Here is a 57671-nt window from a genome sequence, read left to right as displayed (position 1 = left end):
AAGCGGTCCGGATCTCCTCAGAAGTCAGTGTTGCCACCTTCGGAAGTCCTGTGATGATATTTCTGCCCTTGACCTCCATCGTGCGAAGATCCGCTTCTTCACTGGCTGTTCCGATCTTGATCTTGATATTCTCCGCTGCATCCTCCCCGATAAAGAGGCTGTGCTTCTCACGTACATAATTCATGATCGCATGATCAAAATTATCTCCTGCAACCTTCACAGATGCGGAAACAACCACACCTCCTACGGATACGACCGCAACATCCGTGGTCCCTGCACCGATGTCCACGATCAGATTGCCAAATGGCTTGGTAATGTCTACACCTGCCCCGATAGCAGCAGCGATAGGCTCGTCCACAAGAAAAACTTCCCTGGCTCCTGACTGATAGGCAGCTTCCTCAATTGCTTTACGCTCAATCTCCGTGATCCCGCTCGGAACACTGATGCTGACTCTCGGCTTCCGGAACGCTCTCCGTCCCATAGCCTGTGAAATAAAATATTTCAGCATCTTTTCCATTACATTATAATCTACGATCACACCTCTTCGGATTGGCCAGATCACTTCCATATTGGAAGTCAGATGGCTTGCCATCTGTCTGGCTTCCTCACCGATTGCTCTGATCTTCTCTGTATCTTTATCATAAACAACCACAGAGGGCTCTCTTAAAACGATTCCCTTGCCTGTGGAAAACACCAGACTGTTTCTGGTTCCCAGATCGATTCCAATATCCTTTGCCGGCATAAATCCTCCCGCCTGCGTCATACGCATTCTGTATGCTGACGCATTTCTGACTTATTCTGTTCCAGTCTGTGCCGGAACGTTCCCGCACTTCATTATATACAAAACCACAGAAATTGAAAAGAACTTTTACCGGTTATTTCTGTTCCAGATATTTTTTCACATATTTACCGGTGTAGGAAACCGGATTCTCTGCTACTTCCTCCGGAGTTCCTCTGGCAATTACCGTTCCGCCTCTGTCACCGCCTTCCGGTCCGATATCAATAATATGATCCGCCGTCTTGATCACATCCAGATTGTGCTCAATGACCACAACGGTGTTTCCTCCTTCAGACAGACGGCGCAGGATCTCGATCAGCTTGTGGACATCCGCAAAGTGCAGTCCTGTGGTAGGCTCATCCAGGATATAGATCGTCTTTCCGGTACTACGCTTGCTGAGTTCTGTGGCAAGCTTGATACGCTGTGCTTCTCCTCCGGAAAGAGTGGTGGAGGGCTGTCCCAGACGGATATATGAAAGTCCTACATCATACAGGGTCTCGATCTTTCTCCGGATCGACGGTACATTCTCAAAAAATGTCAGTGCTTCTTCCACAGTCATATTCAATACATCATAAATGCTCTTGCCCTTATACTTCACTTCCAGAGTCTCACGATTGTAGCGTTTGCCCTTGCAGACTTCGCAAGGCACATATACATCCGGAAGAAAATGCATCTCGATCTTGATGATTCCGTCACCGCTGCAGGCCTCGCACCGTCCGCCCTTGACATTAAAACTGAAACGGCCTTTCTTGTAGCCCTTTGCCTTGGCATCTGCGGTAGCTGCAAAAAGATCACGGATCTGGTCAAAAACTCCGGTATATGTGGCAGGATTGGAACGGGGAGTTCTTCCGATCGGGGACTGGTCGATATTGATCACCTTATCCAGCTGATCGATACCCAGGATGTCATCATGTTTCCCGGGGATCACTCTGGCACGGTTCAGGTCTCTGGCAAGTCTCTTGTACAAGATTTCATTGATCAGAGAGCTCTTACCGGAGCCAGAAACACCTGTGATACAGGTCATCACTCCCAGAGGAATATCTACGTCGATATGCTTCAGGTTGTTCTCTGCCGCACCCTTTATATGAAGAAATCCGGTTGGTTTCTTCCTTACTTCCGGTACCGGGATCTTCAGCCTTCCGCTTAAATAAGCTCCTGTCACAGACTGCTCATTTTTCATCAGATCATCAGCTGTCCCCATTGCGACCAGTTGTCCGCCATGTTCTCCGGCTCCGGGGCCGATATCGATGACACAGTCTGCCGCACGCATGGTATCTTCATCATGCTCCACCACGATCAGACTGTTGCCAAGATCACGGAGACGCATCAGTGCCCCCAGAAGCTTGTCATTATCTCTCTGGTGAAGCCCGATACTCGGCTCATCCAGGATATATGCAACCCCCACAAGCCCGGATCCGATCTGTGTGGCAAGACGGATCCTCTGAGCTTCTCCGCCGGAAAGGGTTCCGGTAGCTCTTCCAAGTGAAAGATACTCCAGGCCAACCTCTGCCAGAAATCCAACCCTGGCGCGGATTTCCTTCAGGATCTGTCTTCCAATAAGCTCCTGCTGCTTTGAAAGCTTCAGATCGCGGAGAAAGCCCTGCAGCTTCTGTACCGGCATATTGGTCACTTCATAAATATTCTTATCCGCCACGGTCACTGCCAGTGACTCCTTCTTCAGCCTCTGTCCCTTACATGTGGTGCACGGAGTAATCCGCATAAAGCTCTCGTATTCCTGCTTCATGGCCTCGGAACCGGTTTCACGGTATCTCTGCTCCACATTGCGGATCAGTCCCGGGAACGCCACATCGTAAACGCCCTCTCCCCGCTGTCCTTTATAATAAACCTTCACAGAATGACCGCCGGTACCATGGATGAGGATATCCTGGACTTTCTTCGGATACTCACAGAAAGGTGTATCCAGAGAAAATTCATATTCCCTTGCCAGGGCATCCAGGATCGCTCTGGAAAAGCTTCCCTGCGTGGTACAGGACTGCCATCCGAGAACAGCGATAGCTCCTTCATTGATACTCAGCTTCTTATCCGGGATCATCAGATCGATATCAAATTCCATCTTATATCCAAGACCCAGACACTGCGGGCAGGCACCAAACGGATTATTAAAAGAAAAGCTCCTGGGTTCGATCTCATCAATGCTGATGCCGCAATCCGGACAGGAAAAACTCTGACTGAAATTCAGAAGCTTCCCGTCCATAGTGTCTACTACCAGCAGACCATCCGCCAGATCCAGCACGGTTTCAATGGAATCGGAAAGACGCTTCTCTATTCCCGGTTTCACAATAAGTCGATCCACAACGATCTCAATGTTATGTTTGATATTCTTATCCAGCTTGATCTCCTCAGAAAGCTCATAGAGATTTCCGTCGATCTGCACTCTCACATATCCGCTTCTTCTGGCCTGATCCAGAAGTTTAACATGGGTTCCCTTGCGGCCCCGCACTACCGGTGCAAGAAGCTGGATCTTCTGGCGTTCCGGAAGCGTCATGATCTGATCCACCATCTGATCTACCGTCTGTTTGCGGATTTCCCTTCCACATTTGGGACAGTGCGGGATTCCCACACGGGCATACAGAAGTCGGAAATAATCGTAGATCTCCGTTACCGTACCTACTGTAGAACGGGGATTCCGGTTCGTTGACTTCTGATCAATGGAGATTGCCGGCGGAAGGCCCTCGATACTCTCCACATCCGGTTTCTCCATCTGTCCCAGGAACTGCCTCGCATAGGAAGAAAGTGACTCCATATAACGTCTCTGTCCCTCTGCATAAATGGTATCAAATGCAAGAGATGACTTACCGGAGCCGCTGAGTCCGGTAAGTACCACAAACTGGTCTCTGGGAATATCGACGCTAAAATTCTTAAGATTATTCTCATTGGCTCCGCGTATCCTGATAAAACGCTTCTTATCGTTTGCTTCTGCTGACATGAAAGCCTCCTACTCTGTCCGGTCATAAAAAATACTCCGGTATTCTTCTCAACAGCAGAATCTACCTCTCTTATTCCGCTGTAAAACTTCTGATTTTTTATCAGTATACTGCCAGAACATCCGTTCGTCAAGGTGAAAAAATCGACAAATTTTTCTACAGCAGAAAATCCGCCATCACTCCATTGCTCACATGGATTCCCTTTCTCGAAAGATATATCCTGTCTCCTTTTTGTTCCAGCATTCCGATCTCCAGATGTTTTTTCAGGACCTCTCCGTAAACGTTTTCCATATTTTTTCCGAAATATTCCGCAAACGCTTCCATTGAAACGCCCTCTGTCATCCGAAGCCCCAGAAACATAAACTCAGCCATCTCATCTACCTCTGTAAGGCTTTCCATATTCTGGCGGATCTTATCCGGAAACGCACTGTTTCCAATATATTCCTTCATATCCGCAGTATTGGAAAAACGCATATGCTCCAGAAGTGAAGACGCCCCAAGTCCCAGTCCCAGATAATCGATCCTCTGCCAGTATCCCTTATTATGACGGCATTCCCGTCCACCTTTCGCATAATTGGAGATCTCGTACTGATGAAACCCATATTCCTCCAGGATTCCTGCCGTATTCTCATACATACGATACTCTGTATCCTCATCCGGCAATTTCAGCTTTCTCTCCCCGAAAGGAGTGCCTTCCTCAATGATCAGACTGTAGGCGGAAATATGTTCCGGCGAAAGCCCTGCCACCGTGCGGAGATTTTTTTCCCAGTCTGCATAGGTCTGTTCCGGAATGGCACTCATCAGATCGATATTGATGTTGGAAAAGCCTGCATCCCTTGCCATAAAAAAGCTCTCCTGAAACTCTTCCCACGTATGGATCCTTCCAAGGATCTTTAATTCCCGATTCTGCGGGGACTGAAGCCCCAGACTCAGCCGGTTGATCCCGTGTTCCAGATATATTTGAAGTTTTTCTTTATATAAAGTCCCCGGATTTGCTTCGATGGTGATCTCAGCATCCGGGGCCACAAAAAACTTATTTCTGATCTGATCCAGCATCTCTCCAACAAGAGACGGATCCGGCACGGAAGGTGTTCCTCCGCCGATAAAAACTGTGGTGATCTCCCTGTCCGAAAAATCCGGAACAGCAGCGATCTCCCTTTCCAGAGCCTGGAAATATTCCTGCTGTCTCTCTTTTCCGGCAGGTCCGGAAAGGAAATCACAGTAATCGCATTTTTTTACACAAAACGGAATATGGATATAGAGCTCCAGCGGTTCTTTCACCTCATTCTCCATCCATGGCTCCTTCCTCTCCACCACTACCTGATGTATCATTATCCTCATCAGAGCTTGTATCTTCACCGGCACTATCCGCATTATCCGTACTTCCGTCTGAAGCAGCCGGTGTCGGTGTCACGCCATCGATCCCCAGTGCCTCGCTGCCGTTTTCTGCCAGGTACTCATTGACCATTGTCAGATTTCCATTGCTCGTCACTGCATCCGGATCTACGGTTTTCGGATCAGGAGTGGCAGTCGGTTCCGGCGCTGTACTGATTTTGATCACACTTTCCTCTTCTGCATTTTTCTTCTTTGAACCACATCCGGTAAGCAGAGCTCCTGTTATAGCCAGAAGTCCTGCTGCCAGAAACAGTTTTTTTATATTTTTTTTCAAAAAGTCATCTCCTATTTATCATCCAGCTTCAGGACACTCATAAATGCCTTCTGCGGGATCTCCACGTTACCTACCTGACGCATACGTTTCTTACCTTCCTTCTGTTTTTCCAGAAGCTTCTTCTTACGGGAGATATCTCCACCGTAACACTTGGCAAGTACGTCTTTACGCATGGCTCTTACCGTCTCTCTGGCAATAACCTTGCTTCCGATAGCTGCCTGGATCGGGATCTCAAAGAGCTGTCTAGGGATCTCGTCTTTCAGCTTCTCACACATCTTTCTTCCGCGCTCGTAAGCAGTATCTGCATGCACGATAAAGGAAAGAGCATCCACTTCTTCTTTATTCACAAGGATATCCAGCTTCACAAGCTCACTTCTCTCATATCCGTCCAGTTCGTAATCCAGGGATGCATAACCTCTGGAACGTGACTTCAGTGCATCAAAGAAATCATAAATGATCTCGTTCAGCGGCAGTCTGTATTTCAGGAGTGCACGGGTTTCTTCCATATATTCCATGCCTTCATACTGACCACGTCTCTCCTGGCAGAGATCCATGATCGCACCAATGAACTCTGTGGTTACCATGATCTCCGCCTTCACCATAGGCTCTTCCATGTATTCGATCTCTGAAGGATCCGGAAGGTTGGTGGGATTGGTCAGCTCGATGATCTCACCATTGGTTTTATAGACCTTATAGATAACACTCGGTGCTGTAGTTACAAGATCCAGGTTATACTCTCTCTCCAGACGCTCCTGGATGATCTCCAGATGAAGAAGTCCCAGGAAGCCGCAGCGGAAACCAAATCCAAGGGCGACCGATGTCTCCGGTTCATAATAAAGGGAAGCATCGTTGAGCTGAAGCTTCTCCAGTGCGTCACGGAGATCGCCGTACTTGGCACCATCTGCCGGATAAAGGCCACAATAAACCATAGGGTTTACCTTCTTATATCCCGGAAGCGCCTCTGCACAGGGGTTGTCCGCATCCGTTACCGTGTCACCCACGCGGGTATCACGGACATTCTTGATGCTGGCTGTGATATATCCGACCATACCTGCTGTCAGCTCGTCACATGGGATAAACTGACCCGCTCCAAAATATCCAACCTCCACAACCTCCGTGGTGAATCCGGTCGCCATCATATGGATCCTCGTGCCCTTTTTCACACGTCCGTCCTTCACTCTGCAAAATACGATAACACCCTTATAAGGGTCATAAACAGAGTCGAAGATCAGAGCCTTCAGAGGTGCATCCACATCCCCCGCCGGCGCCGGGACCTTATTGACGATCTGCTCCAGGACCTGGTCTACATTCAGTCCTGTTTTTGCGGAGATCTGCGGTGCATCCTGCGCTTCGATTCCGATCACATCCTCGATCTCATTGATAACACGCTCCGGATCCGCACTTGGAAGGTCGATCTTGTTGATCACCGGAACCACATCCAGATCATGGTCCAGTGCCATATATACATTGGCAAGTGTCTGAGCTTCGATTCCCTGTGCTGCATCCACAACAAGGATCGCTCCGTCACAGGCAGCAAGGCTTCGGGAAACTTCATAGTTAAAGTCCACATGTCCCGGGGTATCGATCAGGTTAAAAATATACTCATTTCCGTCCTTGGCTTTGTATACAATACGAACCGCCTGGGATTTGATGGTGATTCCTCGTTCTCTCTCAAGGTCCATGTTATCCAGAACCTGGGCCTGCATTTCCCTCTCGGTAAGAAGTCCCGTCATCTCGATGATACGGTCCGCAAGTGTTGACTTGCCATGGTCGATATGTGCAATGATACAAAAATTCCGAATTTTACTCTGGTCTATCATTCAGGAAGTCCTCCTTAAATTTCTCTCGTATAAAGCGTTCAGAACGCATATTTTTCCATACTGCTCTTTATCATATCATATTTCAGCCTTCTTTGTCACTGCCTTTCAGAACTCTGTTTAAGATATCTGCAAATGGTTCCATGGCATTTCGGACTTCCTCCACGGTATTTGTCTGTGCTCCGGCCTCCAGAAGCAGGGCCCGTGGCTTAAGATGTAGATTATAGCGAAGACCTGCCAGATAGATCCCCCGGTAAAGATCGGGGTAATACTGTGCCGCCTGATATTCTAGCTGAAAGGAAAATGCCAGATTCTCTTCTATGTAAGGATTGGGCAGATAACTCACTGCCCCCTGACTGACTGTATAGCTTAATCCATTATAAAAAAGCAGCTGAGCAGTAGGTTTTCCATTCACCTGCGTTACCAGATGACGCTCATCCGGCACACCATCTCTGTGAAGGTCGATCACAACTTCAATGGTGGGATTTTCTTCCAACACTTTTTCTATGGATGCCCTGGCATAATCATAAGCCTTGCTCCTGTCCAGTGTTCCTCCCATCATATCAAAGGCATCTGTTATATGAATGACCTGGTATCCATATGTTTTTTCCAGAAGTTCAGTAAGATGATCTCCCACTCCTACGATGGTGTCCTCAGTCTGTCCTTCTCTTGAATCTGCAAAAGCCTCCTGGGAATGGGTATGATAGATCAGGATCTGGGGTACCGATGAATCCTTTTTAACGGACAGATCCTCCTTCAGAAAACGGGGCGCACTGATCTGCTGCGCATTCGTTTCCGTATTGGAATCCAATATAAAAAACTGATTCATCACATAGTCAAAATCTGCCAGTTTCGCCTGAGACAAGTCAATCTGCGGATGTGGCAGTGCCACAGTCTCCTGTTCCTTCGCAGTATTTTCACCGGATTGGTTCTCCTCTGACGGAGGAGTCTCCGGTTCTGTGTCCCCCGGCTCCGTAGCTTCCTGTTCTGAACCTCCTGGCTCTGTAATTTCTGGCTCAGCAACTTCCTGTTCTGTATTTCCCTTAACAGTCTCCTTTTCATTTTTTTTGCCGGCAGAGGATTTTTCCCCTGCCATTTCTGCCTCTTCCGCTTCTTTCTTTTGGATTTCTTTTTTCTTTTGAAGCTCTTCTTTCTTCTGAAGGGCTTCTTTCTTCTCCACTTCTTCCGCCTCGGCCATCAGCAGCGTCTCCTGCTCTTTTCGGTTCTCTGCTTCCACTTCTTCACCCAGATGCTCTGCGTTTTTTTCCTGCAAAAGCATCTCTGTTTCCCGGTCTCTGCCATTTTCCTTCTGCAGAGCTTTCTTTTCCAGAAAGCAATACAGCGGCAGCTGTCTGTAGATCTCACCATGCCTGAAAAAATCTCCCGGAAGGACAGCCACCACACCCAGGAAGATCAGGCTCAAAACCACGCAGAAAGCCCTCTGGATATTCGTCACCCACGATCACCTCTTATGGTATTTTATGACCTGTCCTCTTCGATTAGACTATCGGAAAAAGCCAGATTCAGTCCCTCGGAAATGGTAAAGCTTAAATATCGTACCGTTTCATCCACATCCTTTGGTGTTACAAACATGGTGTAAAGCTTCGGCGAGATCATTTCTTCCAGAAATTCCTTCTGCTCATCCTCCTCCAGTGCCTCCAGAAGCTCTGCCATGGAATCATGGACAATAGTAGCCGCATCCACCACAGTCGGAACACCGATCCCGATCACACGGACCGAAAGATTTTCTTCATTCAGGCCTTCCCTGTGATTCCCCACGCCGGAGCCCGGACTAATCCCGGTATCCGTGATCTGGATCGTCCGGTTAAGTCTTGTCGTACTTCTGGCCGCCAGCGCATCTACGGCGATCACCAAATCCGGCTTTGTCTCCGAAACAACACCCCGAACAATTTCCAGAGTTTCCATTCCGGTCTGTGCCATCACACCCGGAACGATCCCGCTGATCTGATGCATTTTCATATGTTCATTGCTCTTCAGCCCATATTCCCGGATCACATGCCTTGTCATATGAAGATTGGAAACTGCACGGGGGCCAAGGGAATCCGCAGTGATCTCCTGATTTCCAAGGCCTACCACTAGGATCGACTGCTGCCGTCCGAGATCGATCAGCTCCCTCAAATGATGTGCCACCTCTTCCGAGATCTCCCTGTGATAATCCTCATCCGGAACGGAAAGATCTGGTGCCTCAATGGTAATATAGGTTCCCTGTGGTTTTCCCATGGTCCTGGCTCCGTTTTCCGTTGTGATCCGCACTACGGTAGTCCGAACATCCTTTTCCTCATCGTATCTTTCCCTGATCTCTACTCCATGTACTTCTACATTTTCCTCCTGAAATCGTTCCGTTGCTTCCAGTGCCAGGTCTGTTCTGATTCTGCTCCTTCCAGCCATACTCTCATCCTCTTTTTCTGTAAGATTGCAAAGACTTTTTCGCTGCTGCCTGCAGCTTTTCCGGTGTTTTCCCTTTTACTATTTCCCCTTTTGCCATAAATATGTATCTTTTTACCTTTTCCCCACAGCATCTGGTATTTTTTGCATATTTTTTTGGAATTTTTGCGAAAAACATCTTGACATTCCTGTGCACGTATAATAATATATATAAGCATGTTTCATAGGAGCGCCCGTGTCTGTTCCTGTGAATGTAATTTAATATTATATTTTTAAGGAATCGGAGGTGTACGAATTGGCTAACATTAAATCCGCAAAGAAGAGAATCTTAGTTAACAGCACTAAGGCTGCAAGAAACAAAGCAATCCGTTCTGCAGTTAAGACTTCCATCAAGAAAGTTGAGACAGCAGTTGAGAATAAGGATAAGGCAGCTGCAGAGGTTGCTCTTAAGGACGCAATCTCCACAATCAGCAAAGCTACATCCAAGGGCGTTTATCACAAAAATAACTGCGCCAGAAAGATTTCCCGTCTTTCCAAAGCTGTCAACAGCATTGCGTAATAGACCACGGAATATTTTAGTTATAAGCTTATAAGTAAAAGGAAAGACAGTCGAACCGTCAGCGACTGTCTTTTTTGTATATAGATTTCTGTTTTGTATATAGATTTCTGCATTGACCAAAAGGAGTTTTTTATGATATCCCATCCCTTTCCCTACCGCATTATCCGCAGCAGCCGGAAAACCCTGGCAATCCAGGTCAGCGTTTCCGGTCAGGTGACTGTCCGCGCTCCACACACAATGCCAGATTCCACCATCCATCGTTTTCTCTCCCAGAAAGAAGGCTGGATCCTGGAGCATCTCTCACACGCTGCCACTGAGCCGGTACAGCCCCAGGCTGAAAACCCGCCTCTTTCGGAATTCCGCCGCAGTTATTATATGGAATCCGCCAGAAAAATATTCAAAAGAAAAACCGCAGTCTACGCCAGAAAAATGGGCGTAACCTACGGCCGTATCACGATCCGGGAACAAAAAACCCGCTGGGGAAGCTGCACCAGCGAAGGAAACCTGAATTTCAACTGGCGGCTGATCTTCGCCCCGGAAAAAGTCCTGGATTATGTTGTAGTACACGAACTTTCCCACAGAAAAGAAATGAATCATTCCCCTGCCTTTTATGCAGTGGTGGCATCTGTGATGCCGGAGTATAAAGCCTGCGAAAAATGGCTCAGGGACAACGGAGCGACCCTGTGGCAGAACCCGTCTCCGTAAAACTCAGGCTCTCACTGCTCTCGCCGAGCTGTACTTCACGATCAGAAGCTCCACGCTGAGCACATCTCCAAGTGTACCTGTCTTTACCGCCTCTTCCGCATCCACAAAATCCCGCACAGCATTCTCCAGCTCTTCCACAGTGTAGGATCTGGCACAGGATGCCAGGTTCCGCACAACAAAAGAGGGTACTCCCAGTTTGGAAGCGATCTCGGTTTGAGAAAGACCCTCCTGTGACATTTTCTTGGTCAGGCAGATCTGACGAAACTGTTTCGCCAAAAGAAACAATATCCGCATCGGCGGCTCCCGAAGAGTCAGAAGGTCATAGTACAGATTCAGGGCCCGCTTCTGGTTCTTCTCCGTCACCGCACGCACCATATCAAAGATCTTATTGGTTGTCTGCGTGGTACAGACAGCCTGGATATCTGCAGCCGTCACAATATCTCTTCCGACCGTATAGGAGATCAACTTTTCCAGCTCCATCCTTATATTTCCCATATCTGTTCCCGTCATGGTCAGCAGAAGCTCCACATCTCTCTGGGTGATCCTGCGGCCATTTTTTCCAAGGATCCCTGCTGCCCACCGCATAAGAGTCTTTTCATCCTGCTGTTTAAATTCCCCGATGCTGCCGCAGGCTTTTACCGCCTTGTACATACGGCTTCTTTTATCTACTTCAGACTCGCAGAACACCAGATACAGATAATCCGGCAGAGCTTTCATATAATCTGCCAGTTCCTCACATTTGTTCTTAAAGAATCCCGTATCCTCAAGAAGGACTACTCTTCGCTCTGCAAAAAATGGCATGGTATCACAAAGACTCAAAAGCTCCCGGACATCGATCCCCTTCCCCTCATATCTGGTAAAATTCATGGTATCATCGTCCGGGTTCAGAGCCTTCACCAGATTTCTTTTATATTGTTGTTTCAGATAGGCTTCCTCACCGTAAAGGAGATATGCCTGCTTAAATTTTCCTGTTTTAATATCTTCCTGAATATTCTTCAATCTCTGTACCCCTGTCTGATTTTCTCTGTAATCCAGTTTATACGACAACTGCCGGAAATGCAACACCCAAGCAAAAATTTGACTTTCCACCGGATTCATGCTACTGTAAACAGGTACATATTCCGGCAGATCCGTTCTGTCAGCGAAATATGTGGAAGGGAGTGTTCCATTATGGAAAAAAGAAGAAACAGCAGAACAAGCAACCTGAAGAGCGCAACCACCAAGGCCAAAGCTACCGTGAAATCAACTGTAGAAAAGATTGAAAAAACACCTGCAGCTGAAAAAACCGTTAAAGCAGTCAAAAAGGCAACAGAGACTGTAGCAGCCAAGGCACCAGAAGTAGTAGAAGAAGTTAAGAACACTGTAAAAAATCATAAGATCAGCGGCATCACACTTGAAATTTTTGAGACATCCATCACAGTTGCCGACCTTGAGGCAGCTGTTAAGAAAGATGCAGAAGCAAAGGGCCTGAAAGGCAAAGAGCTCCACATCTATGTAAATGCAGAAGAAAGAGCAGCTTACTACACTGCTGACGGAGAGGGTTCCGACGATTACAGGATCGATCTGACCACTCTGTAAGCTCCGGCGGATCTGTTCCGCGATCGCTTATATGCCGGTCTGTCTGTGACATTCCGGAAACGCAAAAAAGCCATGCACAGGACATTTTCATCCGGTCCCGCTGCATGACTTTTCTTTTTTATCTTTTACTGGATCTTTTTGATCCAGTCTCTGGAGCAGCCTACTGCAGCTCTCCAGCCTTTTACCATGGCATTTCGCTTCTCGTCATCGATCTCCGTGCGGAAAATACGTTCCACATCACGGCTTTCCAGTACTGCCTCCTTGCTTTCCCAGAATCCCACAGCAAGACCTGCCAGATATGCGGCACCAAGAGCAGTTGTCTCAATACATTCCGGACGTTCTACAGCCACATTACTGATATTGGCCTGGATCTGCAGAAGAAGGTTGTTTGCACTTGCTCCGCCGTCTACACGAAGAACTGCAAGGTCACTTCCTGCATCTTCCTTCATAACCTCCAGCACATCATTGACCTGATATGCAAGGGATTCCAAAGTCGCACGCACAATATGATACTTATTTACACCACGGGTCAGCCCCACGATCGTGCCGCGGGCATACTGATCCCAGTAGGGAGCTCCAAGTCCCGTAAACGCAGGCACGACGTAGCAGCCGTTTGCATCCGGTACCTTTCCCGCAAAATACTCGGTATCCGATGCGGAATCCACCAGATGAAGCTCATCACGAAGCCACTGGATCGCAGCACCAGCCACAAATACGGATCCCTCCAGAACATAAGTGATCTCTCCGTTAAGTCCCCATCCGATGGTTGTAACCAGCCCGTTATTGGAAAATACCGGTTTATCTCCTGCATTCATCAAAAGAAAGCCACCGGTTCCATATGTATTCTTGGTTTCACCTTTCTCAAAGCAGGCCTGTCCGAACAGCGCCGCCTGCTGGTCCCCGGCAGCACCGGCTACCGGGATCCTTCCACCGAAAAAGGATGGATCTGTCTCACCATAAATCTCACTGGACTCTTTTACCTGCGGGAGCATGCATTTCGGAATATCAAGCTCTTCCAGGATCTCATCATCCCACTCCAGTGTATTGATGTTGAACATCATCGTTCTGGATGCATTGGAATAATCTGTTACATGAACAGCTCCCTTGGTCAGCTTCCAGATCAGCCAGGTCTCCACGGTACCAAACAGAAGCTCTCCCTTCTCTGCTCTTTCGCGGGCACCCTCCACATTATCCAGGATCCATTTTACCTTGGTGGCAGAAAAATACGCATCAATAACAAGTCCTGTTTTCTGACGGAATTTTTCTTCCAGTCCCTTTGCTTTCAGACTGTCGCAGTATTCTGAAGTTCTTCTGCACTGCCATACGATGGCATGATAAACCGGCTGTCCCGTATTCTTATCCCAGACAATAGTAGTCTCTCTCTGATTGGTGATACCGATTGCTGCAATATCTTCTGCCGTTGCCTCAATCTGGTTCATAGCCTCTCTGGCAACAGAAAGCTGTGTGGACCAGATCTCACCTGCATCATGCTCTACCCATCCTGGTTTTGGAAAATGCTGGATAAACTCCTTCTGCGCCACACTGCGGATCCTTCCGCTTTCATCAAAAAGAATACAGCGGTTACTGGTCGTTCCCGAATCCAGCGCCATAACATATTTTGCCATATAAAAATCCTCCAATACATTTCTTGGCTGCGGCTCAATGCCTCTGCAGCCTCATAATTCCCATACCTTCTGATTTGTAGTGGAAACCGCTGCTGCCCCCGCACCCAGAGCTCCCATCACATCCTCCTTATCGGAGATCAAACCGCCTGCGATCACAGGCACCTTGCTTGTTTTACATATCTGTTTAAGAATCTTCGGCATCAGCCCCGGCAGAACCTCTACCACATCCGGCAGCTGCTCATGCTGATTTTCCAGATTCTCAATGTTCTTGATTGCCATGGAATCAATAAGGAAAAAACGCAGAACTGTATACATTCCAAGCTTCTTCGCCCTGTTGATCATGGATGCTTTTGTTGAAATGATCCCATCTGCATGGATATTTTTACAAATATAATCCACAGAAACCTCTTTTGAGCTTAAACCTGTGATCAGGTCTATATGTGCCATCGCGATCTTCCCCGCCTGGTGGATCCGCTCCACAATTCCCCCAATAGAACGGATATCTCCATACAGGATAAAGATCACGGTAAGCTCCTCCCTGCCCAAACAGTTCTGAAGCCCCTGCTCATCCTTTACAGCCGCTATGATCGGGTTCGCCTCGATCGCGTCCAGAAATTCTTTGTTCATCTTCTCTCTTCCTCCGCAATGTTCACACAATATCATTTTATCTCCGCGCATTATTTGAAGATATTATTCTTATTGTATCAGTTTATTGCTTCAAAGACCAGACGCATTTGCCAAATATATTTGTTTTATTTCCGGCTGTATTACAATTCTCAGACAATCTTCTTCTCTGGTAAAAGAAGGGAAGCCCCTATGGACTTCCCTTCTGCAGATACATTATTTCTCAAACGGGAATTTGAACTGTGTAAGTCCGAATTCATCGCGAAGTCCGATAAACTCTTTCTGAACTGCCTCTGTCACCGGAACTCCCTTATCCTTACGATACATCCATACATCATATTCCTTCTCGCCTGCTGTGTAGATACGTTCCTGTCCAGGAGCCTTCTCGGAGCCTCTCAGGTCTCTCAGGATATCACCGCATGTTTTCTTGAATGCCTCTGCACCCATAAATGCCTCTGTGTCGATAGCAATAAAGAAATGTCCAAGATGATATGGACGGATCTTTCCTTCCTCATCCTTACCATCCAGAGCTTTCAGGAAGAGACCGGACTGAAGAGCAGCGGAAAGGATCTCAACAACAGTAGAGTATCCGTATCCCTTATATCCTCCGGTTGTCTCACCAAATCCACCAAGAGGAGCAAGTGCTGCCTGCTGGCTTCTGATCTTCTTAAGGATCTCTGCACTATCTGTAAGCTCCTCTCCTTCTCTGGAAATAACAAGACCCTTAGGAGTATCATGGTTGATACGTGCGTAGTATTCGATCTTGCCATTCTGGATAACAGATGTTGCACAGTCCAGTGTAAACGGGAACGGCTCATCTGTAGGCATACTAAATGTCAGTGGGTTGGTTCCAAGCATATTCTCAACACCAAATGTCGGTGCAACGGATGGTCTTGCGTTGGTACCGCTGATACCGATCATATTCTCTTTTGCTGCGAGACCTGTCCAATATCCTGCGATTCCATAATGAGAAGAGTTACGGACTGCAACCATACCCATGCCGTATTTATGTGCCTTTTCGATACACATGTCCATAGCCTTCTTGCTGGCTACCATTCCCATACCATCGTTAGCATCAAGAACTGCAGTTGTCGGTGTCTCTTTAAGAATATCGATCTTTGTTACAGGATTTAAGATTCCGGATTTGATACGGTCGATATAGATCGGTTTAAAGCGGTTGCAACCATGGCTCTCGATTCCACGTCTGTCACTTTCCAGAAGTACATCAGCGCAAAGTCTTGCATCCTCCGTCGGAACTCCCATTTTCTCAAATACTGCAGTCATAAAATCGTCTGCAAGCTGCCAGGAAATAAAAGGTCTTGTTTCTTTCTCCATTGTAAAAATCCTCCATATACATTATTATAGTTTTTTTATTTTGCTTATATAGATCTGCAGCAGGACCCCCTCCTGCCGGAGATTTCAAATTTAGCCTGCCTCCTGTATGTACCTTACAGAAAGCGTCTTTGCATTACAGTTTCAATCCTCGTCTGCCACTGCTCTTCCTCTGTCCGGATAATTGGTGATGATGGAGTTTACTCCCCATTTCTTCATCCTTCTCATATCCTCTTCCTCGTTTACAGTCCAGACATTCACCCCGATCCCGTTCTGGGAACAGCTGCGTACATGTTCTTCCTTCAGGTATTCCAGATTCGGATGATAATACTGCACATCACAGGTTCTTGCATAAACCCCTGCATTATCCACGTATTTCTCTACCAGAAAGCCCCCTGCAATAGTCTCATCACTCTGTCTGCACAATACAATGGATGCGTTATTGAAAGAGGAAAGGATGATCCGATCCTCCAGACCATATTCGCAGATCATATCAATGACCTTCTCTTCCATACCACCATAATAATAAACACTGTTCTTCAGCTCGATGTTTGTGATCAGATCTTCCTCCTCTGCCATCCACTCCAAATACTCTCTCAGAGTCGGAATCTGAAGCCTGCCGAATTTTCCGGCAAACTTATCCGGATAACTGCAATCCAGTTTACACAGCTCAGCATATGTAAGATCATAGATATATCCGTTTCCATCTGTGGTACGGTCAACCTTCTCATCGTGCATGATCACCGGAACCAGATCCTTGGTCAGCTGTACATCAAGCTCGATCCCCTCGCAGCCAGCCTCCACAGCCTTCTGAAACGCCAGCATTGTATTCTCCGGATATTCTCCGCTGAAACCACGATGTCCAAATACTTTCATTCTAATCATCCTCCATTCAATGCATTACATCGTTATGAGCATTTTTGCTAATTCATATTTCTGATTATATCATAGTGTTTATTTATTTTCAACATTTTTTATCGATTTTTATATATTTTTTTGTTATTTTTTAATTAATCATTCTTTTAAGCACTAATATTTTTTGTGCATTTTGTATATTTTATTTCATGACAAACAAAGCGATAAAAAAGCCTTTTCAGGTTTATTTTATTCGCTTTGTCTGCCGGAGGGCTGACATATTATAAGCATACAGATTGCCATATATATCCTTTGCAGATCACTGTATGATCTGCTTCACATTTCCTGTAGCCACGATATCCACGCCTGTGCCTGCTACATTCTCCAGGATCACGTCCCCGATCTGAACCGGCGCTTCCACACATACATCCCGCAGCGTTTCCACACAGTCAAAAATCTTTCCTTTCGGAATATCCTGTGCTGTCTTTACTGACACCACCGGCATGCTTCCATTCTTCACACGCACGGTCGTTGTCACGATCCTGGTCGGATCTGTCACTTCCTTCACTGCATATTCCGCACCTTTTTTACAGGTATTTCCTGTGACGGAAATGATCTCTTTTCCATCCATTTCCACCAGAAGGGCGCATCCCATAGGACATCCGATACAAGTAAGATTCCTTTTTTCCATTTTCATCACTCCTCCACCTGGATCACAAGTTCATGTTTATCCTGTTTCTGTTTTCCTTCCAGAATGGAAAGAAGCTGCTCTTTTTTCAATTTGATCTGTTCCATCTCTCCGGGTGCTGCCACCTGTTTTTTTCTGGAAAAGATCCGTTCTCCATCCAGATATGCACGGATGTAACAATTTTTATATACATTTCCCACACGGAAGCGGACCAGCTGCTCCTCCGCCATATGACCGATACGGATCTCAGACGGCACTGTATAGCGGACTCCGTTTTGGGGCGAAAGCGTGATTTTTATCTCTTCCGGTATTTTGTCCTCTCCATTGTTGTTTATATAGAGAGCCGCATTTCTTCCTGCATTGCCGGCTTCCTCCGAAACAAAATCCACCAGATCATGAACATGAAGAACATTTCCGCAGGCAAAAATACCTTCTACATTTGTCTCCAGACTTTCGTTTACCACCGGTCCGGAAGTCACATTACTCAGCTTCACACCTGCCTGTCCGGAAAGCTCATTCTCCGGGATCAGACCAACAGAAAGAAGAAGCGTATCGCATTCAAAAAATTCCTCTGTACCGGGAATCGGGCGTCTGTTTTCGTCTACCTCTGCAAGAGTGATTCCTTCCACACGTTCTTTTCCTTTTATGTCAACCACTGTATGGCTAAGCTTCAACGGGATTCCAAAGTCATCCAGGCACTGCACGATATTTCGCTTCAGGCCTCCGGAATATGGCATCAATTCTGCCACTGCCTTAACCTCTGCACCTTCCAGCGTCATACGTCTAGCCATGATCAGTCCGATATCACCGGATCCCAGGATCACTACTTTTTTTCCCGGCATAAATCCTTCCATGTTTACAAGGCGCTGTGCTGTTCCTGCTGAATAAATGCCTGCCGGTCGATATCCCGGAATGTTCAGTGCACCTCGCGGTCTCTCTCTGCAGCCCATGGCAAGGATCACAGCTTTTGCCCGGATCTGATACATTCCCTCCTGGCGGCTCATGGCAGTGATCACCTTATCCTGGCTGATATCCATGACCATGGTGTTCAGCCGGTACTCGATTTGCTGCTCTTTTACCATCCGGATAAAACGTGCCGCATATTCCGGTCCTGTCAGCTCCTCCTGAAATGTATGAAGGCCAAATCCATTATGGATACACTGATTCAGGATCCCGCCCAGCTCCTTATCACGCTCCAGGATCAGGATACTCTCTGCTCCCTCTTTCTTTGCAGCCAGGGCTGCTGCCAGTCCTGCAGGGCCTCCGCCTATGATCACGATATCTCTCTTCATCATAATCTTATCATTCATGGTTCTCGCCCTCCTCTGCAATTTTCTTGTTGATTCCTTCGATCAGTCTGGAAGCTCCGCCTGTTTTTGTGATCTCCTCCATGGAAATGCCAAGCTCTCGGCTGAGGATTTCCATTGTTCTGGGAGAGCAGAAGCCTGACTGACATCTTCCCATTCCTGCTCTTGTACGGCGTTTTACTCCGTCCAGGGATTTCGCTCCAAGCGGTCTTCGGATCGCATCCAGGATCTCTCCCTCAGAGATCATCTCACATCTGCAGATGATATTTCCATATTCCGGTGATCTTTTGATCAGCTCATTTCTTTCTTCCAGAGAAAGCTCTGACGGATCCAGGATCCCTTTTCTCACCGGATCAAAATCCGGATTTACTTCCGGATGTAATTTTTCTTTTACGATGTCAGCAACCATACAGCCAATGGCCGGTGAGCTGGTAAGTCCCGGAGATGCGATTCCTGCACAATCGATAAATCCTGGAGCATCCTCCACCTCTTCGATCACAAAATCCATACCGTCCTCGATAGCTCGAAGCCCTGCAAAGCTTGTGATCACCTTCCGCAGTGGAATATCCTTTACTGTTTTCCGGGATTTGACACTTACTTCCTCCATCCCCTCTGAGGTAGTCGCTGTTTCCTCCCGATCCTCCAGATCCGTAGCTGTAGGCCCGATCAGAAGATTACCGTGAACAGTCTGTGTTACCAGAACTCCTTTTCCGTTCTTATTTGGAAGTGCAAAGATCGTATGATTCACATGTGTTCCTGCACTTTTATCAAGAAGCATATACTCACCCTTACGAGGAGTGATATGCAGTTTTTTCTCACTTACCATATTATGAAAAACATCCGCATAGACACCGGCAGCATTGACGATACAGCCTGTCTCAAAATCACCCTTTGAGGTTTCCACAACAAAACCTTTTTCCTGTTTTCGGATGTTCTTTACTTCTGTGTCAAATTTAAATTCCACACCATTGTTATATGCATTCTCTGCCATTGCAATGTTCAGCTCAAAGGGACAGACAATTCCGGCTGTCGGTGCATACAGCGCTGCCAGCACCTGATCAGACAGATTCGGCTCCATGGCAAGTGCTTCTTCTCTGTCAAGGATCCTTAGTCCCTCTACTCCGTTTTTCATTCCTCTTTCACGCAGCTTATGCAGCATGGCGATTCCATTCTCAGTCGTACAGACAGTCAATGAACCCGTCTGTTTAAAAGGAAAATCCAGTTCCTTCGAAAGCTGTCCCATCATATTGCTGCCCTTCACATTCAGTTCCGCCATAAGGCTTCCCGGTTCTGCATCATAACCGGAATGAGCGATTCCGCTGTTTGCCTTGGAAGTTCCACAGCATACATCCTCTTCTCGCTCCAGAACGCAGATTTTCAGCCGATATCTTGAAAGCTCTCTCGCCGCTGCCGCTCCGGAAACTCCTGCTCCGATAATGATCACATCATACATAGATCTGTTTCTCCTTTCCTGTTTGCGGATCTTCTGAACTGTCCCCGGCTTTCTCTGCGCCGGAAACAGCAGAATATCCGTTGCAACACAAGCATTGCCGTCCGCAGGTATATATTCTGCGAGGAGTACTGCTTACGAACAGCAATCTTTCAAGTGAATATGCCATTATTTTTATGCCGTAACCCTTTGTAACCCTTGTAATCCTTTTGAAACATTAACATTTGCGCATAAAAATATCCGGCATAAAAACACACTTATCCATGTGTCTTCATGCCGGTCTCTGTTCTCAATGGCATTCTCTGTATTCAGCAAGCTGAATCAGATTCTCTCTTCACTTTGTACTCATTATATCAGACTATTCTTCATATTTCAAGTGCATTTTTCGTAAAATACATCGTTTTTTCTTTAACATGCTCTTAACTTCACCAAAAGCATGATAAATTTCATTGTATTCCCGATCATATTTCCTCCACAGAAATAACTCCTTCCTGCTGTCTTACCTCACGAAATACAGTATGGCGTGCTTTCCATTTGGCAGCCTCCATTGTTGCCTGGATCACCACACTCTGTGTTTTGGATCTCTTTTTGATGATAACTACGTTGGAGATCAGGATGTCCTCTTCCCGGAGCTTCTTTATGACCATACTCATCTTGTCTTCATTTTCAAACTCCATATATACGTCATAGGTATTGGAATGTTCTTCCACATAAACCTCTATATATTTCGCATATTTGAACACCAGAATAAGCCCCAGCGTGGTAAAGATCGCACCGCTGTAAAAGCCGATTCCCACAGCAAGTCCGATACACGCAGAAGTCCAAAGACTGGCCGCTGTCGTAAGACCGGATACATGTCTCTGTCCGGTCACAATGATGGTTCCCACTCCAAGAAAACCAATCCCGCTGACAACCTGTGCGCCAAGTCGTGCAGTATCTCCGATTCCTGCCCCATTAGAATATACATGGATAAAATCGCCCGTCATCATAACCAAAGTTGCCCCCATACAGACGATCATATGTGTTTTTACACCTGCCACACGCTTCTTCATTCCACGATCAATACCGATCAGACATCCAAGAAACATCGCAAGAATCAGCCGAAACAGCGTCGATCCCATATTTAAAGTGTGCAAATAATCCGATATTGCATTACATGCTCCGAGAATTCCGCCCATAAATTTGCCCCTTTCCTGTTGTAACATTATTTTCTGCCGGTGATAACGCCAATAGCGCATCACTTCATTTTGCCCTGCACGAACGCCGCAGGCCACACTCCCTCCATTCGAAAGCTGTCTAGTCAGCCGGACTCACTCCGTCCGTCTCACTACACAGTTTTTCATATGATCCTATACCCCGGATATACATGATCTGTAATCTCACAGCATGTAAAACAGCAGGGATACCGGCGCCCGGCGGCGGTATCCCTATCTGTTGCTCTATCTACTGATCAGAGGGCATTCTGATTATTTAATAGACTCGTTATAGTTCTCAATCGCTTTGTTTACAGAATCTGCAAGCTGATCAACAGCGTCCTGAGTTGTAAGCTTGCCATCATATACCTGCGGCATGATCTCGTTGAATGTAAGACGGGCTTCTGTCTGTACACCTGAGAGAACGCCTGCTGTATTGCAGTTTACAGGAGAATCCTTCAGCTGGTTGATAGCTGTCTCGAAGTTCGGGTTTTCTTTGAGGTAAGCCTTCATATCCTCTGTCTCATAAGCTTTCTCGTTGATTGCAAAGTATCCTGTACCCATGGACCATTTAGCCTGTACATCAGGAGTTGTGATGTACTCGATGAATTTCCATGCTGCATCTTCGTTAGCTTCGTTGCCTGTATCTGTAAGCCACAGGGATCCACCACCGATGATAACGCCGCCTTCATCATTCTGCTCGATTCTCGGAAGATATCCTGTACCAACTTCGAACGGAGAAGAATCAACTGCATTTTTCAGGATAGCAGTAGACTCGATGATCATACCAACCTGTCCGGAGAAGAACGCTGTCTGAGTATCTGCTGTTGTTGTTCCGTAATCTTCGAAATATCCGGAATCATACAGCTTTTTCCACATATCAAATACTTTCAGGCCGCCGCCGTTGGAATCAAAATCAACAGCTGTAACTGCCTCTTTACGTCCATTGTCATTGTTTCCGTATGTTACACCAAGTCCTGCAAGCTGCTGCTCAAAGAACCATCCGTAAATAGCCTGTGAATAACCAACCGGAGCTGCTCCGCTGTCTACGATCTTCTTGGCATCCTCAAGAACCTCATCATAAGTTGTCGGAGGAGTTTCAGGATCAAGTCCTGCTGCCTCAAATACGTCTTTGTTGTAATACAGCATAGGTGTGGATACGTTAAATGGCATTGCATACTGCTTGCCTTCTACGGTATAGTAGCTGCTGATAACATCCATAACAGAGCTCTTATCATAGCCTGTGCTCTCAAATTTGTCTTCTACAGGAATGACAGCACCACTGTCATACATGAACTTTGTTCCTACGTCATACATCTGGCAGACATCCGGAAGACCGGAGTCACTCTGCATAGCAGCTTTCAGTTTTGTGATGGTATCATCATAGGTTCCCTGATACTCAGCTTTAATCTCGATCTCATCCTGGGATGCGTTGAAATCATCCACGATCTGCTGAAGCACCTCACCGTTTGTGCCGCCCATTGCATGCCAGAATGTAAGTGTTGTTTTCTCAGCTGCACTTACTGAGCACGGAGCTGCCAGAGATGCAGCCATGATTCCTCCTAAAAGAATCGCCATCCATTTTTTGTTGTTCATATAGAAACCCTCCTTTTATAATGGTCCGACCCGCCCCAATACAGGTCGGACAAATTAACATTTTTGCTACTTGCTCTTATGTGATTGGATCAACCCTTAACAGCACCTGCTGTCAGACCACTGATCATCTGCTTCTGACCAATGATAAATACAAGGATCGACGGAATCAGGATAACCATAGCACCAGCCATAACCGGTCGGAAGTCTGTTGCCTCAGCCCCCTGAAGCATACCAAGACCGATCTGAACTGTTCTCATATTTACACTGTCAGTTACAAGCAGTGGCCACAGATAGTAATTCCAGCTCTGAAGGAATACATAGATGATCAGAGCACCCAGTGATGGTTTGATAAGCGGAACACCGATGGTATATAAGAACTTGAAATTTGTACATCCGTCAATCTCTGCCGCTTCATGGATCTCCTTCGGCAGTGTCAGGAATGCCTGGCGCATGTTGAATACCGCAAAAGCTGCTGCTGCATTAGGAAGGATCAGCGCTGCGTATGTATTACGGATACCCCAGTCAGCAATAGTCAGGTAGTTTGCGATGATGATCGCCTGGCTCGGGATCATCATGGTTGCCAGCATAATATAGAACAGGACCTTTTTGCCTTTGAACTCCATCATTGCAAAAGCATATGCTGCAAGAGCACCTGTAACGACCTGAGCAAATGTGATAACACCGGATACGATCAGTGAGTTCTTAATGAAGGTAAAGAACGGTGCAAGCTGAAATGCTCTTGTGTAGTTCTCGATAGTCAGATGGGACGGCCAGAACTTTCCGCCGTAGATCTCCTTCAGATCCATCATACTAACATTGAAACAGTAGATAACAGGAACAATAATAATAATTGCAAAAATAATATTCAGCGCATACATCGCCACTTTTACATATGGTTTTTCTTTCATCAGTAGGTCACCTTCTTTTCCAGTCTAAACTGCAGTGCAGTCAGGATGATCAAAATAACAAACAGAATTACGGATTCTGAACAGGCCACACCGAAACGGCTGTTGATAAATGCCTCCTGGTAAATCTCATACACGATAACGTTGGTACTCTCTGCCGGTCCGCCCTGGGTCATCATCTTGAACTCTGCGTATGCCTGTACGGAGTTGATGACATTGATGATGAGAAGGAAGAACAGTGTCGGAGAGATTGACGGAATCGTTACATGACGGTGCTTCTGGAAGAAATTCGCTCCATCCAGGGCAACGCTCTCATAAAGCTCAGCCGGTACACTCTGGATCGCTGCAGTAAGGTAAATGAAATTCATACCGATCGCCATCCATACACTAACGATCGTAACTGCGATCAGTGCATATTTCTTATCTGTCAGCCATCCGATATGAGTTCCGAGAGCCCTGTTCAGGATACCCAGAGAGCTGTGGAAAATAAACATGAACACTACAGATGCCGCTGCTGCGGAAATAGCCATCGGAAGTGCATATACAGTACGGAAAAATCCCTTTGCCCTGATCTTCTCTGTACTGATGATCGCCAGTATAAAACCGAGCACAATAGAAAGGATAACTCGCATAACAGAAAATTTCAGTGTTGTCACCAAACTGTTAAGGAACGTTCCATCTGTAAAAATATTCGTATAGTTGTCAAGTCCTACATACTGTGCCACCTGACCAAGAGGTGTGGTTCTGGCAAAGCTCAGCTGGATCGTCTTAACGAACGGCCAGAATACAAACAGTATAAAAAGGATCATTACAGGAACCAGATAGAGATAAGGCTCCACTGTCCTGAAAAAAGATTTTTTACTTTTCATTGTATATCACCTGCTTTTCATAAATTTACGTACTACCGATCAGCTGCATCATCACGATATCTCTGTCCTCCTGACAGTGCTGATCATGTTGCTCATTACACATTCTGCTGAAAAACATTTCCGTTATATCTTCCAGCAATTACCCCAATACATTAAGCAAAACTCTCATTTACGTTCTGCTGTCAAAAATGCCCTCCCACTACCCTCCTTTGTATTTGCGTGTTTGTTATCTTTACCAACTTTTTACCAAATGATAACACATTTCTTGCATATAATCAACAATTATTTTCTTATTTTTCAATATTTCTTTATTTATTTTATACAATTATCATTTAATAATAATTATTTTTTTATCTATTTTATACATTTTACCGCACCTCAATAAGGCAATCCATTCTGATCACCTTCCATAAAAAACAGATAAAAAAATCGGCAGAAAATAACGCATCCTTAGATGCATATCTTCTGCCGTTCTCTCTTCTCAATGGCATCATCTGTTTTTATACAAAACAGACACAATCTCAACTTGTTAACCCAGATTATACAGTAAAATCCACTATAAATCAAGACCAAACACATATTTTTTATGCAAATCTTATAAATACTTTTTTCACAAGCAATCCATTTCATTACACGGAAATTGTCTTTAATTCACAGCTGTTGTGGAACAATTACACTTTTTTCTTCCTGTACCAGGATATTAAATACAAAACTATACCAAAAATTATCAAAAATGGAGCAACTGCCACCAAAACAGTTGTTAAAAGTATCACAATTAACGCTGCAATGGCGATCACGATTGCCTTCCCATACCATGTGCTCAGATCCAGTTTAAAGCTTCTTGCCTTTCCGGCACTGCTCTCCGTCCCATTATCCGCATAATCATCTGCACCGTAGCTCTCTTCAGAATAACCAGACTCATCATAAACAGCTGCACTGTCATCTGTATCGATCAAAGTCTTGGCGATCAGCCTGGGATCCCCCAGTTCTGCCAGAACATCTGATTCACTTCGACCGTTCCGGACCTGAGACTGAATGTAATCCTCATAATACCGCACATGAGCCGCAGCTCTCCCCTGGGTCATCTGTCCGGACAGCTGCCCCCGTAAAACCTCAAGAAACTCTCTTCTGCTCATAAATATGTCAAACCTTTCTTATGAAATATAATGAAAAAAACAAAACTCAAAACAACTCCAGAAACCTCACCTTGAAAACTTCTGCAAATTCTTTTTTATTACTCTCTTAAAATTTTTCTCATTATACCATAACCCATAAATTTAAATCAGAAACAAATCATAAAATTTTGATTAAAAAATAAAAAATCATAGTACAGCGCAAAGGGCGGTTCATTTCCGTATGCCGCCAAAGCCGCATTCGGAAACGAATCGCCCTCCATGACGTTCGTTATGCCGTCAAAAATCACTCAACATGAACAGCCCCTGTACTCCTGATATTCATCGGATAGACATTTTCCCTTCCAACATACTGAGCCATATAGTCCACATACGCATCTGCGTTCTCGATTGGAAGCACGCACATGATAACTCCTGCAAAACCACCACCATGAACTCTGCAGATACCAGCACCGATCTTATTCAGAAACAGCTTGGTAAGCGCCAGACTCAACGTGATCTTCTGCTCCTTGCAATTCTGCAGAGAATAACAGTTCTGCAGCCACTCCCAGGAAGAATTACCAGACTCTTCAAGAAGGCGCAGGAATCCCTCACCGTCTTTATTCTCAACAGCCTTCACAGCATCTGCAACACGTCTGTTCTCTTCATAAAAATGCATCGCACGAAGAACAGCACGGTCATTCGGAATATCCTTCACATGTGCCAGAAGATTCTCCATACTGGACTCACAGAGAAGCTCTACGCCCATAGCCTTCGCAGCCTCACGCATCTCCATAGGAATAGAGGAATATTCCTCACTGAGATCTGCATGGCCCTTACCGGTATTTACGATCACAAGTCTGCAGCCCATATCCTCAAAGGAAAATGCAATCTTCTCACAGCTGATATTCTCTTTATCAGAGAAATCCAGAAGGATCGGGCCACCGGCAGCACAAGCCATCTGGTCCATCAGACCGGAAGCCTTTTTCCAGTAAACATTCTCAGCATACTGACCTGCTCTCGCATACTCGCCATACTCCAGCTTACCTTCATTAAAGAAATAATTGGTGATCGCACATACAAGCATCTCAAAGGAAGCAGAGGAGCTTACACCTGCAGCGGCAATAACCTTGGTGGAAACATAAGCGTCAAATCCACCGGTAGCATAGCCTTTTTTCTGCATATACTCCATAATACCTGCAACAAGAGCATCTGTACCTTTTGTATAGGTTTCTGTGCTGAGCTTGTCAAGATCAACAACTACTTCCTGTTTGTAACCCTCACTGATCATATGGATCACATTGGTTCCGTTTGGATAAGCAGCACCGATGGTATCCAGATCGATACTTGCCGCAATGATCTGACCGCCGTTATGATCCACATGGTTGCCAATGATCTCCGTACGGCCCGGAGCAGTAAAAAACTCTGCCTTGTCATGATGATATTTCTTCTCGAAATTCACAGCAAGATTGGTATAACGGGCGCTGCTCTCCTCTGTCTCGCCATAGATTTTTTTCAGCACTTCTGCTGCCGGAATTTTAATTGTTCCCATTTTTTCTTCCTCCTGTTATATAGTTTACACCCCAGATCCGGAAGAACCTGAAAAAATCTTCCGCTCTGTCACGCTTCATGGTTACTGTTCACTCCGTTCTCAGCAACACACTTCGCAATGCGCAGAATATCACCAGTGAATAGTAACGCTTCATGTACTTTTATTATAACAGTCCCGTCTTTTCTGTCCATAACAATTTTGTGTAAAAACCGTATTATTTTGTGGTGATCCCGGAATATCCCTTTGCATTTTCTGCCTTTTCTGATAAAATAAATTCCACTATGAAAAGCAGATATACACTTCAGAATCCGCGCACAGAAGGAAGGAGGTAACACCTTGCAGATCATCACAGATCCCGCCGGAAAAGAACTGAAAAAACACGGAGACAGCTCCTTCCCATTCCTGGTAAGCTACGAGCGGCTTTCCGGCTATGAGACCGGTTCCTTTCTGTGGCACTGGCATCCGGAGATCGAGCTTACCTATATAAAAAAAGGCGAAATGCTCTACAAGATCAATCAGAATACCTTTCACCTGAAAGAGGGACAGGCAATCTTTGGCAATGCCAATGCCCTTCATGCCGGATATATGTATCAGGATCAGGACTGTCAGTATATCCCCATAACCTTTGACCCCAAACTGATCTACGGATTTTCGGGAAGCCTTCTTTTCCAGAAATATACAGAACCGATCCTCCGAAGCTTTTCCCTGTCCGCTGTACCGCTTGATCTATCCTGTAAATGGCATTCCGAGGCCATAAAAGATATCCGTGACATCATCGACCTGGACAGTAGCCGGAAACCCATGTATGAATTTGAGATCATCGCCAAACTGCAGCACTTCTGGAAAATCTTGTATGAAAATACGATCTCCCAGGCAACTCTTCCATCCGGTCAGGATGAAGAAAACTACCGCCGCATCCGTCAGATCATGTCCTATATCGCAGAACACTACTCTGAAAAGATTCTCCTGAATGATGTTGCAGACCTGATCCACTTAAGTCCCAGCGAATGCAGCCGGCTTTTCAAAAAATGTATGAATATCACTCTCTTCGGATACATCCAGGAATACCGCATTGAACGCAGCCTGGAATATCTGGAAAATCCTTCCTGTTCTATTACGGAATCAGGACTACTGTCCGGTTTTTCGGACTCTAATTATTACACAAAGGTCTTTACGAAAATCAAGGGCTGTACACCAAGACAGTACAGAAAAAATCAGGAGCTGTGACATGCTCCTGATCTTTAACCGTTCAGTGCTCCATACCTATGAAGCAGAACAATATTTATCCGTGAAAATGGCTGTTATCTGAACAACTCTTTCATTGCCGGATACAGTTTGCGGAATTTCCGGTATTTTTCTTCATATTTTGCAACCAGCTCCGGTTCCGGTTCTACCGTATCTACTACCCTGACCAGCTTATTACAGATCGTTTCCACATCCGGGTATTCACCACAGCCTACTGCTGCCAGCATTGCACCGCCCATGGACGGACCTTCCTCATTCTCCGGCACATCCACCTTCAGGTTCATCACATTTGCAATGATCTTTTTCCAGAGAGGGCTCTTAGCTCCGCCGCCGCAGATCTTGGTGCGCTCAATATGGATCCCGAGGCTTCTTGCAACCTCAAGGGAATCTCGAAGTCCGAAAGCAACTCCTTCCAGAACAGCCTGTGTCATATCTGCTCTCGTGGTATCCATGGACATTCCGAAAAATACGCCTCTTGCATCCGGATCGTTGTGCGGAGATCTTTCTCCCATCAGATACGGAAGGAAAAACACCTGATTTTCGCCAAGCTTTTGGATCGGTGCCTGCTCTGCCGCAAAATCCTTTGTCTTAAGGATCTCCTCTGACCACCATTTGTTGCAGGAAGCAGCGCTTAACATGCATCCCATCAGATGATAGCTTCCATCTGCATGGTCAAAGGAATGCAGTGCATTGTTTTCATCTACTCCGAAATCTTTGCTGGAAATAAAGATCGTACCGGATGTTCCAAGGGAAATATTGCACTGTCCATCGCCAACCGTTCCTGTTCCCACAGCTGCCGCAGCATTGTCGCCTGCACCTGCTACAATCTTCACATCTTCTGAGAAGCCAAGCTCTTTTGCAACTTCCGCTTTCAGGTTTCCGACTACCTGCCAGCTCTCGTACAGCTTCGGAAGCTGTTCCTCTGTGATATGGCAGATCTCAAGCATTTCCTTTGACCAACAGCGGTTCTTCACATCCAGAAGAAGCATACCAGAAGCATCGGATACATCTGTGCAGAAGGATCCGCTCAGGCGATAGGCAAGATAATCCTTCGGAAGCATGATCTTTACCACTTTTTTAAAATTCTCAGGCTCATGCTTCTGCATCCAGAGGATCTTTGGTGCAGTGAAGCCTGCAAATGCAATGTTTGCGGTATACTGAGAAAGTTTTTCCTTTCCGATAACCGTATTAAGATATTCCGTCTCCTCACCGGTACGGCCGTCATTCCAGAGAATCGCCGGACGGATCACATTGTCATCTTTATCCAGAGTTACAAGACCGTGCATCTGACCGCCAAAACCGATTCCTGCTACTTCTTTGCGGTCAATTCCTTCTGTGAGCTCTTTGATCCCTTCCATGCTCTGGGCGAACCAGTCCTCCGGATTCTGCTCAGACCAGCCCGGATGGGGGAAGAACAGCGGATATTCTTTTGATACGATGTTGCAGATCTTTCCGGATCCTTCCATAAGAAGAAGCTTTACAGCGGAAGTTCCAAGATCAACGCCAATATAATACATAGTGATTTTTCCTCCTGTAAATACAGAAACCGCAGCTCTCAGTTCGCAGCGCCTGCACGCCTGAGAGCCCGCGGTTTCTGAATCGTATTTAACCAAATCAAGATAGTCCCCTGCGGGGTTACGAAAAGCAATAAGCAGCGAGTGGAGACTTGCTTGTATCAGGCAGCACGTACGGATGATCTTACCTGCCTGTTTTAATTATCTCCAAGGATTCTCTGTCGGATATCTCACGCCTGCCGGCTGATTGTAACCGATCTCTTCAACCGGTACACCAATGTATTTGAACACCTCGAAGAGAGCTTTTCCGTGATGTCCGAATGCTACAGCACCGTGATGCGGGAATCCTCCCTCAATCAGCACGTGACGGTAGAAACGTCCCATCTCCGGAATTGCAAATACACCGATAGCACCGAAGGAACGTGTTGCAACTGGAAGAACCTCACCGTGTGCGATATATGCACGAAGCTTGTTGTCCGCTGTACTCTGCAGACGATAGAAAGTGATATCTCCAGGCTTGATATCTCCCTCAAGAGTTCCGTTTGTAACCTCGATCGGAAGGGATCTTGCCATGATCATCTGATATTTCATCTCACAGAAGGACAGCTTGCTGGATGCTGTGTTTCCACAATGGAATCCCATAAAGGTATCCTGAAGTGTATAGTTGAATTTTCCTTCGATAGATTCTTTGTACATATCCTTCGGAACGGAATTGTTGATATCAAGAAGTGTAACGATATCATCACTTACTACCTGTCCGATAAACTCACTTAATGTACCATAGATATCAACCTCACAGGATACCGGAATGCCCTGTGCTGTCAGACGACTGTTTACATAACATGGAACAAATCCAAACTGTGTCTGGAATGCAGGCCAGCATTTTCCTGTCAGTGTTACATATTTACGATATCCTTTGTGATCTCTTACCCAGTCCTTCAGAGTCAGCTCGTACTGTGCAAGCTTCGGAAGGATCTCAGGTTTCTTGTTTCCCGCACCAAGCTCTTCTTCCATCTCTTTTACGATCGCCGGGATCCTTTCATCACCTTCATGCTTGTTGAATGCCTCGAAAAGATCCAGCTCTGAGTTCTCCTCGATCTCAACGCCAAGGTTGTAAAGCTGTTTGATCGGTGCATTGCAGGCAAGGAAGTTTGTAGGACGCGGTCCGAAGCTGATGATCTTCAGGTTGCTCAATCCCTCGATCGCTCTTGCGATAGGAAGGAATTCATGGATCATATCCGCGCAGTCCTCTGCATCACCTACCGGATACTCCGGAATATAGGCTTTTACATTACGAAGCTGCAGGTTGTAGCTTGCATTCAGCATACCGCAGTAAGCATCTCCACGTCCCTGGCAGAGATTATCCTGTGTTTCCTCAGCTGCTGCGATAAACATCTTCGGTCCCTCGAAATGCTTTGCAAGAAGGGTCTCAGAAATCTCCGGTCCGAAGTTTCCAAGATATACACAGAGTGCGTTACAGCCTGCTTTTTTGATATCCTCCAGAGCCTGGACCATATGGATCTCACTCTCTACGATACAGACCGGACATTCGTAGATATCCTTTGCATCGTATTTCTTTGTGTAAGCGTCTACAAGAGCTTTTCTCCTGTTTACGGAAAGGCTTTCCGGAAAACAATCTCTGCTGACTGCAACGATTCCGATCTTAACTTCTGGCATGTTGTTCATAATCTTCATTCTCCTTTTTATATCCGGCAGATTTTCCACCGGTGATATTATTGTTCGTTTGTAACTATTCACTTCACCCAAAATCAGTCAAGTGTGATATTTTCACCCTTCAATCCGTTGAATGCGCCTTCGATCTTCGCATCCTCATGAGCGATAAGCCATTTATTTCTGGCTGTCATCAGACCGTCCTCTCCGTCCCCTGACATCGGAAAATCAATCTCTGTGTTGGTTCCTCTCGGAAGAACAACTACACACTGAAATCCACTCTCATTCACATGACACGGTGCATAGTGGAGCGTTGTGGCATAAACCTCGATCCCGGTTCCTGCCGGTACCAGAAATGCCTCCACCTTTGAGGTATCGTATGTAAGATCCTCTTCTATATCCTGCTGATGTCCGATAAGCAGTACAAGATCTGTCACTGCTACATTGATCTCGGAATTCCGATGATATTCCAGGGCATTCAGCTTTTTATTGTGACCATTGCAATATCCGATCTGGACAGGTAATCCACCAAACGCTCTGTTTTTCAGCTCTTTTTCCACATCGAGAGCTTCCAGCTCCTCTGCTGACGGAACATATACCACATCCTCCGGAACCGGTGTATGCTTCATCTCCTTCAGAAGCGGACCGAAATTGTATCCCTCCAGAACCTTTCCGTATCTGCGGAAAGCCGGATCTGTTACTTTCTGAATTTTCACGATTTAACCCTCCTTACAAAATTACTGTTTCACAGCTTCTCTGTATCTTCGTTTTGAACTGAAAAAAGCATACCACATCATGGTATGCTTTTCGCCGCTTTTCTTGACTCATTCATAGCACTTTTTTGACATTTTTATGATTCTGACGCTCCACTCTTCCCGGCAGGATCCCGTAACGCTTTACAAATTCCCTGGAAAAAGCCCTGCTGCTTGCAAACCCGTTGTCAAGTGCGATAGAGCTGATGGTATGATCTGTATGCAAAAGCTCCTTATAGGCGTATGCCATGCGGATATCCTGTAAATACGTCTTAAAATTGACCTTCGCATATTTTCGGAACATCCTTGACAGATATGCATCGGAATATCCGAACATGGCTGCAAGTCCGGAAAGCCTGAGATCCTCCTTGTAATGCTCCCGCATATAAGTGGTTATTTTTGACAAAGCATCCAATCTGCGGCTGATCTTCAGCGCATTCTCCTCCACCTCTGTTTCCCTGTATGCGGAAACCATAAGATAAAGGACTTCATAGAACACTGCCCTGATACGGAATTCGTACCCCGTTTCCCCGGATACGTACACCCGGTACATCTCCCGGATCAGAGAAACCATCCGCCTGTCTGTTTCCTCAGACTCTTCGTTTCTGCTCTGAAAACGGATAAATCTCTGAGCGGTAAAATAATCCGAAAACTGCTTCAGCGGGATCTGCAGTACGATGGTCTCATTACGTACTGGCGCCTGAATAGAATGTACTTCATTGGAATTAATGATCAGAAACTCCCCTGCCTTCAGAGGATACTCTTTCTCATCGATATAGAAATAAAGGCTCCCCTCCATCACCGCAAAGATCTCGATCGAAGTATGCCAGTGTTTTTCCCTTACATAATTTCCGTTTCTTCCTTCAAAAAGAAAAAGCTTAAAAGGAAATCCCTCATTGGGAATGATCAATTCATGCTGAAACTCCATGCTCCTTCTCCCTTTCCTGCTGTCCGGTCTGGACCCGGCGCATCATACTTCCGTAAAAAGCCGCCAGGATCTGCTGAAATAACGTTCCGATCATAACCGGAAATAATGTTTCCGCCGGAAAATACGCTCCCGCGATCACCGCACCGGCGCTGATGTTCCGCATTCCGGAACCATAGATCATGGAAACCGTTGCCTCTTTATTCTGTCTTGTAAGAATGGCAATGATCCAGCCAATGGCATATCCCCCTGCTGCCAGGACCAGGATCGCTGCTGCTACCTCCAGCCGTTCTCCATTAAGATGCTTCATATAAGGAGAAACCTTGGAGGAATTGGAGGTTACCACAAAGATCAGGCACATTTTTGAAAAAGGTGCCAGCTTTTTCGGCCAGATCTCCATAACCTTTCCATGGCTGACTTCATTAAGGCACATGGCAAGGACTGCCGGCAGAGCGATCATGAAAACCAGCTCCTTCATCATTCCCACAGTATCCATTTTTACGCTGGAGCCCACCAGGAGCTTCAATACTGCCGGGATCAGAAAGGGAGCCAGGATCGTATCGATCACAACCAGTGAAAGTGACAGCGGACTGTTTCCATTATAAATGGATACCCACATCAGACTGATCACCGCTGCAGGTACGGAAAATTCCAGCACCATTCCTGTGATATAATTCATATTGCCCGGGAACAGAAGATGTCCCAGACCGCAGGCGGCCACCGGTCCCAGCACATGAAGGATCAGCAGCATCAGGATCAGCGGAAGCGGCCGCTTAAACACATCTGCAACATCACGGAACCTGGATTTCAACGCACCGATAAAGGTCATAAATGCAAAAGCATACGTCACATAGGGCACGCCATGCTTCGCAATATCCGGAAACAGCACCCCTGTAAGCAGACAGGCCGGCGTCACAAAAGCCATCCATTTCTCTATAAAGCTGTTAAATTTTTCCAGCATATCACACCTCTTGTTTGTCTTTTTTTCTGTCTTTTTTTACAGTTTATCACAAAAAAACAGCGGTGCAAGAAAAAAATCCCCTGTTTTATAGCCGATTCCGGACAAATATGATATGATAGTATCCATCCAAAAGCAACCTGAAACCAGGGCGGACTACAGATAACCGCCAAAATGATCATTTTTTATGATCTGGAAAACGAGGCAAAAAATGATTTCTTTAATTATACCATGCTTCAATGAGGAAGAATCCCTTCCGCTTTTTTACCCGGAAGCCACTTCTGTCCTCAGGCAAATGAACTGTGATTATGAGCTGATCTTTGTGAATGACGGTTCCAGAGACAGAACCCTTGAGATTTTAAGAGAGCTTTCCGAAAAGGATCCTCATGTGATCTATCTTTCTTTTTCCAGAAACTTCGGAAAGGAAGCTGCCATGTATGCAGGCTTCTGCAATGCCGGCGGCGATTATGTAGCAGTAATGGACGCTGATCTTCAAGATCCGCCGTCCCTTCTCCCGGAAATGCTGGAGAAGCTGGAATCCGGAGAATATGACAGCGTTGCCACCAGACGTGTCAGCCGTGACGGAGAGCCACCTATCCGGAGCTTTTTTGCCCGGAAATTTTATCAGCTGATCAATAAGATCTCGGATGCAGATATTGTGGACGGCGCCAGAGACTTCCGTCTGATGAAGCGCAGTATGGTGGATGCCATCGTCTCCATGAGTGAGTACAACCGCTTCTCCAAGGGAATCTTCGGCTGGATCGGTTTCCGCACCTGCTGGCTCCCCTACAAAAATATCGAACGCGTAGCCGGTGAGACCAAATGGAACTTCTGGAAGCTGTTTAAATACGCCGTCAGCGGCATCATCAATTTTTCTCAGGTACCGCTGACCATCGCCTCCTGGTTCGGAACGACCATGACCGGTTTTTCCTTTCTGGTCCTGGTAGCCATCATCGTCCGAAAGCTGATCTTCGATGATCCGGTCCCAGGCTGGGCTTCCACTATCTGTGTCATCATCTTCATCGGCGGCCTGCAGCTTTTCTGCCTGGGTATCATGGGACAATACATAGCCAAAACCTATATGGAGGTCAAGCAGCGCCCCCATTACATCATAGCAGAGTCCAACAAAAAGGACTTTACACCCATACGTTGATTTTCTATTCTGTCGGCAGCTCGACCACCTGATATTCGTGGCCCAGCGCCGGCAGGATTTTTTCTTTTACATCACTGGTCTTCATCAACAGAGTGGAAGTATTGATACACGGATGGCATCCGAAATATTCTTCATCCAGGACTTCTTTATCGATCACCAGGTGTACCTTCTTTTCTTTATCAAAGATCAGTCCCATCAGACTTAAGGACCCCGGGGTAATGTTCAGATATTCCTCCATCTGCTCTCCGTCTGCAAAGGAAAGTCTGGCTGTTCCGATCTGTTTGGACAGAAATTTTGTTTTAAATGGCTTCTCTCCCGGCATCAGCAGCAAATAGAAATCCGTTTTCTGTCGGTTGCAGAGAAAAAGATTTTTGCATATCTGCGCTCCCAGAAGCTGATCCACTGCCTCGCAGGCCTCCATGGTCATCAGTGCTTCATGATCTGCTCTTTTATATTCAATCCCAAGACTATCCAGAAAATCGTACACTGCGATTTCCTTCTCCAGACGGCCCTCGGTGTTCTCCGGTCTTCCTGTATAGACTGTTTTGTCAATTCTTGGTTCTTCCATGATGTCTCCTCCGTTATTTTTACATTCTCATATGTCCAGGTCTTAGTCGCAGCACATTACGCTTTACTGCTTCACCCGTAACCTGCCGATTTGTTTAATCATAGCACACCTGTAACAAATAAGATACTCCGGATTTCCGTCTGACTATTGACGATATCAGCCTCGGATGCTATACTCTCAGGCAGAAAGGGAATGAAGTTCTCCCCCGATCTTTATCGAAACCGCCAATGAGCTGATGACTTCTGTGCAATGCACGGGGTTATCAGCTTTTTTTGATGGATTTTTCAAAACGGGGAGATTGAAAGGAGTTACTATGACAAAAGAAACTATCCAAAAAGAACATCGGATCCTGCAGCTGAAATACGCTGTCCTTGCAGTGGTCGTGGGAATCTGCGTCGGGATCGTAGATACTATCTTCGGCCGGGGCCTGCTGGCGATCTCTGATCTTCGCACCGCATACTGGCAATATCTGCTGCCTTTCCTGCCTCTGTCCGGACTTCTTATTGTGTGGATGTATCATCATTTCAGCACCTTAAGCTTAAATGGCATGTCCCTGATCTTCGAAACCGGGCAGAAAAAAAGAGACCAGATTCCTCTGGTTCTTGTCCCTCTGGTAATGATCGGCACCTGGATCACTCATCTCTTCGGAGGAAGTGCCGGCCGTGAAGGTGTTGCCGTGCAGATCGGTGCTACACTCTCCCACGAGGCCGGACGCAGGCTGCATATCCGGGAACGCAAGCCCGTCATGCTGATCACCGGTATGGCTGCCGGTTTTGGCGGTCTGTTCCAGACGCCATTAGCCGCTGTATTTTTTGCCATGGAGGTGATCGTTGCCGGATATCTTGAGTACGATGCGCTGCTGCCGGCACTTATCGCCGCATATACAGCCTCCTTCACCTCTCATTTCCTGGGACTGGAAAAATTTGCTGTGGATATCCAAGACACTTGGACTGTGACCGATCTCCGAAGCATGATCTCTCTCATTGCTCTCGGACTTGCCTTTGGTCTCGCAGGACGATGCTTTTCCGTACTTCTTCAGAAAGCCAAGAAATTATTCGGGGAAAAAATCTCAACTCCGCTGATCCGCATCGGTGTCATGGCCATTCCACTGGCAGCTCTGCTGTTTGTGATCCATGGCGGACGCTACACAGGTCTTGGAACCAATCTCATCTCCGCTTCCTTTGCCGGAGATACGATCTATGGATATGACTGGATTCTGAAGCTTCTGTTTACTGTATTTACACTTGCCATCGGTTTTCAGGGCGGCGAAGTGACACCTCTGTTCTCCATCGGCGCTTCCCTTGGAGTCGTCCTAGGTTCCATCCTCAGGGTTCCTCCGATGATCTGTGGGGCACTTGGATACGCCGCAGTATTCGGCAGCGCCACCAACACCCTCATCGCCCCGATCCTCATCGGCCTGGAAGTCTTCGGCACCCGAAACACCATCCCCCTTATCCTGGTATGCATCCTCGCTTATCTGGTCAATGGAAATCACTCCATTTATGGAGCACAGCAGAAGGCACTTTGCAGGTTTGAGGAGTAGATATGTACATATTTTTTATTCGGTCATGACTGACTCGGTTGTGGCCGAATAAAAAATATTTGATACGCACAAATAAATTGACTTGCTCAACATGTCGATCATTTTTCTGTATAATTGCCTCTTTCTTTTCTAATATATATTCTTTTAATTAAGCGATATCTTCTCCCCATTTATAGAAATCCAATAATCTTTTGTTTTATGTTTTATGATATCTATTATTTTAATGACTACTTATTATTTTCCATCCAGAAGAATTTTTTTTCATAGCTCTGACCCAATCCTTTAAAAACCCGATTGGAACCATCTTCTGTCCATTTGCAGAAACCCAGTAGTCCTCTGGGTATTTTTTCAGATATCCATAGTAAACGTTTTCGCTTCCTTCTGCTTCGGAAAACGGATTATTTCCACAATAGCAGAATAGTGCTGTTAAATCCGGAAATATACGAATCCGCACTGATAAATCTCCGGATCATAATACCGGTTCTTCAGATAGTACATTCCGGTTTCTTCATCGTAGTAGTAGCCTCTGTAGCGGAACGGGTTGATTTTTCCAATAGTGCCGGCTTTGCTGCCGGTGATGCTCATGATTTTTCCCCAGCTGTTATACTTGTATTCTACTACAGTCTCTCCGGCGTCGTCAATCAGTGCAATGACATCATTCTGCAATAGTAAATTTTTCGTTACGGTTCCCTCCGACAGCTTTCCAATCTCCCACGTTCATGCTATACTAAACCTATCTCTGTCTGCCCGTTTCAGTCATGGGGCAGACTTATTTTTTTCAGGAAAGGATTTATTTATGAAGCGTATCAAAAATATCGATCTGCTCCGTGCGGGGGCGATCCTCTACATTATGCTGTATCACTGCTACGTTCTGTCCGGGCAGCCATGGCAGTCGCATACAGCCATCCACACACTTCTGACTCTTGGAGGTGAGGTAGGAGTTACACTGTTTTTCCTGTTAAGCGGATATGGGATTTATCTTTCCCTTTCTTCTTCGGAGGCGCGATGCTGTCTCCCCGGCTGGCGGGCCTTTATGAAAAAGCGCTGCATCCGCATTATGCCCCAGTATTATGTATGTATCACGGTCCTTCTGATCTTTATGTCCACGCAGATGTTCAGCAATGAGGGACTTCGTCACATCCTTGCGTACTATACGTTCACGGAGAACTTTTCCCCGGTGACTCATGGTTCCATCAATGGTGCGCTGTGGACGATGGGCGTGATCTTTCAGTTTTATCTGATCGCCCCGTTCCTTTATAAGGCAGTCCGGAAAAACTGGCTCGTCTCTGCCATTGTGTCCATTGTTTTCACTGTTATCTGCCGGTTCGCAGTTGTCCGTTATCTCCACAATTCCGGGATTTCAGATAACTCTGTATATTTTGTATACGAGCGTCAGGTATTCTCTGCGCTGGATAATTTTGTGCTGGGAATGGCTGCTGCCGCTTTCTGGAAACAGACCGGAGATCGTATGCAGGATTACCGGCTGAAGCTTGGACTTCCGGTTTCTATTGCAAGCGCCACACTGATCCTGGTATGGATCTTTTATTATCACAGTCACGGGCTTTATGGCACTGCTCCCTCCGGTTATCCGGCCCATTCCATCCTGGCGGTCCTGCTCAGTATACTACTTGTGGGATTCTCCCTCCTGCCGGAAATGGATTTCAGATTTCTACGTCCACTGTATTTCGTGGCACGGAACCAGTACGGGATCTATCTGTGGCATATGCCCATCATTATGATCCTGCAGGCCAATGCTCCATGGTTCAACACCATGAGCCAGCAGCGCTTCTGGCTGTTTTTGCCATGTATGGTTGTCATCACCTGCGTATTCGGCTATTTTGCAACCCGTTTTATCGATCATCCCGCTTCTGCGAAAAAGAAAGGATAACTTCCCATGAAAGACAGAACCGCCGTTAACCACAATATCCGCAAGCATTTTAATGAACTAATCTACAACACAGCCCGTTACACAGAGATCGCGTTATCCATCGTGATCATTATCGTGATCGCACTGTCCGGACTGCGTCTGATCCTTACAACTGCCGGTACCTCCATCATGGATATGGACACCAGCTTTTTTACCAGTTTCCTGTCACAGGCACTGTCTCTTGTAGTCGGTGTGGAGTTTGTAAAAATGCTCTGCCGCCATTCCGCCCAGACTGTTGTCGAAGTCCTGCTTTTTGCAACAGCAAGGCAGATGGTCGTGGAACATCTCGATCCTGTACAGACACTGATCGGGATCATCGGTATCGCCATTCTCTTTGCCGTCCGGAAATATCTGATGACGGACAGCGATGATATGACCCCGCATCAAAAGAACGCTTCAGAAGAATCCTCAAAAAAAGCTTTCTCTTCTGAGTGCAAATGAGCATAATTGCAGAAAAGCTCCAACTGTATCCCGATATTGATACGGTTGGAGCTTTTCTTATAAATTGCATTGATATAAACCCTATACGATACTATTGTCCACGTCGGACCAGTTGCATGCCACAGCGGCTATCTCCAGATAATATACCCCGCATAGATCAGGTACATACACACCATGGAAATTCCCTCTTTCCGGCTGATCCTCTGCTTTGTGGCCGCATAAATCCACACGATCAGCGAGAACACGATAAGTATGACAATATCAATAATATTTTCCCGGATCAGTGCCACCGGATTGATGGCAGATGCAACTCCGAGAACCATCAGGATATTAAAAATATTGGAGCCTACCGCATTTCCCACAGCCATATCCACTTCGTTCTTTCTGGCTGCAACCACGGAAGTCACCAGCTCCGGAAGGGAAGTTCCGATAGAAACAATGGTCAGTCCCACCAGTGTCTGGCTCATTCCAAGATCAATGGCAATGCGGCTGGCAGCATCCACCGTAAGATCTCCGCCAAAGGCAATGGCAAGTGCGCCTCCCACAATAAAGAGGATGCTCTTCGGCCAGGAAAGGATGCCGATTTCTTCTTCCAGCTCTTCCATTCCTTCCATGTCCACATTTTTTCCTGCTGCCCTGGCCTTCATGGCACTTTGGATCATTACCACAATATAGCCTGCAAAAAATCCCAGCAGGATCATTCCATCCAGATGACCAAGTCTCATTCCGATCGTATCTCCTGCTGCCAGGATCCCCAGCCCCAGAAGAAGGAGCGCACAGATCATGGAAAACGGAATATCCCTCCGGATGGTTTCCTTCTGTACCAGGATCGGCGTCAGGATGGAACAGACTCCCACAACTACCATCAGATTAAAAATATTGGAACCTACCACATTGCTGACCGCAAGCTCATTGTTATTGACCAGTGACGCTGTAACGCTGACTGCAGTTTCCGGCAATGATGTTCCCATTGCCACAATAGTAAGGCCGATGATGATCGGCGGCACCTTCAGCCTTTTTGCGATACTGGAGCTTCCTTCTACAAAGAAATCCGCACCCTTCATCAGGAACACAAAGCCGATCACAAGAAAAACTAACACAAAGATCAGCGGTGAACTGTTTACCAGATTTTCCATTTTTCTTCTCACTTTCTTTTTTTATTTCCCATAACCCGGAGATTCATTGTCGCCCGCCTTGCTGAAAAAATTCTTTCCGGCATTCTTTTGTTACATAAAAAAGACCCATGTATGCCCTGCTGCAATAAAATATAACAAAGCATACATGAGTCTCATTCTTTAAGATTTGCCAGGTTTTTCAGAAAAAACCGGGTCTGTTGACAAATCACACTTACGTGCGAACTACTCCCTCATGGAATTAAAATTTTCAATTTTTTTCAATTTAACAGAATTGTTTTTAAAAGTCAACCCCTGGCCGGTGACTTTTCTTTATCGAAAGCACATATTTTATGTATCTTTATTATTTTCCGCTTTCAGAAACAATCCCTTTCAGGATCTGTAAGACTCCATCTTCACTGTATGACGGACATACTTCCCTTGCTGCTGTCTGCACTTCCTCTCTGGCATTGGCTACTGCATAGCTCATTCCCGCTTTCTGGAGCATGGCAATATCGTTGAGGTTATCTCCGAATGTACAGGTTTCCTCCTGAGAAATTCCTAACTGTTGCTGGATAAATTCGACAGCTGTACTTTTTTCGCCCTCCGGCGGTGTACTGTCCATCCATTCTTTTCCGGCAGCCGCCAACGTTACCTTATCCCTCCATGCCGGTGTAAAATACGGTGCACAAAGCTCCTCGCACCGTTCCGGGTGATAAACAGAGAATTTCAGCACCTGTTTTCCCTGAAGAGAAGAAAGATCATCCACTTTTCTCATATCATAACCATAGGAATCCCGCAGCCACCGGAACATCCTTCCATTCTCATTCTCCGCATAGCAGCACTCCGGTGTGGCAATAAAACAGTCACATTCCAGCATTTTTTCTTTCACCATATGATGCATGCGTTTCCAAACCTCATCCGGAAGTGTATGTACCTTCAGGATCTTATCATTCTTCCGGATCACCGTACCGCCATCTGACACAAAATACACCAGATCCTTCACCGGCTCAAACAGCTTCCTCTCACTGTCATACTGCCGCCCGGAACACACCACAAAGGTAATTCCCAGCTCAGTCAGCTTCCGGATCACTGTCATATATTCCGGATTGATAGTCATGGTCCCGTCTTTTACAAGAGTTCCGTCTACGTCTGTTGCGATCAGTTTTATCATGTTGTTTTTACTCCTCTCCCATCTGAAATACCAATATCCTCTCTCTCTGATTTTTCCCTTCAAAAAGATCCTGGCAGTCGATCTCGTCCAGGAATTCCAGTTCCTCTACGGTCATCAGATATGAAATATATTCGTCAGATGGATAATAGAAAAACAGTAGCATTTCTCTTGTTTTTTCGTACCAGGATTCCCGGATGCGGCCGATGACGCTTCTCAGTATTTCCACAGAAAAGGGATTGAAAAAATAAAATCTGTCTGCGGACTCCGGCACCTGAAAAAGGGCCGCATTCTCCAGTATAAATGATGTTTTTGTCCCGGAAACAGCCCGCTGCCTGTTTTCTTCTGCGGCTTTTGTCATACGTTCATCGTACTCCACGCCTGTAGTCCGGCATCTGACCTGCCACGCCAGAAAAAAATCCACTCTGCCTTTTCCACATCCGTAGTCGATCAGATGATTCTTTTTCCCCAGATATCCACAATAAGCCAGCCGTTCCAGCACCCCGTACGGCGTTGGCTCGTATGGATAACAGTACTGATCCGATCTGGAATCGTCACGACCGGTGGTTTTGATCTTCAGCAGCTTATCATATTTTACTTCATTTTGATCCATGCTTCTGTTAATCTCCGTTCGCTACATCGGGCAGCTTCGTTTTTCCTCTTTATCCATATCTCCATGGACATACCTGGCATTGAACTCCATATTGATCTCACGGATCTCTTTCTTTCCGTCAATATAATCCTGATACATATCCGCAAGTCTCGCCATACAGCCATCACAGTTCGCGGAAATATTTCCAAGAGATTCCTCCACGATCTGTTTACGTTCCTCTTTTGTTGTATCTTTGATCAGATATCCTGGCATTGTTTTTTCCTCCTGATAGGTTCACCTGTGTTTCAGGTATTCTGTATTTTTGTTATTGTTCACTTTTTCTTTTGAAAAAAGCTGCTTGTATCAAACAAACAGCTTTACAAAAATTTTTCTTTTCTGTTTTTTTATTCTACTCTGGCCCACTACCAGTGTCAATACAATTTTTCGCTTGTTTCCGAAACACAAAACAAAAGCCTCCGGAACAATTCCAGAGGCTTTATACGTGCGTTAGAGGATTCGAACCCCCGACCTTTTGGTCCGTAGCCAAACGCTCTATCCAGCTGAGCTAAACGCACATCTTTGTTGCTTTTCCTTTGTGATATTTCGTATCACCGCTGCAACAATATGTATGATACTCTAAGACCAATAAAATGTCAAGGGTTTTTTGAAACTTTTTTTGATTTTTTTTAAAAATATTTTTTATTGCTATTTTTGATGCAAAAGCAACAGTTTTTTAATTCCGTCTAAGTGCCTCGATCGGGCTCAGTTTCGCTGCCTTTTTCGCCGGATAGATTCCGAAGAACACACCTACTGCACAGGAGAACAGCGTAGCCGCCAGGATGGTTCCCGCACTGATCCCAGGTGTGATGGTCATTCCCATACTGCTGCTGATCACCGCACAGATCACATAGCCGCCTGCAATCCCCAGCACAATACCGATCAGCCCGCCTATGATCGTCAGGATCGCCGCCTCCGCAAGAAACTGTAACATAATAGACGAGGTTTTCGCTCCAAGGGATTTCCGGATACCGATCTCCCTGGTACGCTCTGTGACGGATACCAGCATGATGTTCATAACACCGATACCACCTACCAGAAGGGAAATGCCCGCAACAAAAGAGATAAACGCAGTCACCATACCAAGCATCTGATTCATGGATTTCATAACATCCTGGAAGCTCTGTACCTGGAAATATTCATCTCCGGCACACTGGTGACGTCTCTCAAGAAGATTTATGATCTTATCTGCGACCGCCTGGGAATCCAGACTCTTATCCGCCTGAACTATGATCTGATAAAATTCTCCGCTGCTTCCGGTAAAGTCGTCCATGGCCGTATAAGGCACATTTATGGTCACCGGCATTCCATCGTAAGTATAGCTGACAAAGGTTCCGTTCTCTTTCTGTGTGGTGACTCCGCAGATGCGGAATGTCTTGGTCAGATCATAGCAGGTAATGTCCAGTGTCATTCCCACTACATCATCCGTTCCGAAAAGCCTCTTCGCATCGGCATCGGAGATCACGCAGACGTTTTTTCCCTCTTCGATCTCCTTCTGCCCGAAATAGCTTCCGTACTTCACAGAAGCATTGTCCACCAGCTTGGCATCCTGGGCCTCCCCGGTCACTGTAAGATTAAAATCACCCTTTCCGGTTACGGTCTCGCCTGTATAGGAATCTGAAACATTAACACCTTCCACGCCATCCAGCTCCCGGACTGCATCAATATCTTCCGGCTCGATCCAGACCTGGTCTGCTATGGCATCATCACTGCAGTAAACAGCGATCTGGCCGCCGCCGATATCATTGATCTCGCTGTTCATCTGATTCTTCGTACCCTCACCGATGGACACAATGGCGATCACAGATGCGATACCGATGATGATCCCTAACATGGTGAGAAAGGATCTTCCCTTATTGGCCATGATATTATGGATCGCCATTTTGATATATTCATAAATATTACTCATTAGCAGTCTCCCCTGTCTCTGCTGCACTGTCACTGTCTGCCGCTGCTGCCTCTGCCTTCATTCCCTCTTCCAGGGAGCCCAGATCCTCGATGACCTTATCTCCGGCTTTAATGCCATCTGTGATCTCAACAGAATCCTCGGAACTGATTCCTGTTGTGATATCCTGCTTCGTGATCACACCATCCTTCAGCACATAACAGAAAGAACCATCCTTGCCGATATTTACCACGCCTGCCGGAAGCGTTACCACATTCTCTGCCTTTTCTGCATAGATCTTTACCTTCGCATCTACTCCCAGAAAAATATCCTTGTCCGGCTTGTCGATGCTCACTGTGGCAGAGATCAGTGTGGAGCCCTTTTCGTTAGTTGTCGCAATGTGACTGATCTTAGTCACCTTGCCGGTATATTTCCTGTCGCCGATGGTAATGTCCGCATTCTGGCCTTCCTTTACCTTATCGTAGTCATACTTGGACACATTGATATCAACGCTGACCTTATCTGTATTCTGCAGGGTAAAAAGCTCCATTCCCTGTGTTGCCGCTGCGCCCTGCTGGACTGCTGATTTGGAAATGACGCCGTTAAAATCCGCCGAAATGCCTTTCTTTCCTTCTTCTACCAGCTCTTTCGCAGATTTTGCATCCAGCTCAGTAAGATTGTTGCTGACACGCATTTTTTCTTTCTCTTCTTCTGTAAGGCTGGCAGAATCCGCCTCTGCAATGGATTTCTGGGAAGCAAGGTCCGACTGCAGATCCGCCAGATCAGAGGTTGCCTGTTCGATCGCATTCTCAATGGCAGAAGTATCCACTGTACTTCCTGCAGAAGAAGCATCCGCAGATGCATGATCTGTCAGCCCCGGTGTTTCCTCTGAAGCTCCATCGGTAACAAAATCACCGGCTGCACTACTGCTGTAATCGGAATACTCCGGCATTTTTGGCTGGCTGACCTTCTTATCCTCATAAGCTTCCTTTGCTTCCTGGCAGGTGATCTCTGCCTGACTTCTTGCTGCTTCCGCTTCATCCAGCGCCTGGGCATTCTCATCGCTCTGGTCTGCCTGCCACTGTGCAAAAGCCATCTTATAACTGGTATCTGCCTGATTATAAGCATTCTGTGCCGTTACATAATCGGAATTCAGCTGTCCCAGCTCCTGCTGGTACTGCGGAAGTGTCTCATTCTGATATGTAGTCAGCGCTTCTGAATACGCTCTCTGAGTCTCTGCATCCCTGGCAGCCTGGGCCTCTGCCTTTGCCTGGGTCTCCGCCTGGGCCTGTGCCTGCGCATCTGCCGCAGCCTGAGCCTGTACAGACGCCAGCTGTGATCTCAGGGAAGCCAGATAATTCTGCTGCTCCCTTACCTGCTGTTCCAGACTGGAAACCTTTGCTTTTGCACTGTCCTGCTTCTTCTGGGCCTCATTGGATTTATTGATGGAATTTTTATAATCATACTGTCCGGACTGTACATTCAGCTCTGCTTTCTGATTATCCCTCTCCAGATCCTTCACTTCAAACTCTATCAGCTTCGTTCCCTTTGAAACCGTATCGCCTTCTGCGAAGGATACGCTTTTGATCTGTGCGTTCACAGGAGAATAAAAGGTCTTCTGCTCATCACTGACAACGGTTCCGGTTGCATCTACGATCTCCTCCACATCTCTTGTCTCCGCTTTGGTAACAGCAACCTGCGGAATCTGTGATCCCCCGCGGCCTGCACCTGATGCCGCATAAATACCGCCTGCCACAACAGCCACTGCTGCCACACCGATCACAATCTTTTTCCCTTTTTTCATTCTTAAGCCTCCTCGACAAATTCCTCATTGATCGTATCTGATTCAATTTTTCCATCCATGATCCGGACCACACGTCTGGCCTGAGCCGCGATCCCATTATCATGAGTGATCAGGATCAAGGTTTCTCCTGATCTGTGCATTCCCTTCAGGATTTCCATAATTTCCCTGCTGGATGCAGAGTCCAGATTTCCCGTTGGTTCATCTGCCAGGATCACCGGCGGCCTGGCTGCGATAGCTCTGGCAATAGCCACACGCTGCTGCTGTCCCCCTGACATTTCGTTTGGCTTATGATCCATACGTTTCTCAAGTCCGACTTTTTTAAGAGATTCCACAGCAAGCTTTCTTCTTGTTTTCCGGTCGATCCCACGATAGATCAGAGGAAGCTCCACGTTTTCCAGCGCCGTAAGATTTGCGATCAGATTAAAGCCCTGAAAGATAAAACCAATCTCCTTATTTCGTACCACCGAGAGATCATTATCCTTCATTGTGGATACATCTGTTCCATTCAGATAATATTTCCCGGAGGTGGGGACATCCAGACAGCCCAGCATGTTCATAAAGGTGGATTTTCCGGAACCGGACTGTCCGATAATAGCCACAAATTCACCCTTATGGATCTCCAGATTCACATGATCCAGCGCCCGCACCTCATTTTCTCCGGGATTGTAAACCTTGCACAGATCTACTACCCGTACCAATGCATCTTCCATAATAAAATTACTCCTTGTAAAGTAAATCAGTCCCAGGCAAGCCCCTCCTCTGCTTATTGCTTTTCGCCATTGAAACAGAGAGCTTCCCTGATCAGGTTAAAAATACAGAGCGAAGTCTGCAGGGGATACTGCTGTTTCTCGTCAGAACGCTCCAAGCCAAAACAGCAGCAGGCAGACTGCTCTGTCATTTCCGGGAAACCCCCGCTCATTGATCTGTAACGAAAAGATTACCTGAATGTCTTCAGAACTGACACACATTTATACATCTGTTTATGCATCAAGTAAAAACGCCTTATATGCCTTGTATGCCTCATATACATCCGCCTTGCTGGTAACCTCCCACGGAGCATGCATACTCAGCACTGCTACGCCACTGTCGATAACCTCCATTCCGTAAAGTGCCGCAATATAAGCGATGGTTCCGCCTCCGCCAAAATCAACCTTTCCAAGCTCTGCTGTCTGGAAAGCAACATTGTGATCATCAAAAATCCTGCGAACTCTTGCAACGTACTCTGCATTGGCATCGTTGGAACCGGATTTTCCTCTTGCCCCGGTGAACTTATTAAGAACGATACCGCGTCCAAGATATGCTGCATTCTTTTTCTCAAAAGCCTCACCATAGGCCGGATCATAGCCGGCACTTACATCGGAAGAAAGCATGCTGGAATTACGGAGAGCTCTTCTTAATGCAAGCTCGGAATAGCAGCCCATTCCGTCCAGAAGCTCTGCCACGCTGTTCTCAAAAAATCTGGACTGCATGCCTGTGGCACCAACGCTTCCGATCTCTTCCTTATCTACAAGGAGACAGCAGCCGGTACGCTTCGGTGTCTCCTCCATCTCCAGCATTGCCGCAAGGGATGTGTAAGCGCATACACGATCATCCTGTCCATATGCTGCGATCATGCTGCGGTCAAGTCCACAGTCTCTTGCCTTTCCTGCCGGAACGATCTCCAGCTCTGCTGAAAGAAAGTCCTCTTCCTCAATACCATACTTCTCATTTAAAATTTTCAGCACATTCTGTTTTACCGCATCCTTTTTGGAATCATCCGGAAGCTCTGCAAGAGGTCTGCTGCCGATCAGGATATCCAGCATCTCACCCTCAATAACCTCTGCAGCCTTTTTCTGGAGCTGTTTTCCGGAAAGATGGATCAGAAGATCTGTGATGTAAAGTACCGGATCTTCCGCATCCTCACCAATGCTGATCTCCACAATGCTTCCGTCCTTCTTTGCAACAACACCATGCATGGCAAGAGGCAGTGTCACCCACTGGTATTTCTTTACACCACCATAATAATGGGTATCCAGATAAGCCAGATCCGTATCCTCGTACAGAGGATTCTGCTTGACATCCAGTCGCGGAGAATCGATATGTGCACAGAGAATGCTCATACCTCCGGAAAGCTCTTCCGTTCCTACATGAAACAGAGCAACGATCTTCTTCATCCCTACCGCATAAACCTTGTCACCGGCCTTGATCTTCTCGCCTTTTTCAAGCTTCGACTCAAGAGATTCATATCCGGCAGCCTCTGCTTCCTTCACGATTTCTGCAACACATTCCCGTTCCGTTTTTCCTTTATCCAAAAATTCTCTGTAAGCCTTCGCAAGCTTCTCCATTTCTGTCTCTTCTGCTTCCTTATAAGAAAGCCACGCATTTCTTCTTTCCATTTTAGTGGTCCACCTTTCTTTATAGCTTCCGGCAGCTGCCGTTTCTCATCATATTATCTGCAATCTGTCTACTATTATAGGTCAAACATTTACGAATTTCCACCGCAATTCCCATTCTTTACAAAATCTTTATGATTCGTTATAGTAGTTCTTAAGAATTGGCCCTGTATCCAAAATTTTCAGGTATCTCACACACGGAAAGCTTTCTGTTTCACCGTAGACTTTACCTGTATGCTCCAACAGGGCAAAGGAGGAAACAACATGCAAGCATCTGCTCAGCTAAAAGAGCTTCTTCACAGCATCAACCGCAAAAGCTATCCTGCATACAAGTCTCTGCGGGGTGCATACCAGTTTGACCGTTATATTTTGTCCATTGACCACGTGCAGGGGGATCCTTTTGCCTCTCCCTCTCACATCAGTGTGAAGCTTTCCCACCGAGACACCGGATTTCCGGCAGAATATTATAAGGATTCCCTGACCCGCATCACACTGGGAGACTTTCTGAACCGCCAGTTTGAACAGCAGGTAAACCGTTATACCTTCCGTGCAAAAGGCTCCGGAAAAAGCGGCCTGATCTCAGTAAGCCACTGTGGTCAGGAGGTTCTTGCACGTACCGCCTGTGAAATAACGGAAAAAGGCATCACTGCCCGTTTTTTCATCGGTTTCCCGGCCAATGGCAGAACCATCAACTCTCCCGAACTGGAAAAAATCCTCTTCGATTTTCTTCCGGCCTGTATTCACAAGGCATTTTTTTACCGGAATCTTGACCAGGAAGCGCTGAGAAAAGCCATCTGCCTTGCCGAAGATCAGGCATTTATCCGTCAGGAGCTGAAAAAACGTTCTCTGGCTGCCTTTGTCAATGACGGCGCTATCCTCCCCAGGGAAAGCGGCATCTCTTCACGCCCGATGAAAAACTCTGTTCCTTTTATTTCTCCGGAAAGCCTGAGGGTTTCCATGGAGCTGCCCCACAGAGGAACCATCACAGGCATGGGCATTCCCTGCGGCATCACCTTGATCGTAGGTGGCGGCTACCATGGCAAATCCACCTTACTTAACGCACTGGAGCTGGGAATTTACGATCACATTTCCGGCGATGGCCGGGAGTATGTCATTACTGATCCTTCTGCTCAGAAGCTTCGCTCTGAGGACGGCCGTTTTATCAAAGATGTGGACATTTCTCTTTTTATCAACGATCTTCCAAATAAAAAAGACACCCTCTGCTTTTCTACAGAGGATGCCAGCGGCAGCACTTCACAGGCTGCCGGTATCGTGGAAAGTATGGAGGCAGGAAGTAAAGTCTTTCTCCTTGACGAGGATACCTCTGCCACCAACTTTATGGTCCGTGATTCCTTCATGCAGCGGGTGATCTGCCGGGAAAAGGAGCCCATCACTCCATTTCTGGAACGTGCCCGGGATCTCTATGAAAAGGCAGGGATCTCCACTATCCTGGTTGCCGGAAGCTCCGGAGCTTTTTTCCATATTGCGGATACTGTGATCCAGATGGATAATTATCATCCGGTGGACATCACAGCAGTCACCAAAAAGCTCTGTCAGGAATATCCTCTCTCAGACATTGAGGCCCCTGCATTTCGCCTTCCAGAAAGCCATCGCATCATGACCAGGGCCAAAGTGGCTCCATCCCGCCACAGCCGTCCCGGACAGCCGGAAAGACTGAAAACCAAGGTTCACGGCAAAGATGGCTTTTCTCTTGGAAAAACCGAAGTGGATCTCCGCTATGTGGAGCAGCTGATCGACTCCGAGCAAACTGCATCCCTGGCGTTGCTTCTGAAATATGCCTGCGAACATCTTATTGACGGAAAACGTACTCTGCCGGAGATCATCACTTATCTGGATACTCAGCTGAAAAGGCAGGGATTGTCCTTCTTCTCGGAAGGCTCTTATATTCCATGCGGTTATGCCATGCCCAGGATCCAGGAAATATATTCCTGCTTTAACCGCTATCGCAGGCCGTAGCTGTGCCTGAAGCTGTATATCCAATAAATCTCAGACAACAAAAAAATGCTGCCGATAAACATTGGAAATCTTTATCTCCTCTGTCATTCGGCAGTTTTTTTCTGCAATGCAAAACCACCGTCCTGTCGGCTCTGTCTTGCCAATGGAACGGTGGTTTATCTTCATACATATTTTAGGGAAAAGAAAGAGTTTTTCTTAAGAGCTTCTGTTCTCTTAAGATGTTTATATCATACAGGATAAATGTGAGAGAAATTTGTACAATTTCTAATAAATTTATAAAATTTATTAACGAAGTCTAATCATTTTCCAAAATAATCCTGCTGATCATTATTTACCATGGTCTTCCGGAAAAACCCGAAATATTACAGCCGTTTCTTTCGCTTTTTAGTCGTGTCTCTGCTCTTTGTTATCATATGTCTCACAGAATCTGGCAGCAAAAGCCGGCGGCTCCTGATGCGCATACAGATGAGAAATGTCTCCAAAAGAGCTCATACGGAAGGACGCGATCCCTTTTCGCCTCTCCTCTGTAACAATGGTACTCACCGATGACGGCGCCGCACAGAAATTCTGCAGCATCACCAGCGGAGAGATACTGAGAAGATAGCTGATGAGTACACAGCTTACACCGAAATGGCAGAAAAACACAAGCGTATCTTCATTGGCTTTTTCTGCTCTGTAATAATGTCCTTCCCGAACATAGCCATGCTCTGCCAGAACTTTATCAAAATTCTGTGTGACCCAGTCATACTCTTCTTTCATTTTTCCCTCTCGCAGGATGTCATTATCCCACCAACGGTCAAAGCTGTAGAAATTTTCGATCTTCGTCCAGTCCTGGGGAAGCCAGTCCCAGGGAATGATCTTTTCCCCATGAAGATCCGGTCTTCTGATCTTTACGTCGAATTCTCTCAGCCACTTGCATTCTGTAGCTGTTCTTCCGTTTTTCTTCAGTGTGCAGGATGCGGTATCCTTTGCTCTTCCAAGCGGAGAAACATAAAAATCCCTGACATCAAGAGCTGCGATCTTTTCAGAAAGAAATTCCGCTTCCTTCCAGCCCTTTTCGGTCAGGGAATCTATTGTGTAATCCGGGTCTCCATGTCGTATAAAAAGTAATTTCATCTTTTGGTATCCTCCATTTCATAACCTGGATTTCCATTATATTCTTATTTTTTCAGTTGTCAATTCCTGATAGCTTCTGCTGCAGGGATCAAACCTGATCCGCGGTTTCTCCATGGAGCACAGCCTGCTGCTCCCTCAGCTCATAAACTGCCTTTTTCAATGCCTGAAAGCTCTCCTCACTGATTATGTGCTCGATCCTGCAGGCATCATGAATCGCTGTTTTTTCCTGGACTCCCAGTATCATCAGCCAGGAAGAGATCAGCTGATGACGTTCATATACCTTATCGGCAATCTTATGTCCGTCCTCTGTCAGACGGATATCTCCGTTGTCGGCTACTGTGATGAGATTTTTCTGGCGAAGATTCTTCATGGCAACACTGACACTCGGTTTCTTAAAGCCCATCTCTGCCGCGATATCCACAGCTCTTACAAGAGAACTCCTGTTTCCAAGGATCAGGATCGTTTCCAAATAATCTTCAGATGATTCATTTGATCTCACGTTATTTACACCTCCCTCGGTTTGTTAAAACTAACCAAGTTAATCATAACATACTTTAGGAGAATGAGCAATGGTTTTTAATGCTTTCTGTTTAGTTCTGCCTCAATTGCCAGAAGGCACTGGCTGGAACATATCTGCAGAATTCTGGAAATTTCCAGGAGTTTTTCCCTGGAGCAGTTTCCCCGGAGCAGTTCACAATATCCCTGAAATTTCATCTGTACCAGGATATGTACCAGCTCGTGATCAACTTCTTGTCCACATTCCTTTTGAAAACGTTCATTAAGGATCTGCTCCATTTTCGTACAGGCATCCTCACGGAAATTCTCATATCTGGTACCTTCAGCTCCATCTATGAGGATTTTTGCGATGTCCCTGTTTTCCCAGATAAATTCCATAAGTATCCTGTCATATTCTTCCGGATGCAGTTGTTTTTCCTGATTCGTAAAGTCTCCCATGATCCGCTTCAGATCCTCTACCGTCTCTTCCACGATTTCTTCAAAAAGAGCTGCTTTACTTTCAAAAAAGAAATATAGCGCTCCCGTAGTCACCTCTGCTTTTTTGCAGATCGCACGAAGAGAAGCCTTCAGAAATCCCCTGTCTCTGAATTCTTCCTTCCCCGCTTCCAGAAGTCTGCTCCGCACAGCATTTTCTGATTTTTCCATATTTTACGCACTCCATCATTTTTCCTGCATTCCGCTTTGCAGGAAAATTCCGCTTATTTCTGACCAGCTGTTAATTTTTTAGCAATCTGATCTTACTGATATTTTACCTTAAATCGCTGAAAAAAGAAAGTATTTTGTACCCCGTGTCAATCTGTCATCGGGGAATCTCCACGGTCTGTAACGATTTCATAGCCTACAGACTCCACACGTCTGGTAAGGCACCCTCTGCACTCTGCTGCTTCCTCGCCTGTACAGATCTTGTTATCATAAAGCTCATACTGTTTACGGTTCTTCACCGGAGAAAGATTGGGCATTACTACATTTGCACCCGCCTGAAAACCCTTTTCCCTGCCTCTGGGGTCCAGGGTCCCCAGTGCTGTGGTTGCCGGAAGAAGTACCTGTGGAAGCAGGATCCGGATGACAGACAGCAGAAACAGTGTCAGATCCACACTTCCTGCCGGTTCCTCTGCAAATTTCGTATCATGGTGCGGGACAAATGGTCCGATCCCCACCATATGCGGATTCAGGTCTTTAAGAAAAACAAGGTCTTCCGCCAGATACTCCAGCGTCTGTCCCGGCGCACCTACCATAAATCCGGCACCTATCTGATATCCCAGCTCCTTCAGGGTATAAAGACACTGTTTACGGTTTGCAAGACTTAAACTCTCCGGATGAAGATAACGATAATGTTCCTCACTGGCCGTCTCATGACGGAGTAAATAGCGGTCTGCTCCAGCATCTTTAAATCTCTGATAGCTTTCTTTTGATTTCTCCCCAATGGACAGCGTGATCGCACAGTCCGGATATCCCTGTTTGATGGACCGGATAATGTCAACCATCCGATCATCATTAAACCATGGGTCTTCCCCTCCCTGGAGCACAAATGTCCGAAATCCCAGCTCATATCCATTCTCGCAGCACTGCAGGATTTCTTCCTTTGTAAGGCGGTAACGGCTGGCATTCCTGTTAGAACGGCGGATCCCGCAGTAATAGCAGTCATTTCTGCAGTAATTGGTAAATTCTATCAAACCTCTTGTATATATTTTATTTCCAAAATATTTTTTCTGTATACGGACAGCCTCTTCCCGAAGCAGACGAACCGCATCCGGATCCTGGTATAAGTGCAGAAGTTCCGGATATTCTTCCTTTGTCAGCTGTCCTTCTTTTATAAATTTTTCAACGATCCCCATACTTTATCTGTCCTTCTCTTTTATTTACAAAACTATCTGTAAAAAATATTTTATCACAAAAAAACAGATATTGCACAATATAAGTATACATGCAATATCTGTTCTTACAGAATGGTTACTGTTCATTCCCTTCTTAGTAACACAGAATGATCCAATTTTTATTTAATAAGATCCTTTACAACCTCACCGGCAATGATCAGTCCCACTACGGAAGGCACAAAGGCATTACTTCCCGGTACCTGACGTCTCTGAGTACATTTTCTTTCTGTTCCCGGAGGACAGATGCAATGAGACTTGCAGCTGATCGCCATATCATCAATTGGAGTCATTGGCTTCTCCTGTGAGTAAACCACCTTCAGTTTTTTGATTCCCCGTTTTTTCAGTTCACGGCGCATGACCTTTGCAAGGGGGCAGACAGACGTTTTATAAATATCTGTCACTATAAAACCTGTTGGATCCATCTTATTTCCGGCCCCCATAGAGCTGATGATCGGTGTTCCTGAAGCCTTTGCCTGCTCTACGAGCATCAGCTTTCCAGTTACAGTGTCGATCGCATCGACTACATAATCATACTGGGAAAAATCAAAGGAATCTGCTGTCTCCGGCACATAAAATGTTTTGTGGATATTTACAACTGCATCCGGATTAATTTCAAGAATACGTTCTCTGGCCACGTCAACTTTATATTTCCCTACGGTCTTTCTTGTTGCGTAAATCTGGCGATTGATATTGGTGAGGCATACTTTATCATCATCAATGAGATCCAGGGTACCTACGCCACTTCTGACCAGTGCTTCCACCGTATATCCGCCAACACCGCCAATTCCGAATACTGCGACTCTGGAATTTTTCAGCTTTTCCATTCCTTCTTTTCCGATTAATAATTCTGTTCTTGAAAACTGATTCAGCATTTTCTGACTTCTCCTTATATTCTTTCCATGTATATTTATACTGACAACGGATATATTTTTTATATCTGTCCGATTTGTTTTACAACTGTCAGGATTCTATCATGGGAAAATAGCCTTGTCAATATCCCTACCAATAAGCTAGGAATATTTTCCCGTTTTCATCAATAAATTTTATGATACAAAAAAAGATCCCTAAAAAGGAATCTTACTGATACTGCGGGTAGCCGGACTTGAACCGGCACGGAGTTGCCCCCGAGAGATTTTAAGTCTCTTGTGTCTGCCTATTCCACCATACCCGCATATTCAATTAATTTGTTCAAAAATGGGGCCTATAGGGCTCGAACCTATGACCCTCTGCTTGTAAGGCAGATGCTCTCCCAGCTGAGCTAAGACCCCAAATATGAACGACCCAGAAGAGACTCGAACTCTCGACCTCCGCCGTGACAGGGCGGCGCTCTAACCAACTGAGCCACTGGGCCATACAGAATATAAAACTTTTAAAATGGACCTTCGGGGACTCGAACCCAGGACCGACCGGTTATGAGCCGGTTGCTCTAACCAACTGAGCTAAAGGTCCAAAAAGCCGATGATCGGACTCGAACCGATAACCTGCTGATTACAAATCAGCTGCTCTGCCAATTGAGCCACATCGGCGTATTAAACACCAAATGTTGAATCGAGTCAATGAATATCCAGTTTAGTTTTAAGTGACTCCAAGGGGATTTGAACCCCTGTTACCGCCGTGAAAGGGCGGTGTCTTAACCGCTTGACCATGGAGCCATATTTCGTTTTTATGTTTCGCTGTTTTGTATTTCCCTCAGCGACGAGTTAAATAATACCATACCTTTTTTATAATTGCAAGCTTTTTTTTGAAAAATTTCAATTTTTTTTACAAAGCCGGAAAACAGGCCGAAAAGCCTTATAAAATGGGCTTTCCAAGGGTTTGTATTTTCTTTTTCAAACCCTACCCGGAAAAATTTTTTCTGTTTTTTTCAAACATTGACATTATTTTTTCTCTGTATATAATTGAAAGTATGGTGACTTAAAAATCATATGAAAGGATGACAATAATGAAAGTTTTATTACTCAACGGCAGTCCTCGCAAAGAAGGCTGCACTTATACAGCTCTTACAGAGATCGCAGAAACCTTAAAGAAGAACGGTGTGGAGGCAGAAATCTTCCAGGCCGGGGATCCTTCTCAGGAAAACGTTGCTGCCGCAGCTGCCATTATGAAAGAGGCTGACGCCCTTATTGTTGGTTCTCCGGTTTACTGGGCTTCTCCTTCCGGACAGATCATCGAATTCATGGATAAATTCGCTTCCAAGGCCGGAAAGGATATGATCCACAAGCCTGCCGCAGCTGTTGCTTCCGCAAGACGTGCCGGTACTACTGCTACTCTGGATGTTCTGATCAAATACTTTACCTATCATCAGATGCCTGTCGTGTCCGGAAACTACTGGACAATGGTTCACGGCAATACCCCGGATGACGTCAGAAAGGACGCTGAAGGCCTCCAGATCATGCGCACATTAGGCAATAACATGGCATGGCTGTTAAAATGTATTGAAGCCGGTAAAAAGGCCGGTATCGACGCTCCGGAGACAGAGCAGAAGATCATGACTAATTTCATTCGATAAGCCAGAATTTCTCTGTCATAGCTTTATAAATTTATTGATTATCTCTAACAGTCAATATTTCTATTTGTAGTTACAAAAATAAGGGGCTGTCGCACTAACGTGCGGCAGCTCATTTTATATTCAACACAAAACGCCGGACTTCGAAAAGCCCGGCGCTTGTGGTATAATTAGTTTATGCTACTAAACAAAATAATACAGAGAGATTATACCTCATTTTCTCTGTATTATCAAATCAAACTTCCGCTAGATTTAGAGATTTCTATTCCATCTGATGATCCGGTTCGTCTGGTAAGTGCCTTTGTGGAGGAAATGGACCTTTCTGAACTGTATAAAACTTACGGCAGGATCAGAAAAAATCAGGCAACACCGCGTCAGATTCTGAAACTTGTTATCTATGCAGCAATGAATCGGATCTATTCAAGCC

The 57671-nt window shown here is 46.0% G+C and carries 51 protein-coding genes, 7 tRNA genes, 1 pseudogene and 1 riboswitch (1 of these 60 running past the window's edge); of the genes and pseudogenes, 11 read left to right on the top strand and 48 right to left on the bottom strand.

What is annotated here, in order from left to right; all coding sequences use genetic code 11:
- The 7 genes from BLP57_RS11890 to gpr all read right to left on the bottom strand — a co-directional run.
- On the bottom strand, nt 1-742 hold the 5' portion of the coding sequence (locus tag BLP57_RS11890) for a rod shape-determining protein (protein WP_022426956.1). It extends 242 nt beyond the left edge of the window; the window shows 742 of its 984 coding nt (coding positions 1-742); the start codon lies at nt 740-742; its stop codon lies off the left edge, out of view.
- Nucleotides 743-875: 133 nt separating this feature from the next.
- The gene (uvrA, locus tag BLP57_RS11885) at nt 876-3725 is read right to left on the bottom strand and encodes an excinuclease ABC subunit UvrA (protein ID WP_092071961.1); all 2850 of its coding nucleotides are present in this window, start codon (nt 3723-3725) and stop codon (nt 876-878) included.
- Nucleotides 3726-3879: 154 nt separating this feature from the next.
- Nucleotides 3880-5016, bottom strand: coding sequence for a radical SAM family heme chaperone HemW (hemW, locus tag BLP57_RS11880; protein ID WP_092071958.1), 1137 nt, complete (start codon nt 5014-5016; stop codon nt 3880-3882).
- Complete coding sequence (locus tag BLP57_RS11875) at nt 5006-5392, bottom strand: hypothetical protein (RefSeq protein ID WP_021651885.1); 387 nt, start codon at nt 5390-5392, stop codon at nt 5006-5008. Before BLP57_RS11875 ends, hemW begins: the two co-directional genes overlap by 11 nt.
- Nucleotides 5393-5403: 11 nt before the next feature.
- The gene (gene lepA, locus BLP57_RS11870) at nt 5404-7212 is read right to left on the bottom strand and encodes a translation elongation factor 4 (protein WP_021651884.1); all 1809 of its coding nucleotides are present in this window, start codon (nt 7210-7212) and stop codon (nt 5404-5406) included.
- 82 nt (nt 7213-7294) lie between these two features.
- Nucleotides 7295-8665 carry a stage II sporulation protein P gene (locus BLP57_RS11865; RefSeq protein ID WP_237972249.1) on the bottom strand — a complete coding sequence of 457 codons (1371 nt, stop codon included), beginning with the start codon at nt 8663-8665 and terminating at the stop codon, nt 7295-7297.
- Nucleotides 8666-8688: 23 nt separating this feature from the next.
- Nucleotides 8689-9618, bottom strand: coding sequence for a GPR endopeptidase (gene gpr, locus BLP57_RS11860; RefSeq protein WP_092071954.1), 930 nt, complete (start codon nt 9616-9618; stop codon nt 8689-8691).
- 292 nt (nt 9619-9910) lie between these two features.
- On the opposite strand from gpr, the gene rpsT reads away from it, so the two are divergent.
- Both rpsT and BLP57_RS11850 read left to right on the top strand, forming a co-directional pair.
- Entirely contained in the window at nt 9911-10174 is a 264-nt protein-coding gene (gene rpsT / locus BLP57_RS11855) for a 30S ribosomal protein S20 (protein ID WP_022426951.1), read from the top strand.
- A 132-nt stretch (nt 10175-10306) separates the two neighbouring features.
- A complete protein-coding gene (locus BLP57_RS11850) occupies nt 10307-10879 on the top strand; it encodes a M48 family metallopeptidase (protein WP_175442982.1) in 573 nt (190 codons plus the stop codon).
- A gap of 3 nt (nt 10880-10882) precedes the next feature.
- On the opposite strand, the gene holA is transcribed toward BLP57_RS11850, so the two are convergent.
- Nucleotides 10883-11878 carry a DNA polymerase III subunit delta gene (gene holA / locus BLP57_RS11845; protein ID WP_092071951.1) on the bottom strand — a complete coding sequence of 332 codons (996 nt, stop codon included), beginning with the start codon at nt 11876-11878 and terminating at the stop codon, nt 10883-10885.
- Between the two features lie 171 nt (nt 11879-12049).
- On the opposite strand from holA, the gene BLP57_RS11840 reads away from it, so the two are divergent.
- Nucleotides 12050-12457, top strand: coding sequence for a DUF6465 family protein (locus BLP57_RS11840; RefSeq protein ID WP_015527442.1), 408 nt, complete (start codon nt 12050-12052; stop codon nt 12455-12457).
- A gap of 125 nt (nt 12458-12582) precedes the next feature.
- Here BLP57_RS11840 and glpK read toward each other — a convergent pair whose 3' ends face one another.
- The 13 genes from glpK to BLP57_RS11775 form a co-directional block, all read right to left on the bottom strand.
- Nucleotides 12583-14082, bottom strand: coding sequence for a glycerol kinase GlpK (gene glpK, locus BLP57_RS11835; protein ID WP_022426947.1), 1500 nt, complete (start codon nt 14080-14082; stop codon nt 12583-12585).
- 51 nt (nt 14083-14133) lie between these two features.
- Nucleotides 14134-14709 carry a glycerol-3-phosphate responsive antiterminator gene (locus BLP57_RS11830; protein ID WP_092071948.1) on the bottom strand — a complete coding sequence of 192 codons (576 nt, stop codon included), beginning with the start codon at nt 14707-14709 and terminating at the stop codon, nt 14134-14136.
- A gap of 213 nt (nt 14710-14922) precedes the next feature.
- Nucleotides 14923-16041: an Ldh family oxidoreductase gene (locus tag BLP57_RS11825; RefSeq protein ID WP_015527445.1), complete on the bottom strand. Its 1119-nt coding sequence runs from the start codon at nt 16039-16041 to the stop codon at nt 14923-14925.
- A 141-nt stretch (nt 16042-16182) separates the two neighbouring features.
- On the bottom strand, nt 16183-16914 hold the full coding sequence (locus BLP57_RS11820) for a glycerophosphodiester phosphodiesterase (RefSeq protein ID WP_021976755.1): 732 nt from the start codon (nt 16912-16914) through the stop codon (nt 16183-16185).
- Nucleotides 16915-17212: 298 nt separating this feature from the next.
- The gene (locus BLP57_RS11815; protein ID WP_044961717.1) at nt 17213-17584 is read right to left on the bottom strand and encodes a DUF1667 domain-containing protein; all 372 of its coding nucleotides are present in this window, start codon (nt 17582-17584) and stop codon (nt 17213-17215) included.
- A gap of 5 nt (nt 17585-17589) precedes the next feature.
- Nucleotides 17590-18876 carry an NAD(P)/FAD-dependent oxidoreductase gene (locus tag BLP57_RS11810; RefSeq protein WP_092071978.1) on the bottom strand — a complete coding sequence of 429 codons (1287 nt, stop codon included), beginning with the start codon at nt 18874-18876 and terminating at the stop codon, nt 17590-17592.
- Between the two features lie 7 nt (nt 18877-18883).
- The gene (locus BLP57_RS11805; protein WP_092071945.1) at nt 18884-20341 is read right to left on the bottom strand and encodes an NAD(P)/FAD-dependent oxidoreductase; all 1458 of its coding nucleotides are present in this window, start codon (nt 20339-20341) and stop codon (nt 18884-18886) included.
- A gap of 458 nt (nt 20342-20799) precedes the next feature.
- Nucleotides 20800-21543: an MgtC/SapB family protein gene (locus BLP57_RS11800; protein ID WP_207646709.1), complete on the bottom strand. Its 744-nt coding sequence runs from the start codon at nt 21541-21543 to the stop codon at nt 20800-20802.
- 261 nt (nt 21544-21804) lie between these two features.
- Nucleotides 21805-23127, bottom strand: a complete 1323-nt coding sequence (locus BLP57_RS11795; RefSeq protein ID WP_092071940.1) for an ABC transporter substrate-binding protein — start codon at nt 23125-23127, stop codon at nt 21805-21807.
- An 89-nt stretch (nt 23128-23216) separates the two neighbouring features.
- A complete protein-coding gene (locus tag BLP57_RS11790; protein WP_021651865.1) occupies nt 23217-24035 on the bottom strand; it encodes a carbohydrate ABC transporter permease in 819 nt (272 codons plus the stop codon).
- On the bottom strand, nt 24035-24901 hold the full coding sequence (locus BLP57_RS11785; protein ID WP_022426943.1) for a carbohydrate ABC transporter permease: 867 nt from the start codon (nt 24899-24901) through the stop codon (nt 24035-24037). Before BLP57_RS11785 ends, BLP57_RS11790 begins: the two co-directional genes overlap by 1 nt.
- A gap of 671 nt (nt 24902-25572) precedes the next feature.
- Nucleotides 25573-26037, bottom strand: coding sequence for a DUF1700 domain-containing protein (locus tag BLP57_RS11780; RefSeq protein ID WP_022426942.1), 465 nt, complete (start codon nt 26035-26037; stop codon nt 25573-25575).
- 283 nt (nt 26038-26320) lie between these two features.
- The gene (locus BLP57_RS11775) at nt 26321-27556 is read right to left on the bottom strand and encodes a galactokinase (protein ID WP_431833698.1); all 1236 of its coding nucleotides are present in this window, start codon (nt 27554-27556) and stop codon (nt 26321-26323) included.
- A 345-nt stretch (nt 27557-27901) separates the two neighbouring features.
- Between BLP57_RS11775 and BLP57_RS11770 the strand changes: the two genes are divergently transcribed.
- Nucleotides 27902-28792, top strand: a complete 891-nt coding sequence (locus BLP57_RS11770) for an AraC family transcriptional regulator (RefSeq protein ID WP_021651859.1) — start codon at nt 27902-27904, stop codon at nt 28790-28792.
- Nucleotides 28793-28866: 74 nt separating this feature from the next.
- Here the strand turns inward: BLP57_RS11770 and xylB are convergent, their stop codons facing one another.
- The 5 genes from xylB to BLP57_RS11745 form a co-directional block, all read right to left on the bottom strand.
- The gene (gene xylB, locus BLP57_RS11765) at nt 28867-30327 is read right to left on the bottom strand and encodes a xylulokinase (RefSeq protein ID WP_092071937.1); all 1461 of its coding nucleotides are present in this window, start codon (nt 30325-30327) and stop codon (nt 28867-28869) included.
- 198 nt (nt 30328-30525) lie between these two features.
- Complete coding sequence (locus BLP57_RS11760; RefSeq protein ID WP_015527462.1) at nt 30526-32010, bottom strand: L-fucose/L-arabinose isomerase family protein; 1485 nt, start codon at nt 32008-32010, stop codon at nt 30526-30528.
- 83 nt (nt 32011-32093) lie between these two features.
- The gene (locus BLP57_RS11755; protein WP_021651856.1) at nt 32094-32711 is read right to left on the bottom strand and encodes a DUF4867 family protein; all 618 of its coding nucleotides are present in this window, start codon (nt 32709-32711) and stop codon (nt 32094-32096) included.
- A gap of 112 nt (nt 32712-32823) precedes the next feature.
- A complete protein-coding gene (locus BLP57_RS11750; protein ID WP_092071936.1) occupies nt 32824-33675 on the bottom strand; it encodes an AraC family transcriptional regulator in 852 nt (283 codons plus the stop codon).
- Nucleotides 33659-34633, bottom strand: a complete 975-nt coding sequence (locus BLP57_RS11745; RefSeq protein ID WP_022426937.1) for a bile acid:sodium symporter family protein — start codon at nt 34631-34633, stop codon at nt 33659-33661. The genes BLP57_RS11750 and BLP57_RS11745 overlap by 17 nt, the downstream gene beginning before the upstream one ends.
- A 208-nt stretch (nt 34634-34841) precedes the next feature.
- On the opposite strand from BLP57_RS11745, the gene BLP57_RS11740 reads away from it, so the two are divergent.
- On the top strand, nt 34842-35783 hold the full coding sequence (locus BLP57_RS11740) for a glycosyltransferase family 2 protein (RefSeq protein ID WP_022426936.1): 942 nt from the start codon (nt 34842-34844) through the stop codon (nt 35781-35783).
- Between the two features lie 4 nt (nt 35784-35787).
- Here BLP57_RS11740 and BLP57_RS11735 read toward each other — a convergent pair whose 3' ends face one another.
- Nucleotides 35788-36351 (bottom strand): prolyl-tRNA synthetase associated domain-containing protein, encoded by a 564-nt coding sequence (locus BLP57_RS11735; RefSeq protein ID WP_021651853.1) that lies wholly within the window; start codon nt 36349-36351, stop codon nt 35788-35790.
- Nucleotides 36352-36530: 179 nt separating this feature from the next.
- Nucleotides 36531-36603, top strand: a riboswitch (Fluoride riboswitch).
- Between the two features lie 61 nt (nt 36604-36664).
- On the opposite strand from BLP57_RS11735, the gene BLP57_RS11730 reads away from it, so the two are divergent.
- A complete protein-coding gene (locus BLP57_RS11730; RefSeq protein WP_175442981.1) occupies nt 36665-37894 on the top strand; it encodes a chloride channel protein in 1230 nt (409 codons plus the stop codon).
- Between the two features lie 426 nt (nt 37895-38320).
- On the opposite strand, the gene BLP57_RS11720 is transcribed toward BLP57_RS11730, so the two are convergent.
- The gene (locus BLP57_RS11720; RefSeq protein WP_092071930.1) at nt 38321-38560 is read right to left on the bottom strand and encodes an RHS repeat domain-containing protein; all 240 of its coding nucleotides are present in this window, start codon (nt 38558-38560) and stop codon (nt 38321-38323) included.
- Nucleotides 38561-38690: 130 nt separating this feature from the next.
- On the opposite strand from BLP57_RS11720, the gene BLP57_RS11715 reads away from it, so the two are divergent.
- Together BLP57_RS11715 and BLP57_RS11710 are read left to right on the top strand one after the other, a co-directional pair.
- Complete coding sequence (locus BLP57_RS11715) at nt 38691-39782, top strand: acyltransferase family protein (protein ID WP_092071927.1); 1092 nt, start codon at nt 38691-38693, stop codon at nt 39780-39782.
- Nucleotides 39783-39788: 6 nt separating this feature from the next.
- Nucleotides 39789-40262: a transporter gene (locus BLP57_RS11710; protein ID WP_092071924.1), complete on the top strand. Its 474-nt coding sequence runs from the start codon at nt 39789-39791 to the stop codon at nt 40260-40262.
- A gap of 128 nt (nt 40263-40390) precedes the next feature.
- Here the strand turns inward: BLP57_RS11710 and BLP57_RS11705 are convergent, their stop codons facing one another.
- The 9 genes from BLP57_RS11705 to BLP57_RS11665 form a co-directional block, all read right to left on the bottom strand.
- Nucleotides 40391-41398 (bottom strand): calcium/sodium antiporter, encoded by a 1008-nt coding sequence (locus tag BLP57_RS11705; protein ID WP_092071921.1) that lies wholly within the window; start codon nt 41396-41398, stop codon nt 40391-40393.
- A 340-nt stretch (nt 41399-41738) separates the two neighbouring features.
- Complete coding sequence (locus tag BLP57_RS11700) at nt 41739-42548, bottom strand: Cof-type HAD-IIB family hydrolase (protein ID WP_092071918.1); 810 nt, start codon at nt 42546-42548, stop codon at nt 41739-41741.
- Nucleotides 42549-42555: 7 nt separating this feature from the next.
- Nucleotides 42556-43158 carry a class I SAM-dependent methyltransferase gene (locus BLP57_RS11695; RefSeq protein ID WP_092071915.1) on the bottom strand — a complete coding sequence of 201 codons (603 nt, stop codon included), beginning with the start codon at nt 43156-43158 and terminating at the stop codon, nt 42556-42558.
- 21 nt (nt 43159-43179) lie between these two features.
- Nucleotides 43180-43410, bottom strand: coding sequence for a hypothetical protein (locus BLP57_RS11690; RefSeq protein WP_015527478.1), 231 nt, complete (start codon nt 43408-43410; stop codon nt 43180-43182).
- 228 nt (nt 43411-43638) lie between these two features.
- A tRNA-Arg gene (locus BLP57_RS11685) sits at nt 43639-43712 on the bottom strand.
- A gap of 158 nt (nt 43713-43870) precedes the next feature.
- Nucleotides 43871-45103 carry an ABC transporter permease gene (locus tag BLP57_RS11680; protein WP_015527479.1) on the bottom strand — a complete coding sequence of 411 codons (1233 nt, stop codon included), beginning with the start codon at nt 45101-45103 and terminating at the stop codon, nt 43871-43873.
- Nucleotides 45096-46883, bottom strand: a complete 1788-nt coding sequence (locus BLP57_RS11675; RefSeq protein WP_092071912.1) for an efflux RND transporter periplasmic adaptor subunit — start codon at nt 46881-46883, stop codon at nt 45096-45098. The genes BLP57_RS11680 and BLP57_RS11675 overlap by 8 nt, the downstream gene beginning before the upstream one ends.
- 2 nt (nt 46884-46885) lie before the next feature.
- Nucleotides 46886-47593 carry an ABC transporter ATP-binding protein gene (locus BLP57_RS11670; protein WP_021650257.1) on the bottom strand — a complete coding sequence of 236 codons (708 nt, stop codon included), beginning with the start codon at nt 47591-47593 and terminating at the stop codon, nt 46886-46888.
- 270 nt (nt 47594-47863) lie between these two features.
- A complete protein-coding gene (locus tag BLP57_RS11665) occupies nt 47864-49258 on the bottom strand; it encodes an aminopeptidase (protein ID WP_022427054.1) in 1395 nt (464 codons plus the stop codon).
- Between the two features lie 261 nt (nt 49259-49519).
- Between BLP57_RS11665 and BLP57_RS11660 the strand changes: the two genes are divergently transcribed.
- Complete coding sequence (locus BLP57_RS11660; RefSeq protein WP_092071909.1) at nt 49520-51232, top strand: ABC-ATPase domain-containing protein; 1713 nt, start codon at nt 49520-49522, stop codon at nt 51230-51232.
- 384 nt (nt 51233-51616) lie between these two features.
- On the opposite strand, the gene BLP57_RS11655 is transcribed toward BLP57_RS11660, so the two are convergent.
- From BLP57_RS11655 to BLP57_RS11605, 11 genes are all read right to left on the bottom strand, one after another.
- A complete protein-coding gene (locus BLP57_RS11655) occupies nt 51617-52348 on the bottom strand; it encodes a histidine phosphatase family protein (protein ID WP_021650251.1) in 732 nt (243 codons plus the stop codon).
- Between the two features lie 88 nt (nt 52349-52436).
- Nucleotides 52437-52847 carry a metal-dependent transcriptional regulator gene (locus tag BLP57_RS11650; RefSeq protein WP_021650250.1) on the bottom strand — a complete coding sequence of 137 codons (411 nt, stop codon included), beginning with the start codon at nt 52845-52847 and terminating at the stop codon, nt 52437-52439.
- 77 nt (nt 52848-52924) lie between these two features.
- Nucleotides 52925-53509 carry a TetR/AcrR family transcriptional regulator gene (locus BLP57_RS11645; protein WP_092071906.1) on the bottom strand — a complete coding sequence of 195 codons (585 nt, stop codon included), beginning with the start codon at nt 53507-53509 and terminating at the stop codon, nt 52925-52927.
- A 146-nt stretch (nt 53510-53655) separates the two neighbouring features.
- On the bottom strand, nt 53656-54699 hold the full coding sequence (gene hydE / locus BLP57_RS11640) for a [FeFe] hydrogenase H-cluster radical SAM maturase HydE (protein WP_092071903.1): 1044 nt from the start codon (nt 54697-54699) through the stop codon (nt 53656-53658).
- A gap of 158 nt (nt 54700-54857) precedes the next feature.
- Nucleotides 54858-55610 carry a tRNA threonylcarbamoyladenosine dehydratase gene (locus BLP57_RS11635; RefSeq protein WP_059086183.1) on the bottom strand — a complete coding sequence of 251 codons (753 nt, stop codon included), beginning with the start codon at nt 55608-55610 and terminating at the stop codon, nt 54858-54860.
- Nucleotides 55611-55825: 215 nt separating this feature from the next.
- Nucleotides 55826-55909: transfer RNA gene (locus BLP57_RS11630), tRNA-Leu, on the bottom strand.
- A 24-nt stretch (nt 55910-55933) separates the two neighbouring features.
- A tRNA-Val gene (locus tag BLP57_RS11625) sits at nt 55934-56006 on the bottom strand.
- A 9-nt stretch (nt 56007-56015) separates the two neighbouring features.
- Nucleotides 56016-56089 (bottom strand) — tRNA-Asp (locus BLP57_RS11620).
- 24 nt (nt 56090-56113) lie between these two features.
- Nucleotides 56114-56187: transfer RNA gene (locus BLP57_RS11615), tRNA-Ile, on the bottom strand.
- Nucleotides 56188-56191: 4 nt separating this feature from the next.
- A tRNA-Thr gene (locus BLP57_RS11610) sits at nt 56192-56264 on the bottom strand.
- 54 nt (nt 56265-56318) lie between these two features.
- Nucleotides 56319-56390 (bottom strand) — tRNA-Glu (locus tag BLP57_RS11605).
- Between the two features lie 290 nt (nt 56391-56680).
- On the opposite strand from BLP57_RS11605, the gene BLP57_RS11600 reads away from it, so the two are divergent.
- A complete protein-coding gene (locus BLP57_RS11600; protein ID WP_059086184.1) occupies nt 56681-57247 on the top strand; it encodes a flavodoxin family protein in 567 nt (188 codons plus the stop codon).
- A gap of 174 nt (nt 57248-57421) precedes the next feature.
- A pseudogene (locus BLP57_RS18065) lies at nt 57422-57671 on the top strand (IS5/IS1182 family transposase); the annotation flags it as partial.

It is taken from the genome of Blautia sp. SF-50, assembly GCF_900101315.1.
GTDB lineage: Bacteria > Bacillota > Clostridia > Lachnospirales > Lachnospiraceae > Blautia_A > Blautia_A fusiformis.
Note: the sequence above shows the minus strand (reverse complement) of the source record. Positions and strands in the feature narration are given on the sequence as shown.

Excerpts from the sequence above, each read along its gene's own strand:
- BLP57_RS11760 (WP_015527462.1), bottom strand. The coding sequence starts at position 32,010 with ATGAACAACATGCCAGAAGTTAAGATCGGAATCGTTGCAGTCAGCAGA.
- BLP57_RS11850 (WP_175442982.1), top strand. The coding sequence starts at position 10,307 with ATGATATCCCATCCCTTTCCCTACCGCATTATCCGCAGCAGCCGGAAA.
- BLP57_RS11705 (WP_092071921.1), bottom strand. The coding sequence starts at position 41,398 with ATGGAAAATCTGGTAAACAGTTCACCGCTGATCTTTGTGTTAGTTTTT.
- uvrA (WP_092071961.1), bottom strand. The coding sequence starts at position 3,725 with ATGTCAGCAGAAGCAAACGATAAGAAGCGTTTTATCAGGATACGCGGA.
- BLP57_RS11690 (WP_015527478.1), bottom strand. The coding sequence starts at position 43,410 with ATGCCAGGATATCTGATCAAAGATACAACAAAAGAGGAACGTAAACAG.
- BLP57_RS11805 (WP_092071945.1), bottom strand. The coding sequence starts at position 20,341 with ATGTATGATGTGATCATTATCGGAGCAGGAGTTTCCGGAGCGGCAGCG.
- BLP57_RS11780 (WP_022426942.1), bottom strand. The coding sequence starts at position 26,037 with ATGAGCAGAAGAGAGTTTCTTGAGGTTTTACGGGGGCAGCTGTCCGGA.
- BLP57_RS11715 (WP_092071927.1), top strand. The coding sequence starts at position 38,691 with ATGAAGCGTATCAAAAATATCGATCTGCTCCGTGCGGGGGCGATCCTC.
- lepA (WP_021651884.1), bottom strand. The coding sequence starts at position 7,212 with ATGATAGACCAGAGTAAAATTCGGAATTTTTGTATCATTGCACATATC.
- hydE (WP_092071903.1), bottom strand. The coding sequence starts at position 54,699 with ATGGGGATCGTTGAAAAATTTATAAAAGAAGGACAGCTGACAAAGGAA.
- BLP57_RS11645 (WP_092071906.1), bottom strand. The coding sequence starts at position 53,509 with ATGGAAAAATCAGAAAATGCTGTGCGGAGCAGACTTCTGGAAGCGGGG.
- BLP57_RS11815 (WP_044961717.1), bottom strand. The coding sequence starts at position 17,584 with ATGGAAAAAAGGAATCTTACTTGTATCGGATGTCCTATGGGATGCGCC.
- BLP57_RS11825 (WP_015527445.1), bottom strand. The coding sequence starts at position 16,041 with ATGGAGAAAGAAACAAGACCTTTTATTTCCTGGCAGCTTGCAGACGAT.
- BLP57_RS11695 (WP_092071915.1), bottom strand. The coding sequence starts at position 43,158 with ATGGATCAAAATGAAGTAAAATATGATAAGCTGCTGAAGATCAAAACC.
- xylB (WP_092071937.1), bottom strand. The coding sequence starts at position 30,327 with ATGTATTATATTGGCGTTGATCTTGGAACTTCCGCTGTAAAGCTTCTT.
- BLP57_RS11660 (WP_092071909.1), top strand. The coding sequence starts at position 49,520 with ATGCAAGCATCTGCTCAGCTAAAAGAGCTTCTTCACAGCATCAACCGC.
- BLP57_RS11800 (WP_207646709.1), bottom strand. The coding sequence starts at position 21,543 with ATGTTACAACAGGAAAGGGGCAAATTTATGGGCGGAATTCTCGGAGCA.
- BLP57_RS11635 (WP_059086183.1), bottom strand. The coding sequence starts at position 55,610 with ATGCTGAATCAGTTTTCAAGAACAGAATTATTAATCGGAAAAGAAGGA.
- gpr (WP_092071954.1), bottom strand. The coding sequence starts at position 9,618 with ATGGCTGGAAGGAGCAGAATCAGAACAGACCTGGCACTGGAAGCAACG.
- BLP57_RS11710 (WP_092071924.1), top strand. The coding sequence starts at position 39,789 with ATGAAAGACAGAACCGCCGTTAACCACAATATCCGCAAGCATTTTAAT.
- glpK (WP_022426947.1), bottom strand. The coding sequence starts at position 14,082 with ATGGCAAAATATGTTATGGCGCTGGATTCGGGAACGACCAGTAACCGC.
- BLP57_RS11670 (WP_021650257.1), bottom strand. The coding sequence starts at position 47,593 with ATGGAAGATGCATTGGTACGGGTAGTAGATCTGTGCAAGGTTTACAAT.
- BLP57_RS11790 (WP_021651865.1), bottom strand. The coding sequence starts at position 24,035 with ATGAAAGAAAAACCATATGTAAAAGTGGCGATGTATGCGCTGAATATT.
- BLP57_RS11735 (WP_021651853.1), bottom strand. The coding sequence starts at position 36,351 with ATGGAAGAACCAAGAATTGACAAAACAGTCTATACAGGAAGACCGGAG.
- BLP57_RS11810 (WP_092071978.1), bottom strand. The coding sequence starts at position 18,876 with ATGATGAAGAGAGATATCGTGATCATAGGCGGAGGCCCTGCAGGACTG.
- BLP57_RS11840 (WP_015527442.1), top strand. The coding sequence starts at position 12,050 with ATGGAAAAAAGAAGAAACAGCAGAACAAGCAACCTGAAGAGCGCAACC.
- BLP57_RS11730 (WP_175442981.1), top strand. The coding sequence starts at position 36,665 with ATGACAAAAGAAACTATCCAAAAAGAACATCGGATCCTGCAGCTGAAA.
- BLP57_RS11785 (WP_022426943.1), bottom strand. The coding sequence starts at position 24,901 with ATGAAAAGTAAAAAATCTTTTTTCAGGACAGTGGAGCCTTATCTCTAT.
- hemW (WP_092071958.1), bottom strand. The coding sequence starts at position 5,016 with ATGGAGAATGAGGTGAAAGAACCGCTGGAGCTCTATATCCATATTCCG.
- BLP57_RS11830 (WP_092071948.1), bottom strand. The coding sequence starts at position 14,709 with ATGAACAAAGAATTTCTGGACGCGATCGAGGCGAACCCGATCATAGCG.
- BLP57_RS11795 (WP_092071940.1), bottom strand. The coding sequence starts at position 23,127 with ATGAACAACAAAAAATGGATGGCGATTCTTTTAGGAGGAATCATGGCT.
- BLP57_RS11740 (WP_022426936.1), top strand. The coding sequence starts at position 34,842 with ATGATTTCTTTAATTATACCATGCTTCAATGAGGAAGAATCCCTTCCG.
- BLP57_RS11820 (WP_021976755.1), bottom strand. The coding sequence starts at position 16,914 with ATGAAAGTATTTGGACATCGTGGTTTCAGCGGAGAATATCCGGAGAAT.
- BLP57_RS11700 (WP_092071918.1), bottom strand. The coding sequence starts at position 42,548 with ATGATAAAACTGATCGCAACAGACGTAGACGGAACTCTTGTAAAAGAC.
- BLP57_RS11680 (WP_015527479.1), bottom strand. The coding sequence starts at position 45,103 with ATGAGTAATATTTATGAATATATCAAAATGGCGATCCATAATATCATG.
- BLP57_RS11750 (WP_092071936.1), bottom strand. The coding sequence starts at position 33,675 with ATGGAGTTTCAGCATGAATTGATCATTCCCAATGAGGGATTTCCTTTT.
- BLP57_RS11665 (WP_022427054.1), bottom strand. The coding sequence starts at position 49,258 with ATGGAAAGAAGAAATGCGTGGCTTTCTTATAAGGAAGCAGAAGAGACA.
- BLP57_RS11675 (WP_092071912.1), bottom strand. The coding sequence starts at position 46,883 with ATGAAAAAAGGGAAAAAGATTGTGATCGGTGTGGCAGCAGTGGCTGTT.
- BLP57_RS11655 (WP_021650251.1), bottom strand. The coding sequence starts at position 52,348 with ATGAAATTACTTTTTATACGACATGGAGACCCGGATTACACAATAGAT.
- BLP57_RS11600 (WP_059086184.1), top strand. The coding sequence starts at position 56,681 with ATGAAAGTTTTATTACTCAACGGCAGTCCTCGCAAAGAAGGCTGCACT.
- BLP57_RS11745 (WP_022426937.1), bottom strand. The coding sequence starts at position 34,633 with ATGCTGGAAAAATTTAACAGCTTTATAGAGAAATGGATGGCTTTTGTG.